The organism is Natrinema sp. CGMCC1.2065, assembly GCF_051225675.1.
GTDB lineage: Archaea > Halobacteriota > Halobacteria > Halobacteriales > Natrialbaceae > Natrinema > Natrinema thermotolerans.
On the sequence record NZ_JBPJSJ010000022.1, the window covers coordinates 1 to 54,888 of the forward strand.

43 protein-coding genes and 1 pseudogene are annotated in these 54,888 nt (G+C 67.2%); 16 read left to right on the top strand and 28 right to left on the bottom strand.

Annotated elements, in window-relative coordinates; translation table 11 throughout:
* A pseudogene (locus tag ACSBP4_RS17235) lies at positions 1-606 on the bottom strand (hypothetical protein); the annotation flags it as partial.
* A gap of 318 nt (positions 607-924) precedes the next feature.
* Here ACSBP4_RS17235 and ACSBP4_RS17240 point away from each other — a divergent pair.
* A complete protein-coding gene (locus ACSBP4_RS17240) occupies positions 925-2,994 on the top strand; it encodes a PAS domain-containing sensor histidine kinase (protein WP_435552947.1) in 2,070 nt (689 codons plus the stop codon).
* 29 nt (positions 2,995-3,023) lie between these two features.
* Here the strand turns inward: ACSBP4_RS17240 and ACSBP4_RS17245 are convergent, their stop codons facing one another.
* Together ACSBP4_RS17245 and ACSBP4_RS17250 are read right to left on the bottom strand one after the other, a co-directional pair.
* A complete protein-coding gene (locus ACSBP4_RS17245) occupies positions 3,024-4,670 on the bottom strand; it encodes a tryptophan--tRNA ligase (protein WP_006648636.1) in 1,647 nt (548 codons plus the stop codon).
* 81 nt (positions 4,671-4,751) lie between these two features.
* Complete coding sequence (locus tag ACSBP4_RS17250; protein ID WP_006648637.1) at positions 4,752-5,189, bottom strand: hypothetical protein; 438 nt, start codon at positions 5,187-5,189, stop codon at positions 4,752-4,754.
* Between the two features lie 127 nt (positions 5,190-5,316).
* Between ACSBP4_RS17250 and ACSBP4_RS17255 the strand changes: the two genes are divergently transcribed.
* Together ACSBP4_RS17255 and ACSBP4_RS17260 are read left to right on the top strand one after the other, a co-directional pair.
* Complete coding sequence (locus ACSBP4_RS17255; RefSeq protein WP_049965116.1) at positions 5,317-5,913, top strand: hypothetical protein; 597 nt, start codon at positions 5,317-5,319, stop codon at positions 5,911-5,913.
* Positions 5,914-5,976: 63 nt separating this feature from the next.
* A complete protein-coding gene (locus tag ACSBP4_RS17260; protein ID WP_435552948.1) occupies positions 5,977-6,903 on the top strand; it encodes an ornithine cyclodeaminase family protein in 927 nt (308 codons plus the stop codon).
* A gap of 222 nt (positions 6,904-7,125) precedes the next feature.
* On the opposite strand, the gene endA is transcribed toward ACSBP4_RS17260, so the two are convergent.
* The 9 genes from endA to ACSBP4_RS17305 all read right to left on the bottom strand — a co-directional run bounded on the left by endA (position 7,126) and on the right by ACSBP4_RS17305 (position 14,605).
* A complete protein-coding gene (gene endA, locus ACSBP4_RS17265) occupies positions 7,126-8,202 on the bottom strand; it encodes a tRNA-intron lyase (protein WP_435552949.1) in 1,077 nt (358 codons plus the stop codon).
* 281 nt (positions 8,203-8,483) lie between these two features.
* Positions 8,484-9,260 (bottom strand): DUF91 domain-containing protein, encoded by a 777-nt coding sequence (locus tag ACSBP4_RS17270; protein WP_435552950.1) that lies wholly within the window; start codon positions 9,258-9,260, stop codon positions 8,484-8,486.
* Positions 9,261-9,529: 269 nt separating this feature from the next.
* Complete coding sequence (locus tag ACSBP4_RS17275; protein WP_049965114.1) at positions 9,530-10,195, bottom strand: DUF4382 domain-containing protein; 666 nt, start codon at positions 10,193-10,195, stop codon at positions 9,530-9,532.
* 501 nt (positions 10,196-10,696) lie between these two features.
* Positions 10,697-11,398: a hypothetical protein gene (locus ACSBP4_RS17280; protein ID WP_435552951.1), complete on the bottom strand. Its 702-nt coding sequence runs from the start codon at positions 11,396-11,398 to the stop codon at positions 10,697-10,699.
* 150 nt (positions 11,399-11,548) lie between these two features.
* The gene (locus ACSBP4_RS17285) at positions 11,549-12,736 is read right to left on the bottom strand and encodes a DUF7345 domain-containing protein (RefSeq protein WP_435552952.1); all 1,188 of its coding nucleotides are present in this window, start codon (positions 12,734-12,736) and stop codon (positions 11,549-11,551) included.
* Positions 12,737-12,847: 111 nt separating this feature from the next.
* Entirely contained in the window at positions 12,848-13,093 is a 246-nt protein-coding gene (locus ACSBP4_RS17290; protein WP_006648646.1) for a hypothetical protein, read from the bottom strand.
* 127 nt (positions 13,094-13,220) lie between these two features.
* The gene (locus ACSBP4_RS17295) at positions 13,221-13,571 is read right to left on the bottom strand and encodes a hypothetical protein (RefSeq protein ID WP_006648647.1); all 351 of its coding nucleotides are present in this window, start codon (positions 13,569-13,571) and stop codon (positions 13,221-13,223) included.
* 161 nt (positions 13,572-13,732) lie between these two features.
* Positions 13,733-14,107 (bottom strand): hypothetical protein, encoded by a 375-nt coding sequence (locus ACSBP4_RS17300; RefSeq protein ID WP_006648648.1) that lies wholly within the window; start codon positions 14,105-14,107, stop codon positions 13,733-13,735.
* 24 nt (positions 14,108-14,131) lie between these two features.
* Positions 14,132-14,605: a hypothetical protein gene (locus tag ACSBP4_RS17305; RefSeq protein WP_435552953.1), complete on the bottom strand. Its 474-nt coding sequence runs from the start codon at positions 14,603-14,605 to the stop codon at positions 14,132-14,134.
* Positions 14,606-14,912: 307 nt separating this feature from the next.
* Here ACSBP4_RS17305 and ACSBP4_RS17310 point away from each other — a divergent pair, with 307 nt between their 5' ends.
* The 7 genes from ACSBP4_RS17310 (at position 14,913) to ACSBP4_RS17340 (ending at position 24,227) form a co-directional block, all read left to right on the top strand.
* Positions 14,913-15,512, top strand: a complete 600-nt coding sequence (locus ACSBP4_RS17310) for a DJ-1/PfpI family protein (protein ID WP_049965109.1) — start codon at positions 14,913-14,915, stop codon at positions 15,510-15,512.
* Between the two features lie 293 nt (positions 15,513-15,805).
* On the top strand, positions 15,806-16,459 hold the full coding sequence (locus ACSBP4_RS17315; protein ID WP_435552954.1) for an HAD family hydrolase: 654 nt from the start codon (positions 15,806-15,808) through the stop codon (positions 16,457-16,459).
* Between the two features lie 162 nt (positions 16,460-16,621).
* Positions 16,622-17,740 carry a hypothetical protein gene (locus ACSBP4_RS17320; RefSeq protein WP_435552955.1) on the top strand — a complete coding sequence of 373 codons (1,119 nt, stop codon included), beginning with the start codon at positions 16,622-16,624 and terminating at the stop codon, positions 17,738-17,740.
* Positions 17,741-17,765: 25 nt separating this feature from the next.
* The gene (locus ACSBP4_RS17325) at positions 17,766-18,818 is read left to right on the top strand and encodes a hypothetical protein (RefSeq protein WP_435552956.1); all 1,053 of its coding nucleotides are present in this window, start codon (positions 17,766-17,768) and stop codon (positions 18,816-18,818) included.
* 1 nt (position 18,819) lies between these two features.
* Positions 18,820-19,527, top strand: coding sequence for a hypothetical protein (locus tag ACSBP4_RS17330; protein ID WP_435552957.1), 708 nt, complete (start codon positions 18,820-18,822; stop codon positions 19,525-19,527).
* The gene (locus ACSBP4_RS17335) at positions 19,520-21,238 is read left to right on the top strand and encodes an ATP-binding protein (protein WP_435552958.1); all 1,719 of its coding nucleotides are present in this window, start codon (positions 19,520-19,522) and stop codon (positions 21,236-21,238) included. The genes ACSBP4_RS17330 and ACSBP4_RS17335 overlap by 8 nt, the downstream gene beginning before the upstream one ends.
* Positions 21,231-24,227, top strand: coding sequence for a hypothetical protein (locus ACSBP4_RS17340; protein WP_435552959.1), 2,997 nt, complete (start codon positions 21,231-21,233; stop codon positions 24,225-24,227). The genes ACSBP4_RS17335 and ACSBP4_RS17340 overlap by 8 nt, the downstream gene beginning before the upstream one ends.
* Positions 24,228-24,274: 47 nt before the next feature.
* On the opposite strand, the gene ACSBP4_RS17345 is transcribed toward ACSBP4_RS17340, so the two are convergent.
* The 14 genes from ACSBP4_RS17345 to ACSBP4_RS17410 all read right to left on the bottom strand — a co-directional run bounded on the left by ACSBP4_RS17345 (position 24,275) and on the right by ACSBP4_RS17410 (position 45,915).
* Positions 24,275-26,512, bottom strand: coding sequence for a hypothetical protein (locus tag ACSBP4_RS17345; protein WP_435552960.1), 2,238 nt, complete (start codon positions 26,510-26,512; stop codon positions 24,275-24,277).
* Positions 26,505-27,497, bottom strand: a complete 993-nt coding sequence (locus ACSBP4_RS17350; protein WP_435552961.1) for a hypothetical protein — start codon at positions 27,495-27,497, stop codon at positions 26,505-26,507. Before ACSBP4_RS17350 ends, ACSBP4_RS17345 begins: the two co-directional genes overlap by 8 nt.
* 2 nt (positions 27,498-27,499) lie before the next feature.
* Positions 27,500-30,418 carry a hypothetical protein gene (locus ACSBP4_RS17355; protein WP_435552962.1) on the bottom strand — a complete coding sequence of 973 codons (2,919 nt, stop codon included), beginning with the start codon at positions 30,416-30,418 and terminating at the stop codon, positions 27,500-27,502.
* 2 nt (positions 30,419-30,420) lie between these two features.
* Positions 30,421-31,647, bottom strand: a complete 1,227-nt coding sequence (locus tag ACSBP4_RS17360; RefSeq protein ID WP_435552963.1) for a hypothetical protein — start codon at positions 31,645-31,647, stop codon at positions 30,421-30,423.
* A 3-nt stretch (positions 31,648-31,650) separates the two neighbouring features.
* The gene (locus ACSBP4_RS17365) at positions 31,651-33,738 is read right to left on the bottom strand and encodes a hypothetical protein (RefSeq protein WP_435552964.1); all 2,088 of its coding nucleotides are present in this window, start codon (positions 33,736-33,738) and stop codon (positions 31,651-31,653) included.
* On the bottom strand, positions 33,735-34,754 hold the full coding sequence (locus ACSBP4_RS17370; protein WP_435552965.1) for a hypothetical protein: 1,020 nt from the start codon (positions 34,752-34,754) through the stop codon (positions 33,735-33,737). The genes ACSBP4_RS17365 and ACSBP4_RS17370 overlap by 4 nt, the downstream gene beginning before the upstream one ends.
* The gene (locus tag ACSBP4_RS17375; RefSeq protein WP_435552966.1) at positions 34,751-35,017 is read right to left on the bottom strand and encodes a hypothetical protein; all 267 of its coding nucleotides are present in this window, start codon (positions 35,015-35,017) and stop codon (positions 34,751-34,753) included. The genes ACSBP4_RS17370 and ACSBP4_RS17375 overlap by 4 nt, the downstream gene beginning before the upstream one ends.
* On the bottom strand, positions 35,014-36,405 hold the full coding sequence (locus ACSBP4_RS17380) for a cell division protein FtsZ (protein WP_435552967.1): 1,392 nt from the start codon (positions 36,403-36,405) through the stop codon (positions 35,014-35,016). Before ACSBP4_RS17380 ends, ACSBP4_RS17375 begins: the two co-directional genes overlap by 4 nt.
* A gap of 299 nt (positions 36,406-36,704) precedes the next feature.
* Entirely contained in the window at positions 36,705-38,714 is a 2,010-nt protein-coding gene (locus tag ACSBP4_RS17385) for a hypothetical protein (RefSeq protein WP_435552968.1), read from the bottom strand.
* A gap of 215 nt (positions 38,715-38,929) precedes the next feature.
* Complete coding sequence (locus ACSBP4_RS17390) at positions 38,930-40,525, bottom strand: cell division protein FtsZ (protein WP_435552969.1); 1,596 nt, start codon at positions 40,523-40,525, stop codon at positions 38,930-38,932.
* A gap of 221 nt (positions 40,526-40,746) precedes the next feature.
* Positions 40,747-42,225, bottom strand: a complete 1,479-nt coding sequence (locus ACSBP4_RS17395; RefSeq protein WP_435552970.1) for a hypothetical protein — start codon at positions 42,223-42,225, stop codon at positions 40,747-40,749.
* 124 nt (positions 42,226-42,349) lie between these two features.
* Positions 42,350-44,704: a DEAD/DEAH box helicase gene (locus tag ACSBP4_RS17400; RefSeq protein WP_435552971.1), complete on the bottom strand. Its 2,355-nt coding sequence runs from the start codon at positions 44,702-44,704 to the stop codon at positions 42,350-42,352.
* A gap of 55 nt (positions 44,705-44,759) precedes the next feature.
* Entirely contained in the window at positions 44,760-45,356 is a 597-nt protein-coding gene (locus ACSBP4_RS17405; RefSeq protein ID WP_435552972.1) for a hypothetical protein, read from the bottom strand.
* A gap of 43 nt (positions 45,357-45,399) precedes the next feature.
* Positions 45,400-45,915 carry a PH domain-containing protein gene (locus ACSBP4_RS17410; RefSeq protein ID WP_435552973.1) on the bottom strand — a complete coding sequence of 172 codons (516 nt, stop codon included), beginning with the start codon at positions 45,913-45,915 and terminating at the stop codon, positions 45,400-45,402.
* Between the two features lie 176 nt (positions 45,916-46,091).
* On the opposite strand from ACSBP4_RS17410, the gene ACSBP4_RS17415 reads away from it, so the two are divergent.
* The 6 genes from ACSBP4_RS17415 (at position 46,092) to lpdA (ending at position 53,161) form a co-directional block, all read left to right on the top strand.
* Positions 46,092-46,631, top strand: coding sequence for a hypothetical protein (locus tag ACSBP4_RS17415; protein ID WP_435552974.1), 540 nt, complete (start codon positions 46,092-46,094; stop codon positions 46,629-46,631).
* A complete protein-coding gene (lipA, locus tag ACSBP4_RS17420; RefSeq protein ID WP_435552975.1) occupies positions 46,628-47,596 on the top strand; it encodes a lipoyl synthase in 969 nt (322 codons plus the stop codon). Before ACSBP4_RS17415 ends, lipA begins: the two co-directional genes overlap by 4 nt.
* A 279-nt stretch (positions 47,597-47,875) precedes the next feature.
* Positions 47,876-48,985, top strand: a complete 1,110-nt coding sequence (gene pdhA, locus ACSBP4_RS17425) for a pyruvate dehydrogenase (acetyl-transferring) E1 component subunit alpha (protein WP_435552976.1) — start codon at positions 47,876-47,878, stop codon at positions 48,983-48,985.
* A gap of 3 nt (positions 48,986-48,988) precedes the next feature.
* The gene (locus ACSBP4_RS17430) at positions 48,989-49,978 is read left to right on the top strand and encodes an alpha-ketoacid dehydrogenase subunit beta (RefSeq protein WP_006648659.1); all 990 of its coding nucleotides are present in this window, start codon (positions 48,989-48,991) and stop codon (positions 49,976-49,978) included.
* 1 nt (position 49,979) lies between these two features.
* Positions 49,980-51,629: a dihydrolipoamide acetyltransferase family protein gene (locus ACSBP4_RS17435; protein ID WP_435552977.1), complete on the top strand. Its 1,650-nt coding sequence runs from the start codon at positions 49,980-49,982 to the stop codon at positions 51,627-51,629.
* A gap of 62 nt (positions 51,630-51,691) precedes the next feature.
* On the top strand, positions 51,692-53,161 hold the full coding sequence (lpdA, locus tag ACSBP4_RS17440; protein WP_435552978.1) for a dihydrolipoyl dehydrogenase: 1,470 nt from the start codon (positions 51,692-51,694) through the stop codon (positions 53,159-53,161).
* Positions 53,162-53,357: 196 nt separating this feature from the next.
* On the opposite strand, the gene ACSBP4_RS17445 is transcribed toward lpdA, so the two are convergent.
* Positions 53,358-53,654 carry a DUF7521 family protein gene (locus ACSBP4_RS17445; RefSeq protein WP_006648662.1) on the bottom strand — a complete coding sequence of 99 codons (297 nt, stop codon included), beginning with the start codon at positions 53,652-53,654 and terminating at the stop codon, positions 53,358-53,360.
* The gene (locus tag ACSBP4_RS17450) at positions 53,651-54,028 is read right to left on the bottom strand and encodes a winged helix-turn-helix domain-containing protein (protein ID WP_006648663.1); all 378 of its coding nucleotides are present in this window, start codon (positions 54,026-54,028) and stop codon (positions 53,651-53,653) included. Before ACSBP4_RS17450 ends, ACSBP4_RS17445 begins: the two co-directional genes overlap by 4 nt.
* Positions 54,029-54,888: the final 860 nt, after the last annotated feature.

The following is a 54,888-nucleotide window of genomic DNA, read 5'->3' on the forward strand; positions in this document are numbered from 1 at the left end:
GGCGCTGGTCGCGGGCACGTACGCCCCGAGCCCGTATTCGGGGAGCAGCGGGCGATCGAACGCGTCGATCCGCGGCCCGTACGACTCCCGGAGGCGCTCGAGGGCGGACTCGTCGACCAGCGCGGCCCGCCAGCGGTCGACGCCCGCAGAGAGCAGGACGAACCGCGCGTCGGTCCCCGCGAAGAGGTCCTCGGTGATCGCCCACAGGACGGCCGGCAGGTTGTCGGTCCCCAGCGGCGTCTCGGGGTAGGTCACGGTCGTCTCGCGGCTCCGACCGCGCGGATCGGTGGCGGTGAGTCCCAGTCCGTCGCCGGTACGCTCGACCGCCAGCGACCAGCCGACCGACTCGAAGACGCCGGTCAGTGCCCGCTCGAGCGCGGCCGTCCGGTAGCGAGCGTCACAGGCGATCCCGCGGTCGCTCCGGGCGATCGTTCGGCGAAGCACTGCCGTCCGGTCGCGGTCGGTCGCGAACGCGTCGGCCAGCGCCGCCTCGAGGGAGCCGTCGCTCGACGTGGCTGCGGTCACGTCGGCCGGCGTGACGCCGAACGAGCCGAGGACGTCGGCGGCGACCGGCGGATCGTCAGTGGTCGGGAGGGCCAGGGCCATCGGTGGCTCCCGGTTCCACGAACGGGCACATATATCCTCGTCAGACGCAGGACAACGCATACGCGAGCCGACCGGATGGACGCGGACAGCGGTCGTCGGCCCGGAAGCGACGGGCAGCGCGCATCGCTCACCCCGCCGGCCGGCGGACGATGGTAACCCGAAACCGGCGACGGATGCCGGAGAACGAGATCGACCCCCGCGTTTCTGCCACAACTACCAAGCCGGTCGACTCGTTCTAGCGAAACGAGATCGGTGAGGGCCGGTACTGGTCGCGCTCGCGACCACAGCCGGGCGAACGGGGGGAGTCCGAGACGCGCTGTGTTCGCCCTGCGGACGGACCTGATCGACGTTTCGATACGAATGACCGAAGCGGGACACGACGGGGAGGCCGGGGCGGACGATTCGACCGTCCAGCTACTGCTCGCTGCCGACGACCGTCGAACGAAGGTCCAGGCCCTGCTCTCCGATCGGTACGAGCTGGTGATCGGCGGTCCCGTCGCCGATGCGGACCTGTTCGTCGTCGACTCCGATCGTTTCTCCGAGTATGCCCCCTCGCTCCGGGAGCGAACGGCCGACCGACCGGCGTTTACCCCCGTCATCTTGCTTCGTCGCGATTCCCGTACCGACGACATCGCCGTCGCGGACCCCTCCGAGAGCGACGAGCCACAACTCGTCAACGCGGTCGTCGATACACCGCTCGATCCCGACCGACTCCGTCGGCGCGTCCACTCACTGCTCGTCCGACGCCACCAGTCGCGTACACTACTCGCTGACGCGACGACGGGCGACGAGCGATCTCGACAGACCCCCCTCGAGCGAGCGGCCGAGCGGCCGGCCCGCACCGATTCAGACGATACCGTCGATACCGCGGTCGATCTCCCGATCGATCGCGACGGCACCGGCCGGCCGGTAGCTGATGACCGCTACGAGGCGATCTTCAACCGGACGTCTCAGTTCACTGGCCTCCTCGAGCCGGACGGTACGATCCTCGAGGCCAACGATACTGCACTGGCGTTCGCCGGACTCGACCGGGACGATGTCGTCGGCCGTTCCTTCTGGGAAGCCGACTGGTTCGATCGATCGGCGTCGCTGCGTGAGCAGACCAAACGGGACGTCGAGCGGGCCGCCGACGGCGAGTTCGTCCGGCGAACGATCGAGATGCAGGGTACGGACGACATCGCCATCATCGACTTCTCGATCCGGCCGATCCGGGACGATTCGGGGGACGTGACGCTGCTCGTTCCCGAGGGACGTGAGATCACTTCGCTCAAGGAACGAGAACGGGACCTCCGTCGGTACCAGCGCCGGTTCGAGGCCGTCTTCGAGGACCCGAAGACCCTCGTCGGGCTGCTCGAGCCCGACGGAACGCTCGTGCAGGCGAACGAGACGGCGATGGCAGCCATCGATGCGGACCTCGAGTCGATCGTCGGCGAGCCGTTCTGGGACACGCCGTGGTGGCCCGAGGACGCGCGGGCCGACGTCCGCGAGTGGACCGATCGCGCCGCCGCCGGCGAGTACGTCGACTACGAGCGCGACCACGTCGGCACCGACGACACCTTCACCGTCACGGGGACGATCCGGCCAGTCACGAACGCCGCAGGCGAGGTCGTCTCGCTGATCGCCTCCGCCCACGACATCACCGAGCGCAAGGAACGCGAGCGGGAACTCGAGCGAACGAACGAACAGCTAGAGCGGTTCGCCAGCATCGTCAGCCACGACCTGCGGAACCCGCTGAACGTCCTCGCCGGCTGGCTCGAGCAGGCCGAAGCGACCGGGGACCCGAAGCCGTTCGAACACTGCCACGAGGCGGTCGACCGAATGGACCGGCTCATCGACGACCTACTGACGCTCGCCCGGCAGGGCGAGCAGGTCGACGCGATCGACGCCGTCGACCTCGAGCGGGTCGTCTCGGACTGTTGGCAGACGGTCGAGACGGGGTCTGCGACGCTTCGAACCGACGTCTCGGGATCGATCCACGCCGACGAAACGCGGCTCCGCCAACTCCTCGAGAACCTGTTTCACAACGCCGTCGAACATGGTTCGACGAGCCCTGCTTCCCACGCTCAGCAGGACGCCGTCGAGCATGGGTCGACGAATCCCGACTCGCAGGCTCATCAGGGTGACGTCGAATACGGCGGGTCAACGGTCACCGTCTCCGTCGGGCCGCTCGAGGACGGGTTCTACGTCGCAGACGACGGGGCGGGCATTCCGGCCGACGAACGCGAGCGCGTCTTCGAGAACGGGTATTCGACGGCATCCAACGGCACCGGATTCGGCCTCTCGATCGTCGCGACGATCGCCGAGGCCCACGGCTGGGACGTCCGCGTGACGGAGAGTACGTCGGGCGGCGCCCGGTTCGAGTTCACGGGCGTGACCGTCACGGACTGACCGAGCGGGGCCGGGGGAGTCGTTTCCCGTCAGCGACGCCGCGGCGACTCGAGTTCGATGTCGGCGTCCTCGAGCAGGTCTTCGACTTCTTCGCGTTTCTCCTGGTGGTCCTCGAGGAACTCCTTCATGAGCTGCGCCGCCTGTTCCTTGCAGTCGCCACAGAGTCGTTCGCCGTCGACACACTCGTCGTAGACGCGCTTGGCGAACTCGTCGTCGTCGCCGGACAGCAGGTAGGCGTAGAGTTCGTAGACGGGACACTCGTCGGCCTTTCCGCCCTTCTCGCGCTGTTCCTCGGCGGTCTCGCGGCCGCCGGTGGTCGCGGCCTTGACCTTGTCGTAGCCGTCCTCGGGGTCGTCCAGCAAGGAGATGTGGGAGGCTGGGATCGAGGAGGACATCTTGCCGCCGGTCAGCCCGGTCATAAAGCGGTGGTAGATCGAGGACGGCGGCTGGAAGCCGTAGCCGCCGTTGTCGACCTCGACCTCACGGGCCAGTTCCTCGGCCGCGGCGCGGTCGAGGTCGAAGGCGTCGACGTGGTTCTCGTAGACTCGCTTTTCGCCCTCGACGGCGTCGATCAGGGCGTCGAAGGCCTCGTCGGTCGCCCGCCGGTCGAAAAACCGGGTACGGGGCCGGATCGGCTCCATGCCGGCCTCCTCGAGCTTCGTCAGGACCGAACTCAGCGTGTCGGCGTCGACCGCGAGTTCCGACAGCGGCGTCTCCTCGATCGCCTCGGCGACGTGGACACACCGCAGCTGGTCGTCGTCGAAGTCGGCGGGCTCGAGGTCCGCGTAGAACTCGGCCACGAGGGCACGCTCTTCGGGCTCGAGTTCGAAGCTGGCGTAGGCTTCCGAGACTTTGAAAAAGCGCATCCGTTCGGCCAGATCCCGCGCCAGTCGGACGTGGGGATCCTGATCCGGGCCGACCGGGATCACGGTCGGCTTGGGCTCCTCGAGTTGCGGGTAGAGGATGTCGGCCATCTGGGTGACGACCGACTGCATGTGCGAGACGTCGGTCTCGCCGTCGAAGCCGTAGATCGCCTGGAACTCCGAGAAGTTGGCGTCGGCACCGAGTTCGAACGCCAGGTCCTGCAGCTCGCGGTTAGTCGACTGCCGGTAGAGTTCGCCCTCCTCGGGGTCGAAGCCGAGCGCGAGCAGGGACAGGAGGTAATCGCGGGCGTGGTCGTCGATCTCCGCCCAGGACATGCCGCGGGCCGAATTCGCCTCGAGGTCGGCGATCAGCGCGTAGGCGTCGGCCCCCTGCTGCTGGTGCCAGATGATCTCGTCGAAGACCAGCTTGTGGCCGATGTGGGGGTCGCCGGTCGGCATAAAGCCCGAGAGGACCGCCGCCGGCTCGTCGTTCTGCAGCGCTTCGGCGACCGGTCGGTAGTCGCGGTGGCCGAAGATAACCCCCCGTCGCATCAGGTAATGTGGGTTCGGGACCTCCTCGAGGATCTCGTCGAACTCCTCGATGCCGAACTCCTCGAACAGCTTGCGGTAGTCGGAGACGCTCGAGGATCCCCAGGGGTCAAGCGCGACGTCGTCCGCGCCCGCTGCACCACCGTCGGAGCGGAGCTCCGACGAGGATCGTGATCCGGCGGATCGCTCACCGCCGTCGGTGCGGGGTTCCGCAGTCGTCGGTTCCCCTGACTCGGACTCCTCGAGTGGGTCGTCTCCGGTCATTACCTGCGTTTTGGCGCGCCGGCGCGCAAAAGCCTTCGGCTTCGGCGCTCGCGCGACCGACTGACGGCTGAAGGGACGCGTTCAGGCGTCCGGTCGGGGCATCTCCTCGAGGTCACGGATCCGGGCCGTCTTCTCGACGGCTCGGTACTGCCGTCGCCACGCGTCCCGCGGGAACAGGCCGTTCCGGTCGAACAGGTCACGGGCCGCGTCGGTGAGTTCGTAGAACTTGTAGGGGTAGTCCCGAAGCCGCTCCCCGGGTTCGAACGTCCGTTCCCGGACGACGCCGACCGATTCCAGCGCGTCGAGGTGTCGCCGGATGGCGTCGTCGCTGAGCGGCGGATTCATGTAGTCCAACTCCTCGACGCTCGGGGCACCTTTCGGGTGGCCGACGATGTCCGCGAGGATGTCGGCCCGCTTCTTGTCGGTCGCCTTCTGGAGCGCCCGCCACGTATCGAACCCCTCGTCGGTAACGCGTCCCGTCCCTTGCGTCGGGTCGGCTACCGCCGTCTCTGGCCTCATACTCCCGTATTGGAGCGCCATCATCATAAACACTTGCATCTAATTGAGTCTGGTACCACAATTAGTTCCACAACTGATCTGGCACTGACCACGCAATTAATATTCTTTCCGGAACGATTCGAGAGCGATGGAACCCGGCGACGATGACGGTGATGGCTCCGAACGCGGTTTCCCGGACGAAGACGAACTCCTGACTGAACTCGAGGACGTCAGCCTCACTCCGAGCGACCACCAGCGGATCAAGGACCTCGTGAACGGTCCGGAGATGGATCGTATCAGGGGCGACGATCGCCGCTATCTAGTCGCCGGGGCAGGAGGTGAAACGGGGGCTGCAACCCGACGCGGGATCGTCTACGATCGCCTCGATGCACGGACCGATCCGCCGGCAGTCGCGATGCAACTCGAGGACTTCGGGCTCACGCCCGAGGATATCGAGTTGTGGACGCGCGTCTTCGATATCCTCTGTGGACGGGCGACGCACATCGTCGCCGTCATCGAGGACTTCGACGGCGGGTACGTCTGGGAACTCGGGTTACTGTTCGCGCCCACCTATCGCGATAAGACGTGGGTACTGAAACGACGCTATCCGGACCCGGAGACCGAGCGAGAACGCTACGACAACGGAATGGCCGCTTCGTACGTCGAACTCCTGCTAACGGGTGACCGCGCATACGAGTGGCTCGACGCCGACGAACTCCGGGACGTCGTCGACGAAGTTCCGTGACGCTCGAGCTCCGGATCCGTCGGGCCACATACTGTTATGGGTGCGCCGTCCGACCGGGCATCCATGACCGATTTCCCGGTCCTCACCGACGGCGACGTGTACTCGCAGTTCGACTACGACGGGGTCGTCGAGGCCGTGCGCGACGCCATCGCCGAACGCGCGGCCGGCACGCTCGAGGCCCCGCCGCGCTGGCGGGTTCCGGCCGGCGAGGGCGACCTCGTCTTTACCGCGGGGGCCGCGACTGGGCCGACCAACGCCGCCGGCTTTCGGGTCTACGAGACCCACGGGACCGGCGACGACCATACGGAACTGGTGGCGGTCTTCGACGCGGCGACCGGCGCGTTCGAGGGCCTGCTCGCGGGCCACGCCGTTGGCGGGCTTCGGACCGGCGGCATCGGCGGCGTCGCGATCGATGCGCTCGCTCGTTCCGACGCCGACACGCTCGGGATTCTGGGAACGGGCTTTCAGGCGCGGGCGCAGGTCGGCGCGGCGTGTGCGACTCGGGACTTCGACGATGTCGCGGTCTACAGCCCGACCGCCGAGGGCCGCGAGTCCTTCGCCGACACCCTCGAGGGCGAGGTCGAGCCGACCGTTCGCGCGGCCGACGACCCCGAGCCGGTCGTCCGCGAGGCCGACGCGCTCGTCTGTGCGACCACTAGCGAAGAGCCCGTGTTCGACCCCGACTGGCTCGAGGCCGGCACCCACGTCACGACGATCGGCCCGCGGTTCGACGACGCCCACGAACTCCCTCTCGAGGCCGTCGACCGGGCCGACGCGATCGTGACCGACTCGCTCCCGCAGGTCGATGCCTACGACCGCCCCTACATCGCCTCGGGCGCGGACCGCGACCGGATGGTCGAACTCGCCGCCGTCCTCGAGGACCCCGATCTCGGCCGCCAGCGCGCGGACGATATCACGCTGTTTTGCTCGGTCGGGCTGGCCGGGACGGAGGTCGTCCTCGGGAAGCGGTTCCTCGAGCAGTTCGTGTAGCGGACAGCCCTTCCTCTGGGTGGCGCGCGCTGTCGGCCAGCCGAACGTAGTGAGGGTGGCCGACGACGTTGCGCGAGGGATGAGTGAGGGAACGGCGTGACCGAACGAATCGGCTGGGGAGGGCGTGGCTACTCCGTGTTGCCAGTTTGAGCAGGACACTCGTCGTTTCGTCCTCGTTGCCGGTATAACGCCCGTCTTCGGTATCGATATCCCGGCCTGTTACTAGGGCGTCAATCGCTCGAGCGACCACCACTCGATCCCGTCGCCGTCGGCCGCCTCGTCGCCCACCAGCGCGAACACCATCGTCTTCCGGACGCCGTGGGCCAGCCGCACGTCCAGCGCCAGATCCCGCGGCTCGAAGACGTGGTCGGCCGGATGCACCCGCACCAGCAGTTCGGAGTGGCCCAGGTTCTCGACGGACTCCACGTCGGCGTAGGTCCGGAAGTCAGCGCCGAACTTGTAGCCCGTCTTCGGCACGACGCCGCGCTCGCGCAGTGCCGCGTAGACTCGCAACCGCCGATCGAACCGCTCGCCCTCGACCTCACGGCCCCGCTCGCGAACCGTCGTCGGCTCGAGATCGATCGCCTCCCGTTCGGCCAGATAGGCCGCCTCGAGCAGGGAACACTGCAGCGTCGGCTCGTCGTACTCCCGGCCCTCGAGGGGCTGGCCGTAGAACGTCCGCTCGTAGAGGTCAAGCGGCGGCTCCCAGACGACCACCCGGTCGGCCAGCAGGTCGGCCTCGCAGCCGTCGGGTAGGTCGGCGTCGGACCCCGACGTCCCGGTGGGATCGCGCTGATCGACCTCGAAGTAGGTGATCTCGCTCTCCTCGTCGACGACCGCCAGCACGCCCGGCTGGAGTTCCGTGGCGGGAATGTCCGTTCGCTCGCCGATGATCCGCAGGGCGTAGGCGATCTCGCCGTCGCCGGGGCCTTTCCCCCGCGGGAAGACCGCGAAGTCGGCCGCGCCGCCCGGCGGGTCGGCGACCCACGGCTTCGCGGCCGGCGAGAGGTAAAAGCCCCGCGAGCGCAGGTCCGCGTAGACCAGAAATCGTACGCCGAAATCGTCGCCGGGTTCCCGAGCGATGAACTCCCGGAACCCCAACCGCTCGCCCCCGTCGGCGTCGACGACCGCCTCGAGGTCACCCCGGTAGAGCAGATGGGCCGCTTCCACGGGTGCGAGCGCGATCTCGTTCCCCTCGAGCGGGTAGCCGTACCCCCGCGAGTCGTGATACCGCTGGCGCGCGTCGCCGCCGACCCGGACGACGCCGTCGGCCGCGTCGAACCGCCCCTCGAGTGTCATGGCCGGGTGTTTGCCGGCCGGCACTAAGTGGCTGCGGATCGATTCCTCTTCGTCGATCGTGAGCGAGAGATCGCTTCGGATGCAGCCTCCCCGAAAGCCCCTGCCTCGCTCCAGTCGCAGGACTCGCTGTGGTCCTCGCCTCACTTCGTTCGGCTGCGGTCCTTGCGTCGTCCGGCTTCCCGGAGCGAGGCAGCCCCTTTCAGTCCCGCCCACCGCAGCGGCGGCTGATCGGGGTGCTGTCGTGGAGGTGTGGTCGAGGGTCGACGGGACCGGTGGTCGGTTCAGTCGTCGGCCGCGGCGTCGCTCTCGAGCGGCCCCTCGAGCGCCCGGTCACAGGTCGCGTCGAGACAGCGGATCCCGCTGGCGGTTTCGAAGGTCGGCAGCCCACAGCCACACTCGCCGTCGACCACGCCGGCGGGGACGGCAAAGCCGATCTCACAGTCGGGATAGTGTTCGCAGCCGGCGATGAGCCCGCCACGCCGGAGGATCCGGAGGTCGCCGTCGCAGTCCGGTTCGGGGCAGTCCCACTCGCGGTCGAAGGCCTCTTTGACCGCCGCGTCGAGCGATTCACAGCCCCGATCGAGACAGACGTTGAAGGCCAGCCCGCGCTCGACGCGCATCTTGGGGAGGCCACAGTCGCAGTCACATTGGTCCCCCCGGACCGTCGCGTCGGCGGGGACGCCGTACTCGTCGCCACAGCCGACACAGTGGACCCCGCTCGAGCGCACTAAGGTCCCGTCGCAGTCGGGACAGGTACCGATGGGGGTCCCGGCCGCCGACGAGGGGTAGTGGGCGAACCCGTCCTGCTCGTGGGCGGCGATCCGTAGCGTCTGGGTGTCCTTCTTCGCGACGAGGGTGAAGTCGCCGGTCCGGTCGCTCGAGACGCTGTCGGCGCGAGTCAGCCACGCGACGGGCTGGTAGCCGTCGGTGTCGTGGACCAACACGGTGTTGTCGGGCTTGACGATCGTGGTCACTCGACCCCGGTACTCCTCGCGGTCGCCGTTCTCGGCGATGACGGTACAGTCACCCGCAAGCACGCGGATCGCGTCGTCGATCATGGCCGCGTTGGCCGCGGTATCGTACTTAAATTCGCGGCCGAGAAACCGGGAGATCGCTATCGCGCGCTCGAATTCGGTCGCTGGTCGATCACGCCATACTGGCACCCGTTCGCGTTACTGCCGCCGATTGGCACGCGCTGTCGGAATCGCCGCGGGTTCCAACAAGCCGATCCCCAGTGCAGCGAGTACCCAGATGGCGAGGCGGTGAGGACGACCGCCACGACGAGTGTCAGTGGCGAACCGATCGGCCAAGCAACAGCATCGCTGTGCTATCCGCTATTTTGCGATGTGTCCTCGTACTCGACCTGCGTCCCGTTCGCGACGGGTTGGAGGAGATACTGTTCGGTCTGACCGCGACGAACGGGTGTGAAGTCTCCCACGAAGGTCGTCGTCTGGTCCTCGCGGATCTCGAACCGGTGTTTGAACTGCAGTGGCGCATCCCCGGGCGTTCCGACGTCGGCCTCGCCCCCGTCCTCGAGGACGCCCTCGACGCCCGTCACGTCGAGCTGGAGGAACTCGTATTCTTGGGCGTCGAGTTCGCGTTCGTCGACTAGCTGCGTGTTCCCGTTTTGCAGTTTCACGAGGTCCGCCTCCTGCGGGTCGTCGAACTCGTGGTACTCGCGCCCATCGCTTTCGTCGACATCGCCTTCATCCTGTTCTTCGACGGTCTCGTTCCCGTCTTGCTGCTCGGTAGTCTCGTTGTCCGTGGAGTCAGTGCCGTCGTCATCGGCGTCGTCGCCGCTCGGTTTGACCCAGATCCCCTGGATCGTGACGATGCATGACTCGAAGTCGGCGATGTCTCCCGGTTGGTCCGTGACCTGCGTTGCGAGCGTCCCGGTCGCCGCGTTCGCGCCGGTACAGCCCGCTAATCCGATCGATCCTGCCGTTGCGATACCTGCCGATTTGAGATACGTCCGTCGATTGAGTTCTGTCATGAGTGTGAATTCGTGTGGTCCGCGTTCGACCGCCGTCCGGTTCCGTGCGTCAGTCGTTTCGTCCCGTTCATCGCAATTTCCCCTTCTCGGACAGTCACTTAATCCGGATAGTTGATGGCGACGAATTTCGCCGATTTGGCCGCATTTAGGCGGGTCTTGCGTTTCGCTACAACTCGAGCGGCGTCGCCGTGTTCGCGCCGCGACGGTTCGTCGGAGCGCGATTCGTCGATCCCCCGACGGTCGGCCCCAGTCACAGCCATCTGAGTCGTCGAGATGTCTCTGAGCTAGTAGCGTACGGACGCGGTCCCTGGCTCACAGCGCGCGTTCGAAACCGCCTCGATGGCGTCCTGTGGCTGCCCTTGTTCGGCAGGTGCGATTCGGTCGCGATGACGTCGGGACGTGTCTCGTCCCTCTATCCGACGGATTCGTCGGACGGCCTCGTCGCCCAGTGTACTGCTACTCACGGACAACTGGCTTCGTCGCGACTCGGTCGATACCGTCTCAGCCGTCACTCGCCGCGCCGTCGGTTCCAGCGTTACCGTCCGCGCGTTCGTCGGACTGCGACTCGCCGTTTCCGTCGTTCGATCCGTCGGGAGTCGGATCCGCGTTCGTCGATCGGCCAACGTCGTCGCCGGCGATCGAGCGAGCGGTCTCCGCCGTCTCGGGGCCGCCGAGTTCGCCCGCGCGGTCCCGGAGCGTCCGGATCGCCTCGGCGTCGACCCCGCTGTCGGCGAGCGCTCGGTCGGGGACCTCGCTCGCGGCGGTTTCGGCCGCGGCGGCCCGGCGCTCGATCCCGCGCATCTCCGCGACGGCCGTCGCGACTTCCGCCCGGTAACGGCCCTCGCTGATCTCGCCAGTCTCACGGGATTCGTTCAGGGTCGCGAGGCGGTCCTCGAGTTCCGCCAGTCGCTGCCGGCTCTCGTTGACTTCCGTGGCGATGACGGCCGCTTTCGTCTCGTTCGTCTCGGCGCTGGCGAACCGCACGCCGAAGGCCCGCTCCGAGACGTCGCCCTCGAGTTCGGCGTTCTGGACGCCGACGGCCGCGGCGAACTGTTCGCCGGGGGCGATCGAGTCGTTGCCTGCCTCGTCGGCGGTCCCGTCCTGAGCGCCGCCGTTCGGGGCGACGGTCGCCGCGGCCAGCGGGACCGCGACTGCAGCGACGAGCAGGACCGCAACGAGCGTGATCGATGTGGGTCGGTTCATTGGTGGTGGGTGTCGCTCGATCGATACCAGGCGGGGCGAGGACTTGGGGTCATCGACGGTTAACGCCGTTTAACGCTGTTTTCGATCCGCTCCCGTCCGGCGATTTCGACGGTTTTCGCTCCGCACCCGTCTCGGTCGGCCCGACGCGAGTCATTCGTCCTCATCTGCCGAGTCCGGGACGATTCCGTCGTCGACCTCGGGCAGCGAGAGGACGTTCTCGCGGCCGAGCCGGAACGACTCGAGCTTGCCGTCCTTGCGGAGCCCACTGACGACCTTGCTGGTCTTTGCGTCGGTCCAGTCCAGTTCCTCGACGACCGCCTGCTGTTTCATCCGGCCGCCCCGCTCTTTGACCAGCCGAAGGACCTGTTCCTCGTTGCTCAGCAGTTCCGTGTCGACTCCCGCGGCCGCGCTCTCGGCCGCGGCGTCGCTTGCCGGGTCAGACGTGCCCGCCGGACTCGAGTCGGCGGCCGATGCGGTCTCGGCAGCCGATCCGGATGGAGACTCGGTGTCGGTACCGGACGCGGACCCGCCCCCGGAGCCGGCCGCAGGGGTCCCGTCGCCGCCGGGTCGATCCGCCGTCGGCTCGCGGTTCCGGTACCACCACGCGCCGGCGGCTCCGAGGCCGAGTAAGACGACCGCCGCGCCCGCGATCAACAGCGGACTCGAACCGGTCGCGGCGCTCGCGGCGGTGACGACGATGCGGGGTTCGTCGTCGACGAAGTCGGTGTCGTCACCCCGCCAGATCACGGCCCGCTCGCGCTCGTCGTCCGGGTCGGGCGCGACCGACGTTCGCTCGTAGCCCTCGGGCCACTCGATCAGCAGTCGGGTCCCGTCGTCGAGGTAGAGTCCCGCGACGGCGTCGCCGGCCCGGAGCCGGTCGCCATCGACGGCGGCGAACCCGTCCCAGCGGAACGTGTACCTGACCACGCCGTACTCGCGGGCGAACGACTGGCGCTCGGTCTCGACGGAGAAGTCGGTGGCGGCCATCTCCCGCCCGGTCGCGTTGCTCGCCGTCGCGACCGTCCCGTTCATCCGCTCGGCGAACCGCGCCGTGTGGTTTGCCGGATCCTCCCGGATATCGTCGCGTAACGACTCGAACGCCGCCTCGCTCTCGTTGTCGTCGAGTCGGATCCAGAACTCGAGGGTCCAGTCGGCGCTGCCGTCGGCCCGGAGCGCGACGTCCATCCGGACCTCGTCGGCGTCGATCCCGTCCTGCTGGAGGGTAAACGGCTCCGACTGGGCCCCTCCCGTCGCCACCGTTCCGGTCGCTGCAATGGGACCGGCTGCGACGAGTAGTAGCGCGACGACCGCGACCGTCACGCCGGCGCGACCGTTCATACGGGTCGGTACTTCCCAGCTCGCTTAAAACACACGGATGTCGGAAAACGGCACCTCACACGCTAAAACGGGATTCCGTGCCGGATTCGACGAGAACGTATTGGGCGACTATCACTCGCCGTTACCGTTCGGGATGGCCGCGCCATTACCGGGCGTGACGCTCCGGATGGCCTCGCCGACGGCCTCGAGGGCACCGCCGAGGACGTCGGTGATCGTTTCGAGGAGGTCGGAGACGAAGTCCGGAACCCGATCGGGCAGGTCACTCGGCGGGCCGTCCGCGGGCTGTGCCGCCGCGGCACCGGTCGCGCCGAGGAGGAGTGTCAGTGCAACCGCGATCGTGAGTATCGGTCGTTGCATCACGGCTCGAGCGTGGCGGCTCACCCCTATCAACCGGGCAGTCGGTGACCGCGATTTGCGCCGATTTGAGCCGGATGTCGCCACCGTCGGCTGGGTATTGATCGCCGTCGGCCGATGGCAGGGCCGCTTACGCCCCAGGGACGCCGAACGCGCCGACGCCGAGTCGGAAGACGGCGTTGAGGACGAACAGGATCGCGATCGCGGCGAGCCACGCGATGAATCCGATGGCCGCGGCCGCCCCCCAGCCGCCGGGGTAGCGCCAGTTGATCACCCAGACCCAGGCGATCAGGGCGAGGATCGGGCCAAACAGGGGGATCCACGCGGTCAGCCCCCACGCGAACCCGCCGAGGATCGCCGTGACGAACGCGTGTGAGTAGTCGTCCACGTCGGCGACGACCCGCGCGCTGACGTAGATCGCCAGCCCGCCGACTACCAGTGCGACCAGAAACGCGACGAACGAGCCGACGATGGAAACCATACGAACCGGTACGCTTTCAATACACTTGATACCTCCCTCGCGATAACCGCCCGTGTGAGGCCGTCGCCGCCGGGGAGACGGTCGTGTTCGGAAGAAGCGTCAGCGGGGTGGTGGGGGATACGTCAGCGGGACAGGTACGGAACCGTCAGCGGGAGCGCGATTCAGGTGCCCGGCACGCCGAGTGCCGACACCGAGCCGATACCGACCAGCTCGAGGGCCGCGAGGACGACGACGGCGGCCGCCCAGGCGGCGACGCCGACCCCGGCCGACCGGAGCCAGCCGAGGTCGTAGCGCCACTTGACGACCGCGACCCAGGCGACGATCGCCAGCAGGCCGCCGACCAGCGGCACCGACTCGAGGACCGCCCAGGCGAGGGCGGCCAGCAGCGCGGTCACCACCGCGTGGCCGTAGTCGCGGGTCTCGGCGACGACGTAGGTGCCGGCCTGGAGGGCCGCGCCGCCGACCAGCAGGCTCACGGCGAACGCCAGCAGTCGGTCCTCGAGTCCGATCGGTGCCGGCTGTGCGAATGGGGGCATAGGTGTGTAGCGTTACCGGGTGGTCTATTCGTCGGTCGAGTCGTCGGTTTCGTCGTCAGCGTCGTTGTCCTCGTCGGTGGTGTCGCCGGCGTCGCTCTCGTCGGAGTCGTCACCGCTCTCGGTCGCGTCATCGTCGTCGGCAGCGTCCTCGTCGTCCGGCGTGACCTCACTGATCGCATCGCCCAGCGAGGTCTCGAGGTCGCCGCTCAGGAACGCCGAGATCCGGTCGTGGATCGCGGAGACGTGGTCGGGAACCTGTTCAGGGAGGTCGACGGCGGGCCCCTGACCGTTCCGGTCGTCAGCGTCGGCGGCTCCGTTCTCGCTGCCGTTGTCGTGGTCGTCCGCGGATCCTGCGCGGTCGTTCGCAGGGTGGTCGTCGGCAGTACTGTCCGCGCCCGTGTCCACGGACACGGGAGCGGAGCCGGGTGCCGCGGCGGCGAACCCGGTGGCTGCGATCAATGCGGCGAGTGCGACTGCGATGATGGTCGTTCGGTTCATAGCTCGCATCCGACTCTCGGCGGGTCGACGCACTTGAAGGGGTGATGCCGTGAACGCGCTTTGCCGCCGTTTTCGGGAGTTTGACCGACGGTTTCGCCCGTTTGTGCCCGGTTTACCGCGATCCGAGTGCCGGGGGGTCGGCGACACCCGGGCGACTCCGGCGCGACGACGGGACGGCGCGTCGCGCGACACGTGCCGCCGCCTCGAGCGGGCCGACCGACGGCTCGGGACGGGCGATCGAGCGGAGTGTCCAGCGATGGCTGCCGAAGACACAAACGGCTTTGCTCGTCGCCGGCGACGAGGAGGTATGGCCGATATTGCTGCCGAAATCGTACTATTCGACGGCTTCGACGAACTCGATGCGATCGGTCCCTACGAGGTCCTCCGGAACGGGGCCCAGGCTGGCGCGTCGCTCGAGACGCGGCTGGTGACCCTCGCGGAGACGGATCCCGTGCGGGCGAGCCACGGGCTCCGCCTCGAGCCCGACGGGACGCTTGGGGAGCCGGATCTGCTGCTCGTTCCCGGTGGCGGGTGGACGACCGAGGGCGGCGTCCGGGCGGCCGTCGAGGACGGTGCGCTCCCCGAGGCCGTCCGCGAGCGCTACGACGACGGGGCGACGATCGCCTCGGTCTGTACCGGCGCGATGGTGCTTTCCGCGGCCGGGATCCTCGAGGGCCGACCGGCCGCGACCCATCCCGTCGCCGTCGACGACCTCGCGGCCACCGCGGCGACCGTGGTCGACGAGCGGGTCGTCGACGACGGCGACGTCGTTACGGCCGGCGGCGTGACCTCGGGGATCGATCTGGCGCTGTGGCTGCTCGAGCGGGAGTTCGGCGGCGAAATCGCAGAGGCGGTGACCGCGGAGATGGCCCATGAGCGGCGCGGCGACGTGTTCGGATTGGAGTGACCGCTGGGAACGACCGACGAGAGGCGTCCTGCTACCGTGGCAACACTGAGTAGCCACGCCCTCTCCAGCCGATTTCTCCGCACGGGTGCGATGCACCCGTTCGGACGGTTCGCGGGACCTGCAGTTCCGCGCTAACGCTCGCTCCGGAGTCGCTCGCTCATCCCTCGCACAGTATCGTCAGCAGCCCTCACTGTCGTTCGGGCGGCTGACAGCGCGCGCCACCGCACAGAGTAGCCACTGCTCACCGCGTCGTGCCAAACGGCTATCCGTCACGACCGGATAGCCTGGGTCACATGAACGCAGTGTTGTTCGATATGGACGGCGTGTTGGTCGATAGCGAGGACTATTGGGTCGAGTTCGAGCGCGAGGAGATCTTTCCCGCGACCGTCCCCGACGCCGAGGTCGACCTGGCCGAGACCAGCGGGATGAACTTCCGCGATATCTACGACTACCTCGAGGCCGAGTACGGGACGGCCATCTCCCGTACGGAGTTCGTCGCACGCTTCGAGGCTGCCGCCGAGGAGATCTACACCGAGCGGGTCGCCCTGCTCGATGGTCTCTACGATCTGCTCGCCGAACTGGACGACCGCGGGGTCGACACGGCGCTGGTCTCCTCGTCGCCCCACGACTGGATCGACATGGTCCTCGAGCGATTCGACCTCGAGGGGGCGTTCGACCGCGTGATCAGTGCCGACGACATCGACGCGGCGAGCAAGCCCGAACCGGATGTCTTCGAGTACGCGGCCGCCGAACTCGGCGTCTCGGCTGCGGAGTGCGTCGTCGTCGAGGACTCCGAAAACGGGATCGAAGCCGGCGACAGAGCGGGCGCGACCGTCGTCGCCTACCGGATCGCTGCCCACGGCGACATCGACCGCTCGAGAGCCGACGCTGTCGTTGACTCGCCCGCGGCGCTCCGGGACCGCCTGCTCGAGGCCGTCACGACGTAGCCGTCGACCCGGGCCGACATCGACGCCCCGAGCCGACCCTCGAGATAGGTCCGAACCCGACGCGTCCGAATTCCGGTTTTGGGCGGTTGAAATAGCTATTTTCGCGGAGAAACGAATAGCGCGGGCGCAAGGTTTAGTAGGCGAGCATATAACTCTCCTGTAATGACGCTCTTACCGGTCGACACCGACGTCCTGGAAGACGTCTGTCGGAATATCGCCCAGGACAACTACGGATTTATCTACGTCTCCGATCAGAAAGGCGAGATCAAGGCAGCCTACGAGAGCGCCGACGTCGGCCTCGTCAACGCGCGGTCGCTGTCCTCGAGCGATCTCCACGAGGCGCTGACCGAGCTGGCGGCCGCTGAGTTCGTCGATCTCGAGCAGTTGCGCGACGGCGTCTTCTACGTCGATCCGTTCGGCGTCAAGGGGAACATGAACATCACGCGGGAGCTGACCAACCTGTTCGGGCAACGGCTCGTCGTCACGGGGGAGACGCTGCGCTCGCGGTTCTCGCTCGCCATCGACGATCTGGACTTCTTCGCCGACGAACTCGCCGAGCGCAACTATCTTCGGCGGATCACCGCGGGCAAGCGCGACTACTACACGATCGGCCCGCAGCTCAAGGAACACGCCGACGACGTCGGCCTCGACTCCCGCCTCGAGCGGGAGGCCTCGAACGGAAAGATCGCCCACAGCGACCTCGAGAGCGTCATCGACGTCGACGCGACCGCGGACGTCATCCGCTATCTCGACCGGGAGGGGTACATCGTCGACCTCGACGGGGAGTATCTGGTCGAGGAAGCGATCGACGAGTACGCCCAGTATCTCGCCGTGGAGATCGAAGACGCGATCGAGGCGGAGTTCGAGGACTCGAGCTACGTCCTCCGGACCGGTGAGTTCGAACAGGTCGTCGAGAACGAGATCGACAGCCGGTTCGACGTCCTTTCGACGGCCCGCAGCGTCCGCGGGGAGATCCTCGAGGGGTCCCGCGAGACGCTGGTCGACCGGCTCGGGCTCGAAGAGGGGCGGGAAATGGTCGAGGCGGTCGGCCCCTTCGAGGACGTGGTCGAGGACCACGCTCGGCGGATTCTCACGGATCTGAAGGCCGAACAGGACCAGCTACCCGGGACGCTCCCGGAGTGGGTCGAATTGGCCGAGGACCACGTCGCGGAACTGCAGGTCAGCAACGCGACTGCCGTCAACGAGTACGTCCGCGACGCGGTCCGGGAGCGCTACCGGGACCTCGTTAACGAGGAGGAGTTCGGCGGAATGGCAGCGTAAGACAACGGGAGTGGAACTCAATACTATGTCTCAAAAGTACGAATTCGAACGCATCGAAAGCGACGGACGGGAGTACGTGATCGCCGATCCGGTCAATCAGACGGCCGACCCGGTTCGGCTCGACGCTCGCTGGATCGAAGGTGACGACGTCGACGGGGAATGGGAACGAGCGATCCGGGCGATCATCAAGACGGATCTGCTGGGGTCGATGGAACTGAAGGAGGGCAACGGACGGATCGACCGCCGGCAGGCGATCGAGACGTTGGCCGCGGCCAGCGACGACGAGGGCGATATCGTCACCAGCGAACAGCAGGCCGAGGCGTTACTCGAGTTCTTCGCCGAGGAGGACATCGTCGACCTGCAGGGCGGGCAGGTCGTGATGCTTCGCAACCCGAGCGACGAGCCCGATGAAATAAACGGTCGGATGATCCTCAACTGGGCGGCCGCGATCGACGCCTGCGTCGAGAAGATCACCGAGACGATCGACCGGGTCGAGAGCGCCAAGGAGAAACTCGAGAACCGGATGGCCGACATCGACCAGGAGTCGGGAACGATCGACGAACACTTAGAGGAGACCGCTCAGGAACTCAAGAGCCTCGGCGACGGCCCCGGCGTCCCGCAGGACCCCGCGGAACTCCCTCAGGACGAACGCGAACGCTTCCAGCAGCTCAAGCGGAAGCTGATCTATCACAAGAAGATGAAGGAGGCCGATCAGGAGAACCTCGCCGAGAAAGTCGAGAGCGGGGCCGACCGGCTCGCCGACAACATCGAGATGCTCGAGTCGGCCAAGACGACGCTGGCGAACAAGCGCGAGCAGGTCCGCACGCAGGCGCTGAAAAAGCAGACGTTCCCCGACGAGGCGATGAACATCGTCGACAACATGGGTGAGCTAACGACCCAGCTCGCCGGCGTGGGCGGCATCGAGGAGGAAGTCGAAAACACCGCCGACCACGAGCTGGACGCGATGGTCGACGACGTCCTCGGCGACATCGAGAGCGTCGGGGAAACCGCTCAACAGACCGCCGGCGAGGAGGTCGCGGAGACGGACCAGGAAACGAGCGAACTCGAGATGTCGTAGGATGCGTGGGGACTCGCTACTGGGTGGCGTTCGTCGGATCGACGAGCAGGGAGAGCGGCTGCTGTCCCTGCGGACGTTCTCGGGTCCCGAGCCCGCGAGACGGGTCGAGATCGCGATGGACGCGCTCCTCGATCTCGCCGAACTGCTGCGTGCCGGGGCGCCGTTTCCCCCGCGACTCGAGTCCGACGTGGCGGCGCGGACCGTCGACGCGCGTCCCGACGGCGGTTCCCGGGTTGGCGAAACGAACGGGGACGCCGACCGCGAAGACGCCCTCGTCCGGCGGGTCCTCGAAGCCGAGTACGTTCGCGGGGCGACGACCATCGAGGGGTTCGACGACGCGACCGCCGACCGCATCGCAGCCGCGGACCGGATCGAAACCGCCGATTCGCGGGTGATCGTCCCCCTATCCCGGACCGTACCGTACGCCCTCAACTGGCGGCCGGTCATCGAGACGCTGCTCGAGCGACTCGAGGGGATCCGATCGGCCTTTGGGCGGGTTCGGGATCGAGTGCGGGCCGCGGGGATCGACCGGCCGTTCGCGGCCGGGTGCGAGGCGATCGTCGCGATGCTCGAGTCCCTCTCGCTGGTGATAGGGCGGGCGGACGCCGGGGGTCGGTACGTCCGCGACCGGACCGACCAGCGACAGGACGAGTTACTGTCGACGATCGAGGACGCGACGACGCAGCTACGGGGTGACGAGAATGCTTAACCTGACGCCAATACTGAAACGAGATCAGCCGACGTCACGCATCAAGATCGGAGCCAAGAAGGTCGGGCCGAACACCGACACCATCGAGATCCGTCACAACGACCGGCGTGCGTTCTTCTACGTCGAACCGGTCGACGACTCGATCGTCGACGGGATCGGGAACAAGGTCCGAATGCACCGGAACGTCAGGACGGTGTTCGGCGGGATCGATCGGGGCACGGACTTTCTGGTCGACCCCGACGCGACGAAACGCGACGTCGTCGAGTGTTCGTCCGCGAAGATCCACACCAGCGAAATCGCGCCCGACGACCTCGAGCCGTTCCTCCGGGAGAACGATTACCTCCTCCACCGAATGGAGGAAGTCGTCCCGAAAGGCGACGACCTGGCGACCTTCGAAGTCGCGGCGATGGAGCCGACGGACTACGCCACATTGCGGGTCACGCCCAACACCGACCTCGAGTTCATCGATGCCGGCGAACTCCGGGAACTGCGCGCGACTCGGACTGCCCCGGCCCGGGGCGGTCCGGGGCCCGGCGGCTCCGGACAGGACGGCGAGGGCGACGAGGAGGTACAGGTCTCCCTCGAGCCGAAGAAGCCGACCGTCAGCTTCGCGGAGGACGTCGCCGGGTTACCGGAAGTCAAGCGCACGGCGGAGAACCTGTTGGCGCTGTTCGATCCCGACGTCCGCGACGAGGTCGTCGAGCGATACGGCGACGAGTTCGCCTCGCGGGGCAACAGCATGCTACTCTATGGCCCGCCGGGCTGCGGGAAGACCCTCATCTCCGAGGCGATCGCCTACGAGGCCAAGTACAACTCGAACATCGAGGAGAGCTACGGCGAGGTCAAGTTCTTGGAGATCAAGGGCAGTGACGTCCTCTCGAAATACTCCGGCGAGTCGGAGAAACGCGTCGAAGCGATCTTCGAGAAGGCCCACGGGATCGCCCAAGAGGGATTCGCGGTCCTGTTTTTCGACGAGGTCGATACCCTCATTCCCGATCGGGGCGACGATTCGCTGCAACGGCACGAACGGTCGCTGACCAACGCCTTCCTCCAAGAGATGAACGAGATCGAGGACAACCTGCTCGTGATCGGGGCGACGAACATGCCCTTTACCATCGACCCGGCCGCGACCCGCCGGTTCCCGATCCAGCAGTTCATCCCCCAGCCCGACGAGACGGTGATGGCCGAGGTCTGGCAGAAACACCTCTCCGAGATGGCCGACACCGACGGGATCGAGTACGAGCGACTCGGGGCCCGCTCGGAGGGGTACACGCCGGCCGAGATCGCCGACCGCGTCCTGGGGAGCGAACTCCAGCGGGAACTCGTCGAGAGCGTTCACCTCCCCGACCGCGAGCCGATCGAACCGGACACCGACTACTTCCTCGAGCGGCTGGCCGAGACCGAGCCCAAGACGATCCGCCAGTACGTCGCGAGCGTCCGGACCCAGATCGACGACCTCGAGGGGTATCCCGAACTCAAGCGCTACGTCGAGGACCAGGCCGAGCGGTTGGACATGCGCCTGGGTTCGGAGCCCGCGTCGCTGGGCGAGTTACTCGGCGACGGCGGTGCCGAGGCGGAGCCGACAGGTGGCGGTGATGATGCCGACGGGACGACCGAGACGAACCCGGCGTCGTCCGAGTCGGTGCCGATAGACGTCTCGGAGCCGGAGGACGCCGCTGACGGCGAACGCGGGGGTGACGGCGATGAGTGACGGCTACCGACAGGTCGGCTCCTTCGAGAGCGGGCGCGTCGACGCCGTCGGCGTCGGCGACGGAGCTATTGCTGTCGGGATCGGCGAGCGGGTCGTCCTCGTCACGGGGAGTGACCGCGTCGAGATCGATCACGGCGAGCGGGTCGTCGACGTCGCGCTGGCCGATCGCGTCCTCGTCCTCTCGGCGGACGCGCTGACGATCTACTCCCGGACGGGCGATCGGATCCGGCAACAGCCGGTCGCGGACGCCCACGCGATCGCGACCGTTCCCGACGAGGGGCTCGTCGGTGTCCTCGGTCCCGATCGGCTCCGGGCCGTCGACGTCGCGACCGGCCGCGAGCGGTTCGACGTCGAGCGCACGCGGCCGGGCGGCCCGGCCGACGACGGTCTGCTCGGGACGCCCGCCGGCTTCGTGATCGCGACGTGGTCGTTCCTGACCCGGATCGGGACCGACGGCGAGGTCGGCTTCGATCGCAACCTCGAGGCGGTCGTGCGGAGCCTGGGTCGTTGCGGTGACGCCGTCGTCGCGGCCTTGCAGAACGACCGGCTCGTCTCGGCCGACCTCGAGACCGGCGAGGAGCGCTGGCAGACGGCGCTTTCGGCCGACCACGTCGCGCCCGTCGGGGAGTCGTCGGTGCTGGTGACCACCGGAGACGGCATCCGTACGGTCGATCCGGACGGTGAGACGGCGTCCGTTCCGGGGCTCTCGAGCGGCGACGGCTACGCGACGGCCGACGGCTCGCTCGTCTGTTCGATCCGGGATGGAACCGTCGCGACGCACGTCCACAGCCGCGATCGACTCCGCCTAACGGTCGCGACTGACGCCGTCGGCGTCGGGGCAACGATCGACGTCGAAGCGACCAACGCGACCGACCGGGAACGACGTGTCGATCTCGCTGCCGCCGTCGACGGCGCGACGCTGTCACCGAGCGAGCGGACGGTGACGCTCGAGGCGGGCGAGACGACGATCGTCGACTTCCCGGTCGAAGCGGTCCGCTCGGAGGGCGAGCGGACGATCGAACTCGCCGTGGACGGCTCGGTCGTCGAACGCGCCGCCGTCGAACTCGACGACGCGGCCAGCGGGGGGATCGCCGTCGAGACCACCCTCGACGTGACGGCCGTCGATCACGGTGTCGCCGAACTCGAGGTCACCGTCGAGAACGTCGGCGGCGTGGCCCTCGAGGGGGTCCGACTGCTCGAGACCGATGCCGGGACCGAGTCCCTCGAGCCCGGCGGAACGTGGACGGGGATGGTCACGCGTCCCTACGAACCCGACCGGCGGGTTTCGATCGGGCTCGAGGTCGCCCGCGGGGAGCGGCGGCGGGAGTACGCACCGACGTGTACGCTGCCGCCGACACCGACTGTCGACGTCGAGGCCGACGGCGACGCGGTTCGCGCGACCGTCGATACCGATGGCTCGGTGACGGTCGTCGACCGGCTCGTGATCGAACTCCCCGGCGCGGGCCGGGTTCGGACCGAGGTGACGATCGAGCGCGACGAACTGCTGCTCGTCGTCCCGCAGTTCGACGAGGGGACCGCCCGGATCGGGTTCGAGTCGCTCGACGTCGACGAGCGACTCCGGCTCTCCGGCGGCCCAGCCACGTTCGCCAGTACTTCGGGGATCGGCGGCTCTCCGGCGGCCGGTCGAGACCGGACTCGCGCCGAACCGACGCGGAACGACCGCTCGGCTGGGTCACCCGTCTCCCGCAGCGAGTCGCCGGGCCGGGAATCCACTGCCTCCCGCAGCGAGGACGAGCGACACGAGTCGACCGAATCCGCCGCTGCTACCGGTCTCGACGACGAGTCCGACGCGGCGTCCCCGACCGCTGAGTCGGACACGACGCCCGCGACCACCAAGGCCGACGCGACTCCGACGGCTGCCGAGCCGGATACGGGTTCGCGAGCGCGCGACGGGACGGGCGACGCCGACACCGTTGCGGGCAACGATGACCGAGACGGGGAGTCCGGGCTGGTCGCGACGCGGCGACTCGAGGGCGACTCCGCGCCGGTCGGTCACGCCGTTCGCGATCGGATCGAACTCGCGAACGAGGGTGATTCGGCGATCGAGGTCGCCGTGGAGATCGGCGACTCGACGGCCGATGTCGGTCGGCTTGCGGCCGGCGAGCGGACGACGCTCGAGCGATCGGTAGCGATGCTCTCGGGCGCGGAAACGACCGTCTCTCCGGCCACGATCAGCGTCGACGGAACGGTCAGCGAGCGGCTCGAGGGTCGGTCGATCGCCGACGCCGACGGCGGCATCGCCGTTCGCGCGACGGTCGATCCGGTCGACGGGAGCGTCGTCGCCGAACTGGTAAACCGCGACGACCGGCCCCGCCGGGTCGACGGCCTCGAGATCGGCGATCGATCGGTGTCCGTGGACGCGCGGCTCGCGGCCGGCGAGCGGACGACCGTGACCGGCGGGCTCGACGGCTGGACCGGGACGGACGCGGCCACGCTCGAGGGGACGGTGACGGTCGCGGACGAAAACGGAACCACCCAACGGGTCGATATCGTCGCCGCGGTCACGTCGGATGCCGGTGTCGAGGCCGATGACGACGACGGCGATCCCTTCCGGATCGCGATCGGATCGGGGACGCAGGTCGCCGGCGAGTACGGCACCGTCGTCCTGGTCTTCGAGAACGAGGCCGACCGGCCGCTGTCGGACGTGGCGGTGTCGGCCAGCGGCGAGCCGATCAACGACCTGTTCTACTCCGAAGCGCGTCGCGAACGCCTCGAGCCCGGCGACCGGATCGAACACTTCGTCGACATCGAATCGGGCGTGTCGTCGCCGTCGTTCGAGGCGACGGTCCGGTACGCGGTCGACGGTGACGATCGCGAGGCCGCCGTTCGCGCGGCCGGTCCGGCGACCGACGACGAGGCCGCCTGGACCGACGACCACCGTGAGCGCTGGTCGGTCGAGCGCGTCGAAAACGAGTCCGCAACGCCGGCCGTCCCGTCGGCGCTGTCCACGCCGTTCCGTCGCGAGTGATCGCCGCCGTTTTCCGATGCGAATCGCCGCGCGAGCGTCGCCGCCGGTCAGACGAGGAAATCGCCGCTGACCGACGCGCGAGCGTCCCGGAGGTACTGGTACGTGCCGCGTGCGGTGCGGACGACGATACCGATCACGAGGAGGCCGTACATCCCGGTCGCGCCGAGCAGTGACCATCGGGTTAGCTCGAGCGTGGCGGTCCGATCCGCGTACTCCGATTCGACCGCTTCGGCGCGGCTCGTCTCTCCCGCTCGCTCGAACGTCGCCGTCGCGTTCTCGTAGGCGGCGTTCATCTCGTCGACGCGATCGGTGTAGGCGTCGTACTCGGCCGGGTTCAGGAGCAGCGGCTGGCCGGCGACCGTCACGAACTGCTCGGAGTGCATCGTCTCCCACGTCTCGTCGGCGCGCTGGCGGGCGCGCTCGCCCTCGGAGACGGCCTGCGTGTAGTTCTCGAAGGCCGATTGTGCCTCCCGCTCGAGCGCCGTCGCCCGTTCGTCGTCGCCCTGCAGCAGGGTGACCCGGGCGAGCTTTCGCTTGGTCGTCGCCTCCTCGATCAGCGAGACGTCCTCGGACTCGAGGCGCGACTCGTAGTACTGTGCCTGCTCCTCGATGCCGGCGTCGAGATCACTCTCGGCCGCGGACAGCGCCGTCTCCGTGTCCGAGCGGAACGCCGCGTCGTCGAGTTCGTCCGCGTAGAGTGTCATCGTGTTGTACGCGGCCGCAGCCTGGACGATGTCCTGCTGGGCCTGATCGTACTCGCCGGCGCTTTGCCGCTCGCTCGCGGCGTCCATCGACTCGAGGTACAGCGACGAGGCCGTCCCGAAGGAGATCACGTTCGTGATGCTGTCGTCCTCGATCTCGCCGTTGCGCATCCGCGTATCCATGGTCTCGATCATCGAGAGCGTCCCCTCGGCGACGGGACCGTCGTAGGCCCCGACGTCGTTCCGGACCGGATCGAGGTTCAGCGGCACCGGCGACGCAGTGACCGTTACGGTCTCCGCCTCGACGCCGGTCCCGTCGACGGCGTACGTCCACTCATAGGTGGTCCCCAGCTCCGCGTCGGTGTCGAACGCGGCCTGGAACACTACCGGCCGGGACCCGCCGGCGTCGAGCCGCGACGGCGCTTCCTCGATCGTCAGCCAACTGTCCGGCCCGTCCTCGAGCGTTATCTCGAGGTTCTCGACGTTCTGGTAGCCCAACGCTTCTCCCATCGACGCCGTTTGGCGGCTGCTTTCACCGATCGGAACGTCACCGATGTCGATCCGATCGGGGGCATCGAGCTGCGTCTCGTGTTCGATACGGACGGTGCCGTCGTAGCTCGCGTCCGTCGTATCGATGTCGCTCGCTCTCGCGACCCCCGAAATGTCGTAGACCCCCTCGCTGAGGCCGGTGTCCGCCGTGACCGTCAGTTCGACCGTCTCGGTCGACTGTCCGTCGACCGTCCCGGGCTGGTCCGCGACCGAAACGTCGAGGCCCCCGTTCGACGTCGACGCCGTCACGCTCTCGAGGTCCATCTCGAGGTCACCGTCGTTTTCTACGTCGAGGTCGATCGTCTCCGTGATCGTCGCCGTCGATCCCCGCGGCTCGTCGAACGTCACCTCGGCGTCGTCGAGTTCGACGTCGCCGAACCTGGGCGGGTAGATGACTTCTCCCTCCACGTCGACGGTTCGGGCCGCGTTGCTGTCGGATACGAGTTCGACCTCCCACTCGAGGTCCTCGTGCTGAGCGGCGTCGTTGTCGACGGTGGCGGTCCACTCGAGCGTTCCTCCCGTTTCGTAGACGCTCAAGCTCGCGTCCGGATCGGAGCTAACGACACTCGCACTGACGTCGCCCAACGATCCATCGCCGCCGATCTGCTCGATACCGACCGACCCGGACGCCTGCTCACCGACGAGTATCTCGCCGGTATCGAGCGGTTCATCCTCGAGGCCGGCGATCGGGGGCCGGTCGACCTCTATCATCCCGGAATCGTCGGGGGTACTCACGGTGATCGTTCCGCCGCTCGCGTCGTCGTCCGCGCTGATCTCGAGCGTGATATCCCTAGAGCTTTCGGCGGGCACGGTATCACGGCTCTGATCGACGTTGATACCCGACGGCGACGAGACATCGACCGAGACGGACTCGTTTCCGGTGTTGTCAACCGTGACCGTCGTCTCCGCCGTGTCCGTTCCGACCGTGACCGACCCGTCGTGGACGGTGACGGTACTCTGTGCAGCCGCCGGAGCAGTGGCGACCGCTAACCCGGCGGCGAAGACGACCGCGAGAAACAGTACCCGTCTAGACATCGCTCTCACCTACCGTAACTACGGAGCCGACCTGTGCGGCCTCGTACGTCCGTCGCCAGGCGAAGAGCCGCCCGGCGACGATCGTTCCCAACAGCCCGACGACGATGCCGTAGCCGATCAGGATCGCGGCCGACGCGGTCGCGAGCGTCGTTCGCGCCTCGTCGACCTCGGCGCTGGCGTTCGCCAGTTCCGCCTCGCGGTCGGCGAGTCCGTGCTCGGCCGCCCGCTCCTGGGCGCCATCGAGTCGACTGGCGGTCGCTCGCGCGTCCTGGTACGCCGCGAACGTCTCGAGACCGTTGGTACTGATCGCGGCCTGGACGTCCGTACAATCGGTACAGCCCTCGAGGAACGTGGTGGACGCGTTCCCGGCTGTCGCGATCGTTTCGCGGTCGCGGTCGTACTCGGCGGCCAACCGCTCGGCCTGCACCCGGAACTGGGACGCCTCGTCGGGCATGTCGGCCCGCTCGTAGGCGGTCGCGGTTAGCTCGAGTCGCTCGAGTCGCTCCGGCGTGCGGTTCGTCGCTTCGGCCTCCTCGTAGAGGCCGTCGCCGAGCCGCTCGTAGAACCGCGTCAGCGCGAGGTCGGCGAGCGTCGCTTGCGTCTGGTCGTACTCCTCGAGGTCCTCGATGTGTGCGCTGGCGTTCTCGGCGGCCGCGAGGCTGGCCTCGTACTCGCCCTCTTCGGCGCGGACGTAGGCCCGATCGAACGAGCGGAGCGTCCCGAGGACGGCGTCGAACTCGGCGCGTTCGGCGGCGCTGAGATCGCCGGTGACCTGCGTCTTGGAGACGGCAAACGTCCGGACCGTCTCCAGCTCGTCGTACTCCTCGTAGGCCTCGGTCCCCTCCATCGATCGGAACGTCTCGAAGTACCCGTTCGCGGTCCGTTCCTGTGCGGTCGCAGTTCCCCCCAACAGCGGTACCGTCGCGGCGGTCGCGACGAGCAGCGCCGTCAGTAGTATCGTCCGTTTCCGTTCCTGTGTTGGCATCTCTAGAACACCGTCCGTGAGAGTCGTTCGCGGAGCGCGTCGCGCTCGAAGAGGCCATCGACGGCCTCGAGCAGCAGGAGGGCGGCGTAGATGGTCGCGATCGCCTCCTCGCCGCGGCCGGCGTCGCTGCCCAGTTCCCAGGCGTGGCGGACCATCTCCTCGGCCGGTGCCGCCTCCGAGACCGTTCCCCGTTCGGTCTCGACCCGGCCGGTGACGTCCTCGTAGCGGTCCTTGAGCGCGTTGCGCTGGGTCATCAAGTCGGACTCGAGGCAGTCGATGACCGCCGCGGGGTCGCACTCGCCGTCCCACTCGAGGCCGGGATCCGGCATATCGGCACAGGCCGCGAAGAGGTCGACGTTTCGCTTGGTCGTCATCGCGTCGTTGATCGCGTCGATCGACTTCGCCGCGGCGGCGAGCAGCGAGTCCGCGACCGCGTCGGGGTCGGTCTCGCCGTGGGTGAAGTGGTGGCCGGCCTCGGGCAGCGTTTCGACCGCCTCGAGCATCGACTCGACGACCGACCCGTAGTATCGCGGGATCGTCGTGTCCCGGCCCGCGTGGTCCGACAGCTCCCGGATCCGTCCTCGGAGCTGGTCGACCCGCTCTCGCTGGGCCGCGGACAGCGACCACGTGAAGGTCGCGTCGACCTCGGCCGTCGCCGACCGGTCCTCGCGGACGGTCAGGATCGACTTCCCGCCGTCGAAGATGTCGTCGCGACCCGCCGGCGGCGAGATCTCGGCCCGGTACTGGCCCACCAAGAGTCCGTCGCGCGTTGCGACTCCGTCGTCGCCGGTTCGTAACGTAATCGTCCCGTACCGCTCGCGAAGCACCTGCTCGCGCGGGCTGAGCCGGAGCGGCGTCGAGCCGACCGGCGCACCGTCGACCCGAGAGCGCAGCCGAACCCGTCCGGTCCGGGGCGCGAGCGCGACCTCGCGGTCGCCGTCCTGCGTGAAGCTGACGGTTTCAGTCCGGTCGTCGTACTTCTCGTGACTGATCTCGACCTCGGTACTCGAGCCGCCGCTGTCGGACTCGAGGGTGACGATCCCGTTCGCGTCCGTCGTGTGTGTCGTACCGTCGTCGCGACGCGTCACCGTCGCACCGGGGATCGGCTCGCCGTCCTCGCGATCGGTGACCGTCACCGTCGCCGGGAACGGCACGGTGAGCGTCACGCTCGACCGTCGCCGGGTGGCCTCGACGGCCTCGGACTCGTGCTGGCCGTGTTTCGCGGCGAGCGTCCAACTCCCCCGCGTCGGAACGCTGATCCGTCCCGTTCCGCCCCTGATCGTCGTGGATTTCGGGTCGGCATCGGGGCTGTCCGCCAGCCGGTAGCCGATCTTCGTCCGTCCGTCCAGCGGGCGGTCGCCATCGGTGACTGTCACGTCAATCGTGTAGCCACCGGTCGAGCCCGTCGCTCTGCCGGCCGGGAAGCCGACGTAGTAGTAGGTCGCCGGTGCCGACACCGTCCCGAGGACGACGCCGACGAGGGCGACCGCGTGGTCTGGCAGGCTTAGCGGCCATAGGCCGCTACCGACCGTTACAACGAGTCCTAGCGCAGCCGCCAGTGAAAATCCGACGGCGATGACGCTGGTGATCTTGAGTCGATCTCGCGTCCACTCCTCGCGGAACCGGAAGGCCCCGTAGCCGACGGCGGGCCCGATCAGTCCCGGTACCAGAAGCAACACGCCGAGAGACCCGACCTCGAGTACCGATCCGAGGAATCCGGACTCGTCTCCGCCGTCGGATTCCTCGGCGGCGTTGTTCTCCTCGGGGTCGGCCGGGGCGGCCGAAAGCTCGACCGTTCCGACGCCCGCGTTCGTCCACAGCGTGAGCGTGTCGTTCTCGGTCACCGTGGCGTTCTCGAGCGCGAATCGGCCGTCTTCGATCGTTCCGCTGCCCTCGAGCGCATACGCCGCAGTGTCGTTCGTACTCGCGTCGACGACGGCGTTGGTCACGGTGAGACCGTCGACGCCCTGCTCGAACGCGACCGCCGACCCGTCGTCGACGATCGTCGCGGTGAGGTCGAACGACTCGAGCGAGAGTTCCGGATCGTCGACCAGTGTGCCGTCGGCCGAGGTGACGGTCGCATCAATCTCGCTCGCTCCCGCGAGCGCCGAGAGATCGATCTCGCCGGGATCGACCGGTGTCGCGCTGTTGTTGACATACTGGACCCCGTCGCCGTCCTCGACTGCGACCTCGTACTCGGTGTCCGTCTCGAACAGCGGGTGCCAGAGGACGAGGCCCTCGTCGGTGTCGCGCAGAGCCGGCACGAGCGTTCGCGTCGATTCGTGGTCGGCGATCGAGACCTCGAGTTCGATCTCAGTACTCGGGCCGACCGCGTCGACGAGGGCCGACTGCGGGATCGTCAGCTGAGTCCCGCCCGCTCGGACCGCGGCCTCGAGATCGGTGTCACCGGCGGTGACGGTCACGCTGTCGTTCTCCGTGATTCCCTCGGTACCGGTCCGCTCGAGCGGGAGGACGAGCCCCGACTCGTCGTCGAACCAGACTGGCGCGTCCGCCGCGAGCGTCACGGTGTGGAGGTCGACCGTGTCCTCGTAGTTCTCGCCGCCGGCGGTGACTCGAACGGTCGCGCCGACGAGCGACGCATCGTCGACCCCCTTAGTCAGGTTCTCGATCGGGACATCGGCCGTGCCGCCACTGACCGAGGCCGTCTCGTTGCTCCCGGTGGGATCGACGAGCCCGACGGTCACGTTGTCGAACTCGCCCTCGAGTCCGCTCACGTCGATCTCGACGTTCCCGTCGGCCCGGGTAATCTCTACGTCACCGCCGTCGTCCTGTACCGCTGTCGCTGCCGCGGCCGCGACCGGCGTTACCGCCGTCCCGGCGACGACGAGCGCCAGGATGAGAGCGACGAGCGCGCGACCCGCGCTCGAGCGACCGTTGGTAGTGAATGCCAGCGCCGTCATACTCACTCCGCGTTCCGTTCAACGTAGCTCTCGAGGTTGTCGACGATCCGATCGAGCTGTGTGGTCGTGAGGTCTGCACCGCCGCCGCGGGACTGGCCGGCGAGGCTCTCGCCGAGCATCTCGAAGTCGTCCCAGGAGTGATCGAGCAGGGGATTCAGGTCGAATCCGCCAAGCAGCAGGAGGACGTCGACGTCGCTGCCACGTCCTCGCTTTGGCGTCAGGCTGGCCTGGCCGGCGACGTTGATGCCGTGTTTTCCGGTCCAGTCACGGAACGCCTCGTAGACCTCCGGCTCGGTGATCTCGCCGTCGTCGATCATCCTCTCGGGCGCGCGAACGATGGCATAGGCCGCCGCCGTCGTCTCTACGTCCATGGGGACGAAGGTCCCCTCGGCCGCCTGATCGAGCATGTACTCGAGTTCGTAGACGGAGCCGTTGAGGCCCGTCGCGACGGCGGGCGTGAAGTGATAGGCGTCCATCTGGGACGGGATCGTGACGTAGTCCTTGATGTCGATGACGCTGCGGGTCTCGCGGCCGGCCCCGATCATCAGATCGATCGCCGTGATGATCGCGTCGTTGATCGAGTCGTACTGGTCGCCGGCCCCGTTTTCCTCGTCGTCGAGATGCGAGTTCGACGCGAGCAACACCATGTCGGCGTTCTGCTCGTCCTCGTCGGTCCGGAGCAGTCGCGAGAGCCCACAGACCGCGTTGAAGTGCCGCTGGGGCTGCTCGTAATAGTACGGCCAGACGCCGAACGCGGCGTGGATCACGCTGTCCATCCACTCTTGGGCGGCGTTGTCGTCGTCCAGATCGCGCAGTCCGTCCTTGAACTGGTCGATCACGTACGGGATCGACCCGTTGCCGGTCCCGCCGCCGAGCGTCGCGACGTGCATGAACGCGTCGCTCGTGCCGAACTCCGTGATCCGGTTGACGATCCGGTCGAGGTCCTCGCGCGCACAGGCCTCCCCGTTCGGGAAGAAGTTGCCGGCCCCCTGCTGGGAGCCGAACTCGAGGGCGTGGGACTCGATGACCGCCTCCTCGTCGGTGGTGTTTAACTTCGCTTTGAGCCGGTCGATCGTGTTTCGCAGGTCGGCTCGGTTGGTGTTCATCACGAGGATCCGATCGTCGATCCCCGGGTTCTCGGTCCGGTCGAAGAACTGCGATGCGATGCGTCCGCCACCCTCTCCCGAGGCGATGACGCTCCATCTCGTAAACGTGTCTGTCTGTGCCATAGGTTACTCCAACTCGATCGCGTCGCCGCTGGTCGTCACGCTGTACTCCTCGCCGACGTCCGCGATGACCGCCCGGATCACCGACTGCGGGACCGGTGCCGTCAGGAAATTCCGCTCGAGTTCGTCGAAGGACAGCCGCTCGCCCGGCTCGAGGTTGTATCTGACCACGTTGGTCAGTTCGCGCTCGAGCTGATCACGCTCGAAGACGACGATCTCTCCGTCGTCGGTCTCCGTCGCATCGTAGCCGTCGGTTTCGGCCCAGACGGCCAGCAGACAGGGCGCGTGTGACGATCGGACCGGCAGGTCCATCGTCGTCGAGACGTGGCCCTCGTCCGCGAACAGTTCCTCGAGTCGCGGTCGCAGCTCCGACAGATGCTCGCTCATGTCCGCGTCGGTGTCGGAACAGACCCGCTCGCGGAGGCTCTGTTCGGTGAACTCGACATCAATGGTCACATCGTCGTCGACTCGAATCGATCGCTCGATCGGCCCGAACGCGTCGTCGCCCGGCTCGGCCTCGAGCGTGTGGTCGCCGGCCGGCACGTCCGCGAACGACGCCGTCCCGGCGACCCGGGTCTCGACCGTCGCGGTCTCGTCGTATCCCGCACCCGACAGCGACAGCGTCGCCGTTCGTTTCTCGCCGCCGCGCTCGTAGGCCACGTCGACCGTGAGGTCGTACGTCTCGACGTCGCCGCGCCGGAGGACCGGCACGGCCGGATCGAACTCGACGGCCTCGTTGCGCCGGTAGTAGAGCCCGAGGAACTCGTCGGCGTTGCGCACCGGCAGGTCGTCCGCGCGGACCTCGCCCGACGCCTCGAGTTCCGCCTCGATACTGTCGGCGACGTCGTCGTAGGCGTCGACGACGGCGGCCTTGGTGTCGGCCGTGTCGACGGCGTCGGCCAGCCGGCCCGCGACGTCTCGCCAGCGGTCGGTGAACCGATCGAAGTCCTCGATCGCCTCGAGGTCGCCGACGAGGTCGTCGTCGAGCAACGCCGGCTCCGCGTAGTACCCCGGCGGCAGCTCCGCCCGCCGGAGCGTCTCGACGTCGGTCTCGAGGTCGCGTTTCATGGCCGCGACCATGTCGAGACAGGCCCGCCGGAGGTCCGCCCGACGGCGGCTCACCTCCGAGAGGTCGAGCGCCGAGTCCATCCCGGTGACGGCCGCTTCGACCTCCTCGACCGTCTCGAGGTACGCCGCGTCGACGTGGGTCGCGACGCCGGTCTCCTCGACGGCCTCGACCAGCGTCAGCACCGCGTCTCGCTCGGCGTCGAACGAGCCGGAGAACTGGTCTCGCAGTCGGTCTCGGGCCTCGAGAACCGATTCGACCGCCGTGTCGTACTCGTGGCGGTCGACGGCGTCGGCAGCGGCCTCGAGTTCGCGCTCGATCGCGTCGGCGTCGTCCGGCCGCTGGCCGCCCCGCCCCATCTCGCGGACGGTTTCGATCGCCGCGTCGACCGTCTCCGCGGCGACTGTTCGCCCGGCCTCGAGGTCGTCGCGACACGCCGGCACGGCCGCGTCCTCGGCCGGCCGTTCCAGGGCCGCATCGCGGCTCGCGAGGTCGACGTCCTCGAGCCGGTCGAGGGCGTCCTCGATCCGGTCCAGTTCCGCGGTCGCGAACGATCGGAACTCGGCCTCGGCGTCGCCCTCGAGTCGGTCGATCTCGGCCGAGAGCGCCTCGAAGGCCTGCACGTCGGCGTCGCCGACGCCGTTCAGATCGAACGCGCCCGACCGGAGATCGAACTCGACGCCCTGTGCGCGGAAGTCGCCCGCGATCGACTCGAGCTGTGCGTCCGCGGTGAACTCCCAGTCGGGGTAGCGTTCGCGGAGGTCGTTCAGTTCGCGGACGGTCTCCTGGAAGTCCTGTGCGACGGTCCGTCCCCGCTTGCGGACGTACTGTTGCTCGCTCGTTCCGCTGCCGGCCACGACGCCGCGAACGTACAGCGCGATTCCGCCGATGATGAACAGCGGCACGCCGCCCAGGACGACCCAGACGGCGACATCGGAGCTGGTCGAGACGAACACGCCGGTACCGATCGCCGACGAGATCACGACCAACGCGCCGATCACGAGCGCGCTCTTCAGGTTGGCGTTCATCGGATCACCTCCAGCAGTTCGGGCCCGACCACGACCGAAAGCACCACAGCACCGGCGACCGCCAGCACGAGCCCGACGAGCATCGGTATCAGTGCGGTTTTCCGATCGTAGGAGACGTTCCGACTCAGCTTGATGGCCTCCTCGACGCGCCGCGCGGCGACGAGCGGGACCGCTACGCCGGCCGCGACGCCGACCGCGAGGCCGGCCGCGAGCGAGCCGAACGTCGTCGTCCGAACCGTCGATTTCGCCTCGGATCGCTCGGCCGCGACGGCCTCGCGGTACTGTTCGACCGCCGTGTCGGCCGCGGTCCGCTGTGCGCTCGCGTTCGTCCGGACCGCCGCGAGCGCGGCCATCGATCCGCTCGAGTCGCCCGTCCGTTCCAGGAGGTCCTTGGTGAGGTCGTTCTCCGAATCGGTCATATTTCCGTACGCACTATCGAGCCGTTGCAGTTCCGTCTCGGCGGCGTCGGGGTCGGCGTCCCCGTTCTCGATCGCCGTCGTCGCGTTCTCCAGCGCCGCCGTCGCGTCGGCCAGCGATGTCCGGGCGCTCCGGTACTCGTCGACGCTGCCATCGTCTATTCGCTCGAGCGGGTCCGCCTCGGCGTCGGTCGCCGCTACCGTGGCGGTCAGTCCGCCGGCGTCGTCTGCGTCGAGGTTGACGTAGTCGGCGAATGCGATCTCCTCATGACCGGTCCCAGTGATCGCGACGGTGTAGACGACGGTATCGCCGTACTCGTCGCTCACCCGCTCGACCGCAAACCCGTCTTCGTCGCCGACCTCGTCGGTGTCGAGCCACTCGCTCTGATAGGGCGTGTCGCCGTTACAGTAGGCGAGGTCGAACGTCGAGCCCTCGTACAGCGTCTGGTCGTCGGCGGTCCACTCGCCGTCGACGTCCCCGACGACGGTCGGCCCGTCGGCGCCACAGTCGACGTCGGTCGCACCGACGGAGCCCGAACCGACGGCGAGGGCCGCACACAGTACCACCGCGAAACACGCGAGTCGCCGCGTCGCCGTCATTGTAATCGCCCCTCGAACTCCCGGTTCTTGTACCAGTAGGTCGCGCCGCTGGCGATCGCGGCCCCGAGCCCGGCCCCGAGGAGGACGCCGCCGACCGCGATCGTGAGCGACTGCTCCGCGAGCGCGGTCGCGTCGGTGGCCTCGGACGCCGCCTCGGTCGTGGCGCCCACGTCGATGCCGGCCGCCGCGCCCGTCCCTGCGAGGAGTCCGGTCCCCGCGACGACGAAAAGGAGACACAGCACTGTCCGTCGGCGACCGATCATGCGAGCAACTCCTCCGTCTCTTCCTCGTAAGCGTCGGCCGCCGCCTCGATGTCAGCGAGCCGGTCGATGTCCTCGCGGCGGTAGGTCAGCAGCGTCGTCACCGACGCGAGGTTCCGGTCGCTCATCGCGACGCCGATGTTGACCTCGCTGAGGCCACAACTGCGCTCGAGGAACTCCTTGACCGTCCCGATCTCGACGCTGTTGCCGCCGGCCCCGAGGTTCGATTTCGGGGCCCTGATCAGCGAAATCGCCTTCTGGGCGTCCTCGACGTCGGCCTTCGCGAGCGTTTGCTTGGCCGCCGAGAGCCGAGACAGCGCCGCGCTGTCGATGTCGCGTTTGCCGACGAACGGGAGCAAATAGCCCGGTAGCGACTTGGTCATCGTTACCGAGCGGCCGATCGCGGCGTAGCCCGGCGTCGACTCCTCGCCGGCGACGCCGAACGACAGCGACGTCACGATGTCCCGCACGTCGATGTCCGGCGTGTCGATCCCCTCGACCGCACTGGGATCGACTCCGCTCAACACCGGTCCGGCGACCATGTCGTAGACCGACGCGGCGACGTAATCGTTGTACTCGCCGAACTCCCCGCCCGCCGAGTCGAGATAGGAGATCCGCTGGTTGTCGACCAGCACGATCCCGTCGACTTCGTCCTCGAGGCGATCGAGGCCGTACCGGGCGTTCCAGGCCTGCCGACCGGGGCTGGGTCCGTCCCCGTCGCCCGGCCCGTCACCGTCGGCCGAGCCGCGCGTGTTCGGCAACACCGCGATCGCGACGACCTTGGCCCGGCCGTCGGTAAACGCCTTGATCTCGCGGGCGAGATGCGGGCCGATTCCGCAGCCGGTGCCGCCCCCAAGCCCGAGACAGAGGAACGCGAACTGGACCGTCCCCGATCCCGCCGGATCGGTCGTCGGCGCAGGGTCGGGATCCGGCGGCGTGTCTTCGGCGTCCTCGTCCTCGAGCGGCGCTTCGTCCTCGAGCGACTCGTCGAACTCGTCCTCGGCCGGGTCGTCGAACGGATCGTCGAACGAGCCCGCGGACCCTGACTCGAACTTCTCGCCGAGGATCGTCTGTATCTGCGGGGCGTGTTCGGCCATCACCTCGTCGGCGTCGACGGGGTTCCGACCGAACCCGCCCGTGACCATCTCCTCGAATCCCGCCTCAGTGCCCTGGACGAGCCCGTGTTGCTCCGCGATACCGTACTGATCTTCGGGCGGGACGTTCGAGAGGTTCTGCAGGTCCCGCATCGTCGAATTGAACACCAGCGGCCGGCCGACCGTCGAGATGTCGGCCGAGTCGAACAACCCAAGCAGCGAATCGTCGGTGTACTCGAACACCGAATCGACGATGGCTCCCCCCGCTTGTCCGGCCCCAACGAACAGGTACGTCATCTAACTATCAAAACCCATCTTGTTCGACTCCAAATGTAATTATCGGATCGTACATGTCTTATCAATCGGGTAACTCGAGTATCGTACAATAAAGGTAATGGCCCGCGATGAGGCCGTTTCCGGCAACCGTTTCCCGTTGCAATAACTTTCAGATACTCACCATATTCTTCTATCTATCTGGGTTTTATAATTCCAATTATTGTGTGGGGAATAATCGGCGGTTCCCGGCCGAGGTCCACAACACGCCAACGAACCGACCCGGTCGGGAGAGACGCGGCGTCGCTCGTCCGCAACACCCGCTACCCGCGGAGTCGACGGAGCATGACGCTGTACTCGTTTCGCTCGTAGAGTGCCTCGACGTGGTCCAGTACCTGATCGGCCGCCCCACAGAGGCCGGCCGCCCGCATCGGGTCCTCGCGTTCGGCGCGCTGGGCCTCGTCCCGGAGATCGTCGGCCAGCGAGAGGAAGTGCCGCGGAATGGTGTGGTTGTGATCGGCCCTGACCTCGACGTATTCGCGTTCGATGGCGTCGATCCGCTCCTCGATCTCGGCGACCGACCGCCCGAGGTCCGCTCCGCTGTCATCACCCAGCGAGCGGGACAGTCGCGGTAACAACGTCCGATCGTAGAACGTCGACTCCTGATACATTGCGTACAGTTGGACGTCCGTAACGCCGTCGCGCTCGAGCATCGCCTCGAGTTCCCGCACCCGATCCGCGAGGTGCCGGTAGACATCGCCGTCCTTGCGCCCGAGTTCGTCGTCGATCGCGTCCAGACGCCGACGCACGTCGCGCTCGCCGATGTCGGCGACGATAGCCCGCAGGTCCGCGTAGGCGTCGAGGGAATCGACCGTCGAGCGCAACACCGACTCGACGCCGTCGGGGTCGGACTCGCTCAACGTCTCGAGCAGTTCGCGGGACTGGGACGACTCCGGTCGGACGGTCCGCTCGAGGTCCGCGGCGGTCGACGCGACCGACGTCTCGGTCGTTCGCGTCGCGTCCGGGTCCTCGAGTACGACGGCCCCGCTCTCGAGGGCGTCCGCGAGTTCCGCGGTTCGGTCGGCGATGTCGCCCGTCCGGAAGGTGACTGCGTCGCTTCGGTCGGCCGCGCGACAGACCGTCTCGGCCGCGGTCCGCATCCGCTCGTACTCCCGCTCGGACCGTTCTAACTCGGCTTCCGTCTCCGAGAGTGCCGCCTCCGTTTCCGCGAGTTCGGATTCGATCGCCGACGATTCACCGCCCTCGAGAACGCGGTCGAACACCGGTTCGAGACCGTCGGCGATCGCCCCTTCGCGGACGGACAACGTACGTTTCGCCGACTGGAGCTGTGCGTCCGCCGTCGGATCGTCGATATCCTCGACGGCGTCGACGACGGCCCCCGCATGCTCGAGCCGGTCGACCGCGTCCTCGAGGACGTCCTCGAGTCGATCTTCGTCGGGATCCGGATCCGAGAGGACCCGACACAGTTCGTCGGCGATCGGGTCGGTCGGTCGCGTTCGCGAAGTGACGTCGTCCGCGACCGTCGTCACCGGATTTGTCGCCGTCTGAGGCGACTCATTGCCGTCCTCTCGAGCGGCCGCGGGTTCGCCGCCGCTCTGCTCGGTGACCGCTGACGGGCCGGAATCCCGATCCGCCGTTGGCTCCGTGCGATCCGTCGCCCTCTGTGTCCCCCGTCGGTTCGGGTCGGTTCCGGGGCCACGGCTCGAACCGGGATTTTTGATCTCCCGAACCCGTTGGCGGACCTCGGAGACGACCTCGTCGACGGTGTCCGTCGCGATCGAACTGATCCTGGTCGACTCCCCGCCTGCCGTCTGGATCTCGAGTTCGGTGAACGTCCCGTCCTGATGGGAGCGGACGCCGGTCACCTGATCGTAATAGATCTCCTCGTTGGTACCGCCCCCGGACCCCGACCGCGTTTCCATGTTATACCTCGCACCTTTGTTCAGATTGATCGATGTATCGGTAATAACGATAGTCGTGTTGTGGTACGTATCGGACGGACTGACAAGCGGTGGTGAATTTCCGGAGTTGTACGTCAAATTGTATAACTCTGCACTGTCGACTTCGATACCCCGTCTCGCGTTCCGCTCGGATTCGCCGATGAACTTCTGGATGAGCGGTTCGTACTTGTTGTTGATCTCTCTGACGCCCCAGTACCAGACGACGATGCCCCCGATCAGTCCGAGTGCGATGAACGGTCCGATCGCTTCCATGGCCGCTCCGACGATCGTAAACACGACCGTCACGCCGATGATCACGCGCCACGGCGACCACCCCGCCCTCCACCGGAGATTGTTGATGTCCGCTGCCATTATACAGCGAACGAATGCGTTCAGGTCGTGATTAAGCTTCTGCCCTGATATGTGTCTTTCAGCTGAATTTCCGGCAAAGAAACCGATCATCCGATCGATACCCGCTCGAGTAGGTCGTCCGAATCCGAAGTCGACGAGCGTGATCGGTGCAATAGGAACGCCGCTGTGTCTCCGAGCGCCACCGTCGGCCGTCGGGAACGCCGGTTACTCGCCTGTCACGCCATGTTCTCGCGACCGAGACAGGAAAACAGCGCCTCGACGGCGTCCCACTCCTCGCGGACGTTCTCGGCCTGTTCGCTGCTGCCCTCCTGTTTGAGTCGCTGTGCCCGTTCGTACATGTCCGACAGCGACGGCATCTCGGGGTTCCACAGCGTCCCCCAGAGGTGGACGTCGTCGAGGTCCGGGGTGACGAGCTGTTTGACGTGGACGTCGACGGTCTCGATCCCTGCGGTGTCGCCCGCGTCGAGGAACTGCTCGCCGGAGATGATCTCCGTCATCGTCCCGTCGGCGACGAACTCCGACACCTCGTCCATCTTCTCGGCGGGGCCGTACAGGAGGAATGTGCCGCCCCAGGCGGTCGTCGGGTCGAACTCGGCCAGTTTGTTCTGGAACAGCGCGTTCCGGACGAGGATCTCGAGCTTCGAGCGATCGATCGAGTTCGCGCGCGACCGGCCCAGGATCGGCGCGAGGATCACCGCCGGCGTGAACGACGCGTCCGGGTTCAGCCGGTACTTGTCCTCGACCGGTCGGAAGCTGTCGGCCGGATCGAACACGTCGCCCATGATCGACATCGTCGCGTCCCGGTCGAGGAACTGCGGCACCGACGACATCGTAAACGCCTCGAGGAAGGCCACGAGCGGCCGGTTGATTTCGGTGTACTGGGGCGGGTTGAACTCCTCGAGGCGATCGATCCGCGGGCGGATGTCCGCCTGGACGGCCTCAAGTCGGTTGTTATCGAAAGGAATGATGGCGTCGACCGCCCGCGAGGTGCGGGCGAGTCCGACGACGCCGTTTACCTTCGCGCGGCCGCCGTACTCCGAGTACTCGGTCCCCTCGGAGGGGATGACGACGCTGCTAAAGAGCGGCTTCGGAACGATCGTGTCGTCCCCGAGGACGTCGTTCCGGAGGCGATCGGCGACGACCGGCGTCGCGCCACAGCCGGTGCCTTTCGTGACGCTGTGGACGAACATCACCGCCTGCGAGTCCTGAATCCGATCGGCCCGCATGTCCCAGCGCTCCCGGAACGGGTCGGCACCGTCCTCGAAGTCGGCCTCCATCAGTTCCTTGCCGATGTCCCACCGGTAGCCGGCACCCGCGTAGTCGTGGCGGCCGAATCCGATGATACAGTTGGGCAGCAGATCGTTGCGGCTGTACCCCTTCTCTTCCTGTGCGTAGTAGGTCTGCTCGAGTTCGCTGACGTTCGTGTTCAGGGGGCCGTAGCCGGCGAGGCCGCCCTCCCAGATCCGGGCGCGGCGTTCGTTGTTCTCGGCCAGCGTCTCACGGCGCAACAACACCGCGTCGAGGATGTTGTTCCCCGCTCCGCCGACGCCGATGAGAAACCACTTTTTGCCGTAGGAACTGTCGAGCAGGTCCTCGCTCGGCGTCTCGGTCGAGCCCGGCTCCGGTCGCGTCCGGCCGGTGGTCGCGTCCTCCCCGTCGGCCTCCTCGGCGAACACCTCTTCGCGAAGTTCGGGATACACCTGTTCGACCGACTCCGGCTCGTCGCCGTGTGCAGCCCGGACGTGGTCGACGAGGGTCGACTCCGTCCACTCCCCCTCCCGTGCCATACAGATCTTACAGAGATTCGTCATTCTGGGTACTATCCTACTCGTACGTCGGAACTATCTAAAGGATTACGTGTGTGTCATCGACGATGACATGGCTCCGCTCCGTTGTTTCCCGCTTTCGTGATGTATTGATAACGGAGCTGAAAATTTAATGTCCGAGTGGTCCGTAACGCGGCTCATCCGGTCGGCAACCGTCGTCTCATCAGCACCGATAGCACGTCGATGGCGGGGATCGTCGGGTCAGTTCAGCCGCCGTGGCGCTCGACGAACCGGTCTTGCAGCGCGTCCAGTCCGTCCCGCGGCGTCGTCCGATCGGCGAACTCGATCTCGAGGAAGCCCGGCGGCGCGCCCTCCTGTAAATCGACGTTCCGGACGAGATCCGTCTGTCGGCGACAGAACGCGGCCAACTCCTCGAGGACCGCCGCTCGAGCCACTCCCTCGGGAAGCCGCTCGGTCTGACACTGGACCGTCGTCCCGTCGGAATTCCCGTCCAGTTCCCGGAGGACGAACAGGATCTCGTCCGCCACCGCCTCGGGTGCGACGGCTGATCGGCTCTCCGCGACCGGCGTCGCCCCGTCGTCCGGTTCGCCGACCGCCGTTGCATCAGTTGGTTCCCTGACGCCGTCCGCTGGTGACGGATTCTCGCCGGTGGGGCCCCGAGTCTCGACGACGAACGCGTCGCCGTCGATCGTCGCGTCGACGTCGTACTGTCGCTCGACGATCGGCGTGAGGTCGGCCAGCAGCGCCGTCGAGACGGCCTCCGGAATCGCGACCCGGCCGCTTCCGTGTTCGATCGTTCCGACCAGCCCACCGAGGAAGTCGACGGTGACAAGCAGTTCGTCGGCGGCCTCGTCGGCGTCCCGTAGCGCCCGTCGTGCGTCGTCGAACGAACAGCGATACAGCTGTCGGGTCGCGTCGGAAACGCGTCGCTCGATCTCGCTGACCCCCGCTACGTCGTCGTGGCGTCCCTCGAGGACGAACTCCGCGACGCGATCGGCCAGCGCGCCCTCGAGGCGGTCGACCAGTTCGCGGACGTCCGACAGCGTCGCCTCGATCTCGCGTCGCCGGTCGACGATCTCCGCCTCGCGGTCACGAACGTGGCGGCGGACCGACTCGCGGTGGTCGTCGACCGCCGCTGCGGCCATGGCCGCCTCGCGGATCGAGCCGCTCTCGAGCCGGTCCCGGACCGCCCGCTCGGCCGATTCGACGTGGACCGTCTGGCCCGACGGCGGCAGGGACAGCTCCCGGTAGCGACTCGGAAGGTTCACGATCTCGTACGCCCGGCCGTCCTGCCCGGTGACGCCCACGTCGAGCCGTCCCTCGGCCAGCGCGTCCTCGAGGCCGTGACGAAGCTCGCGCTCGGCGCGGTCGATCCCCTCCGGCTCGGCGACGCGGCCCTCGGCGACGAGTTCGCGCACCCGTTCGACCGCGTCGGGCGCGATCGGCGCCAGCCGCTCGAGCGTCGCCTCGCCGATTCGGTCCTCGAAGGTCACGCCAGCGGACTCCTCTCGAGTGGTCGTTTCCCGACCGTTGCCTTCCGGTGCGGGGGTCGAGTCGGCATCGGTCCCCCCGGTTGCCGCGTCGCCGCCTCGCCGGGTGATCGCGATCCCCGCGACGACCACTGCGACTGCCCCCGCGAGAACGAGCGGGAGTTGGCCGTCCGCCAGCGACAGCACCGTTTCCGGTCGAGTCCCCCGTTCCGCCACCCACGGCTCGATCTGCATGTCGCAACTGTCGATAGTAGACGGGCAAAGAAGTATCGGCTATCGAACGGTCATCGCGCGACGGGGCAGCCATTCGAACCGTCGAGGAAACGCCAGCGCCGCTGCCGCCGGCCCTTCGAGAGCGCTACCGAACGTCGACCGTCCGGCTCGCCGTGATCGGTACCAGCGGCTCCTCCGGGAAGGCGACGCTGACGGTAAACTCGAGTTCCTCGGCATCCGCGCCGAAGACGCCGACCGGAACGGTCTCCGCGTCGCGCAGGTAGGTGTTCGAACTCGTCATTTCCACGCCGTTGACGGTCACCCGGATCCCTGCGCGGGCCGGCTCGCCAACGTTCCGAACGGTCACGTCACAGACTTCGTTCTCGCCGGTCGCGACGGTCTCGGGGAACTGCCCCCAGTCGATCTCGAGGGCGGGCAGCGACGACGCACCCTCGGCGACACGCTCGGCGACGCCTTCCGAGAGGCCGGCGTCGATCAGCCCCTCGACGCCGGCGTCGGCGACGTCGCCGGGCGTCGACAGTCCCTCTTTCGCGAGCTTGCTCGCGCGGCCCGGCCCGACGCCGTCGATGGCGGTCAGTCCGACCGCGTCCTCGGCGACGCCGTTCTCGATGCGGGCCTCGACCCGCCGTGCGAGGTTCGCGGCGTGGGGACCGACGAACCGATCGAGGAAGGCCCCCAGCGCGGAGACGAGCCGGGTCGCGTTGCGCCGGATGGCCCACGCGTCGCTGCGCAGTTCCGCCGGCGTCGACCCGCTCGCCGCCCCGCGCAAGATTGCGAGGACCTTCCGCTCGCCGGCGTCGAGATCGTCGGTGTCCTCGCCGACTAAGACCGCGGATATCGCGTCGCGTTCGTCCTGTCGGGCCGACACCGAGTCGAACTCCTCGGCGGTCGCGACCGTCTCGAGGACGTCCCCGGCCGTGATCGGGCCCGATTCGGCCCGGTCACAGAGCGCGGCGAAGCGGGCGGCCGTATCCAGCCGGAGGTAGTACTTCGAGGTCAACACGCCCAACGGCGTCGCCTCGATCGAGAGGTCCTCGCCGGTCTCGACGAAGCCGCGCTCGACCAGCCCCTCGAGGCAGTCCCGGACCCGCTCGCGCAGGTTCGGAAAGTCGTACTCGTCGGGTTTGGACTGGCCGCGCACGTAGTAGAAGGTCGTCTCGAGCCAGTCCATCACGTCCTCGAGATCGGTGATCGTCCCCATCGCGATCTCGGCGTTGAGATGCGTCTCGAGGCTCTCCGCGAGCCGGGACTCGATCTCCTTGCCGTCCCGGAGCAAGCGGCGGTACTTGTCGGCCTCGCTCGAGTCACAGACGACCCAGCCGTAGCCGACGTCGTCGTACCCCGGGCGGCCGGCGCGGCCGAGCATCTGGAGGACGTCGAGCGGACTCATATCGACCTCGCCCTCGAGGGGATCGTGGTATTTCGTATCCCGGATCACGACACAGCGGGCCGGCAGGTTGACGCCCCACGCCAGCGTCGACGTCGAAAAGAGGAGTTCGATGTGGCCCTGTTTGAACCACTCCTCGACGAGGTCCCGCTCCTCCTTCGAGAGGCCCGCGTGGTGGAAGGCGACGCCGTCGAGGATCGACTGCCGGAGGGTGTCGTTGTCGATCGCCTCCTTCAGATCGGTGTGGAAATCGTAGTCCCCACGGACGCCCATCGAGACGTCGCGTTCGGCGATCTCGTCTCTGGCCTTCTTGGCCGCCTGGACGGTGTCCTGTCTCGAGGAGACGAAGACCAGCGCCTGGCCGTCCTCCCGGAGGTGGGGTTCGGCGAGGTCGAGCGCCCGGTAGAGCCGGCGGTACTTGTCCGCGAAGGCGTTGTCGCCGTGGGTGTAGGTCCTGACGCCCGATTTGAGATCGACAGGCCGGTACTCGTCGCCGAACTCGAAGGTGGCCTCCTCGGGGGCGTCGAGCCATGCGGCCACGTCGTCGACGTTTGGCATCGTCGCCGACAGTGCGACGATCCGTGGGGCACAGAGCCGGCGCAGGCGGGAGATCGTCACCTCCAGCACCGACCCCCGTCGGTCCGCGTCCAGCAAGTGGACCTCGTCGATGACACAGACGTCGATGTCGGTGACGAAGTCGTAGCGACGGGAGTCGTGTTTGCGGGTCGCCGAATCCAGTTTCTCGGGGGTCATCACGAGGATGTCCGCCCGGCGCGCGCGGCGGGGGTTGAGATCGCGCTCGCCGGTGACGACGTAGACCGAGTAATCCAGCGCCTCGAAGCGGTCCCAGTCGTCCTCTTTCTCGTTGGTCAGCGCCCGCATCGGGGCGATAAACAGCGCGGTGCCGCCGTCGGCTAAGGCCTTACAGATCGCCAGTTCCGCAAGCGCCGTCTTCCCCGAGGCCGTCGGCGCGCTCGCGACCACGTTCTCCGACGACTCGAGCAAGGCCGGTAGAGCCTCGCGTTGCATGCGGTTGAACTCCTCGAAGGCGAAGGCGTCGGCGAACTCGGGGAGAACCTCGGCGACCTCCATCACACGGACAGGAGAAGCGGCGGGTCAAAGGCGTTTCCTTCGAGGCGTCTCCCGGCTACCGCGACGCGAGGACCGTCGCGATCGCGGCCCCCAGCGTGGCGAACACGAGCGGGTAGATCACACCGCCGAGGAGGACTGCGGGCACGAGCGCCGGTGCGACCGTCCGCGTCGCTTCGATCCCGAACGCCGACACCTCGGTCGTCGATTTGGCGGCGACCGCGCCGACGCTCAGCACCGCCGAATAGCCGATCATCACCGGGAGCCCGATGGTGATGGCGTCGCCGAGTTCGCTCGCTCCCAGCCGGACGGCCAGCCCCGCCCCGGCCGCGATCAGCGCCAGCGGGACGACAACGTACAGCAGGTCCGCGGCGCCGCCCGTTCGCGCGATGAGATCGAGGGTGTCGGTCCCGCCGACCGAGCCGACCTGTCCGGTGAGTTCCACGTCGACCATGTGGGCCTCGTAGAAGTACCAGGCAGCGCCCCGCCAGTCGGCGACGCCGTCGCCGAACCGCTCGCGGACCTCGGTTCCGATCAGCAGATAGGTGACGAGATAGCTGATCGCCGCCGTGAGGACGCCGACGCCCGCGCTCGCCGCGATGCTCGAACGGCTCGATACCGCGGGTTCGCCGGACGCCGTTTGCGTTGTCGACATCGTATCGGAGATCCCGAGCCCGCAATAATGGGTCTTGTGGTCATCAGACGGCCGACTCGTCGGTCGCAACCGCCTCGAGCTGGTCGCTGAGCCGGCTGCTCGCCCGCTCGGGACTGGGGACCCGCTCGAAGGTCAGTTCCGGCTCGCCCGAGCCAGCGGTGTAGACCGTCAGGTCGCCGTACCCGAGCATACGGCCGATCCACGACTGGCGGAGGCTGGTGTTCTGGACCCGCTCGAGGCGAAACTGGGTGACGTCCCTGGAGACGACGCCGCGTTTCTTGTAGAGTTCCGTGGAGGTGATGACGTAGCGGGTGTTCGTCCAGACGAGATAGCGGGCACCGGCGACGGCCGCGCCGACGACGGTCACGAGAACGCCGAGGATCGTCAGGGTCCCGACGCCGTCGGTCCCGCTCCAGCCGGCGAGGAGAAACCCCGCGATCGCGATCCCGATCCCGACCGGGAGTCGCGTTCCCATCGTGACCGGATGGGGACGGCTCTCCCAGACGACATCCTCGTCGTCGCTGATGTGGAACCAGTCGGGCGTCGAGCCGAGGGCCATCGGCCCCGCCTATTCCGTACCCGTCCGTAAAGCTATCGGGGTAACGGACCGGTTAACGGTCGTTGATGGCCCACTCTCCTCATTGGATACAGACTACGAAACGCCATTCAATGAATTTGGTTGCTGCGTTCAATGAGCCAGAACGTCTTAGTGTTTTTAGCTACGGGTGACACGTAATGCCCACTCGACGGGAGCTTTTGTTTACAGGTGGTGGCGCAGTTATTGGTGCTACGAGCGTCTACGCCGGTGTGTCTGCGCTCGATTCCGGATACGGCTCAGTCAGTTGGGGCAACGACCGTGACGAAGAAGTGTGGGTGAAAACGACGATCAGCTCCGCCGGCGGTCTTTTCACTGATTCTGATGTCGTGTACGAACGTCGGTATCGGATCTTTCCGACGCGACATTCCCGTAGTGGTGATACGAATATCGTCGAAACTGGAACCTACGACGTGGAAGTAGAGGTCGCGACGACGGATCGATCAGAGCGTTCGGGCCCGTTCAGTACGAGATGGACTCCTGACGGTTGTTATCATCAGAAGTTGATTATACGGGTGACTGACGACATGCGCGTTAGATTCACTCAAAAACGTGCGGAGGATAACGTCGTCCGGTCCGTCGTTCGCCGGACGACGAGAGAGTTCCATACCGGGTCGTTGATCGGGCTCGGCCGCCGGACCACCACGGTTTTTGGCTATCGGCCCGACGTACCGGTATGAGTCGCGCGCGAAAGCCCGACTGGCTGAAGAGCCGCCCCCCGTCTGGCCAGGAGTTCGCCGGCATCCGCGAGACACTGCGCGAGTACGACCTCCATACCGTCTGCGAGGAGGCAAACTGTCCCAATCTGGGCGAGTGCTGGTCGGGTCGATCGGGACCCGGCGACGGGTCGGCCGACGGTGGAACGGCCACGTTCATGCTGCTGGGCGATCGCTGCTCTCGAGCCTGCAACTTCTGTGACGTACAAACGGGCGGCATGGAGCCGCTCGATCCCGACGAGCCCGCGAACGTCGCCGACGCGATCGCCGAGATCGGGTTGGACTACGTCGTGTTGACCAGCGTCGACCGCGACGACCTTCCCGATCAGGGCGCGGGCCAGTTCGCCGAGACGATCCGCGAGATCAAGGCCCGCCATCCCGGCATCCTCGTCGAGGTGTTGATCCCGGACTTCCAGGGCGAGGAACGGCTCGTCCGGAAGATCATCGACGCCGAACCGGACGTGATCGCCCACAATGTCGAGACCGTCGAGCGCTTGCAGTTCCCGGTCCGGGACCGCCGTGCGGGCTACGAACAGAGCCTCTCGGTCCTGGAACAGGTCGACCGCGAGTCCGACATCTACACGAAGACCTCGATCATGCTCGGCCACGGCGAGTACGATCACGAGGTCTATCAGACGTTAGCGGACTGTCGCGAGCGCGGCGTCGACATCGTCACGCTGGGCCAGTACTTGCGGCCTTCGCGGGACCACCTCGCGGTCCAGCGCTACGACCACCCCGACAAGTACGAGACGTGGCGGCGCGTCGCCGAGGCGGAACTCGGCTTTCTCTACTGTGCCAGCGGTCCCATGGTCCGCTCGTCGTACAAGGCGGGCGAACTGTTCGTCGACGCCGTGTTGCGGGAAGGCAAGAGCCTCGAGGCGGCGAGAGCCGACGCCCGCCGCTCGAGGCCCCAGCAGACGGACTCCTGAGCGACGGCCGACGAACCTGCTCGAACCCGTCGGTTCCGTCCGCGACGAGTCCGATTGCGACCGAACTTCGGGTTCGTCAAGTCCGTCCGGCCGTTCCACGATTCAAATACCACGAACGTTAAGAAATGACCTAATTCGGTCGTTTTCGTCCGACACTGTTCGGTATCGGACGGTGATTCGCCGACCGCTCGGCAAGAATCACACCAACAGTAACGTATTTTGGGAAACTCCTTTACCTTGAGCGATAGTTCAGTAGGGTATGTACAGGTGGGTCTTCCTGTGAGTACGATACAACGCGATCCCCGTGAGCGAGTACAGATTCTCGACGACACCGGCCGCGTCCTCGACGACGCCGACGTACCCGACCTCTCCGAGGACGAACTCGTCGAGATGTACGAGCAGATGCGGCTCGTACGGCGATTCGACGAGCGGGCCGTCAGTCTCCAACGCCAGGGCCGAATGGGGACGTATCCGCCCCTGTCGGGGCAGGAGGCCGCACAGGTCGGCAGCGCTCACGCGCTCGCCGACGGCGACTGGGTCTTCCCTAGCTACCGCGAACACGGCGTCGGCCTGGTTCGCGGTCTCTCCCTCGAGCGTACCCTGTTGTACTGGATGGGCCACGAGCGGGGCAACTACATCCCCGAGGACGTCAACATGTTCTCGGTCGCGGTCCCCATCGCGACCCAGATCCCCCACGCGACCGGCGCGGCCTGGGCCTCGAAGCTCAAGGGCGAGGAGAAGGCCTTCGTCTGTTACTTCGGCGACGGCGCGACCTCGGAGGGTGACTTCCACGAGGGGCTGAACTTCGCCGGCGTCTTCGACACGCCGTCGGTCTTTTTCTGTAACAACAACCAGTGGGCGATCTCCGTGCCCCGGGAGCGCCAGACCGCGAGCGATACCCTCGCCCAGAAGGCCACCGCCTACGGCTTCGACGGGGTCCAGGTCGACGGCATGGATCCGCTGGCGGTCTACAAGGTCACCAAGGAGGCCGTCGAAAAGGCCAAAGACCCCGATGCGGACGAACTGCGACCGACGCTGATCGAAGCGGTCCAGTACCGGTTCGGTGCCCACACCACTGCCGACGACCCCTCCGTCTACCGCACCGACGAGGAGGTCGAACGCTGGAAACAGAAGGATCCCATCCCGCGTCTCGAGACGTATCTGCGCTCGACCGGGATCCTCGATGACGAGCGAGTCGACGCGATCGAGGACCGGATCGAGGACGACGTGGCCGACGCCATCGAGGGGGCCGAGTCGTTCGACCGGCCCGACCCCGAGGAGATCTTCGCCCACGTCTACGAGGGGATGCCCCGACGGCTGCAACGGCAACTCGAGTACTTCGAATCGATTCGCGAGGAACACGGCGACGACGCGCTCTTGGAGGGCTAACACATGGCAGCAGAATCAGAGAGTCTGACGCTGGTACAGGCGGTTCGAGACGGACTACACACCGAGATGGAACGCGACGACGACGTCATCGTCATGGGCGAAGACGTCGGGAAAAACGGCGGCGTCTTCCGCGCGACCGAGGGGCTCTACGACGAATTCGGTGACGACCGGGTCGTCGACACTCCGCTGGCCGAATCGGGCATCATCGGCACAGCGATCGGGATGGCCGCCTACGGGATGCGGCCGGTCCCCGAAATCCAGTTCCTGGGCTTTATCTATCCTGGATTCGACCAGATCGTCTCGCACGCGGCGCGCCTGCGAACGCGCTCGCGCGGGCGATTCACGTGTCCGATGGTGATCCGGGCCCCCTACGGCGGCGGCATCCGCGCCCCGGAACACCACTCCGAGTCGACCGAGGCGATGTTCGTCCACCAGCCCGGGCTCAAAGTCGTCGTTCCCTCGACCCCCTACGACACCAAGGGGCTGTTGATCAGCGCGATCCGAAGTCCGGATCCGGTGATGTTCCTCGAGCCGAAGCTGATCTATCGGGCGTTCCGCGACGACGTCCCGAACGAATCCTACGAGGTACCGCTCGGCGAGGCGGCCGTCCGCCGCGAGGGGTCGGACGTCTCGGTCTATACGTGGGGCGCGATGACCAGACCGACCCTCGAGGCCGCCGAGAACCTCGCCGAAGAGGGGATCGACGCCGAGGTCGTCGACTTACGGACGCTGTCGCCGCTGGACGAGGAGACGATCGTCGAGTCCTTCGAGAAGACCGGCCGCGCGGCGGTCGTCCACGAGGCCCCGAAGACCGGCGGGCTGGGCGCGGAGATCACCGCCACCTTACAGGAAGAGTCGCTGCTGTATCAGGAAGCGCCGATCGAACGAGTCACCGGGTTCGATACCCCGTTCCCGCTGTACGCCCTCGAGGACTACTACCTCCCCGAGGCGGCGCGCATCGAGGACGGCATTCGACGGGCTGCGGGGTTCTAACATGGTCAGGGAGTTCGAACTACCGGACGTCGGCGAAGGGGTCGCAGAGGGCGAACTGGTCTCGTGGCTGGTCGAACCGGGCGACGAGGTCACCGAAGACCAGCCGGTTGCGGAGGTCGAGACCGACAAGGCCCTCGTCGAGGTCCCCGCGCCGGTCGACGGCACGGTCCGTGAGTTACACGTCGAGGCGGGCGAGGTCGTCCCGGTCGGGACGGTGATCATCTCGTTCGACGTGGAGGGCGAGGCGCCACGCGCCTCGGAAAACGCGAACGACGACGCCGTGAGCGAGGGAGCCACGGAGCAGCCCGAATCGGAGCAGGCGTCGACGAGCGAACCCGCCGGCGACCCCGGTGCGACCGGCGCAGACGCCGAGGACGCCGCGCCGCCGGACGACCGCGTCTTCGCGCCCCCGCGCGTCCGCCGCATGGCCCGCGAGCGGGGGATCGACCTCTCGAGCGTTCGGGGGAGCGGTCCTGGCGGGCGGATTACCGCGGACGACGTGCGGGCCGCGGCAGGCGGCGAGTCCGCCGGCGAAACGGCAGGGTCGCAGTCCCAGAGCGCCGGCGCGACGGCAGGTGAGGCCGCGTCCGAGACGGCCGATTCGACCGCGACCGGTACTACTGGGGAGACGGCCACCGAAAGCGCGGCGACGGCAACCGCGGACTCGAGCGCCCGGCGACACGAGACGCCGGGGCAGGTCGAGTCCGCCGACCGCGACAAAACGCTGGCAGCGCCCGCAACCCGTCGGATCGCCCAGGAGGAAGGCGTCGATATCGACGCCATCCCGACTGACGAGGAGCGCGACGGCGAGGCCTTTGTCACGCCCGAGGCGGTCCGTGAGTACGCTGCGGCCCAGCGACAGGCACAGGAGGCCGACCGCGAAGCGGTCGAGGCGGGCGAACCGGTCGGGACGACGGGCGCTGACTTCGCCGAGGGCGAGCGCGAACGTCGCGAGCCGTTTACGGGTGTGCGCAAGACGATCGCTGACGCAATGGTCGAGTCCAAGTACAGCGCGCCCCACGTCACTCACCACGACGAGGTCGACGTGACCGAACTCGTCGCGGCCCGCGAGGACCTCAAACCGCGCGCCGAGGAGCGTGGCATCCGGCTGACCTACATGCCGTTCATCATGAAGGCCGTCATCGCGGCGCTGCACGAATACCCCGAGATGAACGCCGTCATCGACGAGGCCAGCGAGGAGATCGTCTACCGCGATTACTACAACATCGGGGTCGCGACCGCGACCGACGTCGGACTGATGGTCCCGGTGATCGAGGACGCCGATCGGAAGGGGCTCTTGCAACTCTCCTCGGAGATGAACGAGGTCGTCCAGAAGGCCCGCGATCGAACGATCAGTCCCAGCGAACTGCAGGGCTCGACGTTTACCATCACCAACATCGGCGGCATCGGCGGCGAGTACGCTACGCCGATCATCAACTACCCCGAGGCGGGCATCCTCGCGATCGGGGAGATCAAGCGCAAACCTCGCGTCGTCACCGACGAGGACGGCACCGAGTCGATCGAACCGCGTTCCGTGATGACCCTCTCGCTGTCGTTCGATCACCGGCTGATCGACGGTGCGGTCGGGGCACAGTTTACGAACACCGTCATGGAGTACCTCGAGAACCCGCATCTACTATTGCTCGAGTAACCGAAGCCGGAACTACCGAACATGAGCGCACATATCACACGCACGACGGAGGACGATAACTGATGGTCGTTGGAGACGTCACCACCGGCACGGACGTACTGGTCATCGGCGCGGGTCCCGCGGGCTACGTGGCCGCGATCCGCGCGGGACAGCTCGATCTCGACGTCACGCTCGTCGAGAAGGACGCCTACGGTGGGACCTGCCTGAACTACGGCTGTATCCCGTCGAAGGCCCTGATTACTGCCACCGACGTGGCTCACGACGCCGCGACCGCCGAGGAGATGGGAATCCACGCCGAGCCGGAGATCGACCTCGGCGAGATGATGGCGTGGAAAGACGGCGTCGTCGACCAGCTCACGGGCGGCGTCGAAAAGCTCTGCAAGGCCAATGGGGTGACCCTGCTCGAGGGCACCGCTCGCTTCGCCGGCGAGAACACCGCCCGCGTCTCCCACAGCGGCGAGGGCCAGGGCTCGGAGAGCCTGGAGTTCGAACACGCCGTCATCGCGACCGGCTCCCGCCCCATCGAGATCCCCAATTTCGACTTCGGCGACGAGCCCGTGCTGGACTCGAGACAGGCGCTCGCCCTCGAGTCGGTGCCGGACTCGATCGTCGTCGTCGGCGCGGGCTATATCGGGATGGAGCTGGCGGGCGTCTTCGCCAAACTGGGGACCGACGTGACCGTCATCGAGATGCTCGACTCGATCCTGCCGGGGTACGACGACGATCTCAAACGCCCCGTCAAAGGGCGAGCCAACGACCTCGGGATCGACTTCGAGTTCGGGTACACGGCGTCGGACTGGGACGAGCGAGACGACGAGGGGGGAATCCGCGTCGTCGCCGAACCCGCCGACCACGCCGCTGCCGACGGTGGGAGCGCCGACGCCGTCGAAGGGGAGCGACTCGAACTCGAGACCGAGAAGGTCCTCGTCGCCGTCGGCCGCCAGCCCGTCTCGGACACCCTCGACCTCGAGGAAGCCGGCGTCGAGACCGACGATGCCGGCTTCGTTGAAACCGATTCGCGCGCACGCACGAACCTCGAGCATATCTTCGCCGTCGGCGACGTCGCCGGCGAACCGATGCTCGCTCACAAGGGCAGCGCGGAGGGACAAGTCGCGGCCGAGGTCATCGCCGGCGAACCCGCCGCGATCGACTATCAGGCCATGCCCGCAGCCGTCTTCACCGACCCCGAAATCGGAACCGTCGGGATGACCGAACCCGAGGCCGCCGAGGCCGGCTTCGAACCCGTAACCGGCCAGTTCCCCTTCCGCGCGAGCGGTCGCGCGCTGACGACCGGCGACTCGGACGGCTTCGTCAAGGTCGTTGCCGACGAGGAATCCGGCTACCTTCTCGGTGCCTCGATCGTCGGTCCCGAAGCCTCGGAACTGATCGCCGAACTCGGCCTCGCGATCGAACTCGGCGCGACCCTCGAGGACGTCGCCGCGACGGTCCATACCCACCCCACGCTCTCGGAGTCAGTGATGGAAGCCGCCGAGAACGCGCTCGGGCACGCGATTCACACGCTGAATCGGTGACGCCGGCCATCGACCGACCTAGCCGCCCGGACACCGCGCGCGCCGGAGTGTGGTTTGCTCTCAACGGACCACGGACGGCCCCCGTGTGAGTCCGTCAGCAACAGTGTGGTAACTCCGTGCTGCTGGGACAGCGCAACGCCTCTCGAGCGAGGATCCGGGACGAGAACTCCACGACCGTTCCGTTCACGGCGACCGCTTACTGTGCGTACATCGAGTACGCGATCACGAGAAAGCCGATCAACACGAGCAAACTCTCGAGCAAGATCCCCGTCACGAGCGCGACACCGAGTACCTCGTACAGCATGCCGGCCAGGACGAACCCGAGCGTCACGATCCCGAACCCGGCCGCGAGATAGCCAAGCGCCGGCTGGCGCGTCCGTCGATAGGCCTTGAAGGCGAAGTACGTGATGACGCTTCCGACCACGAGGACGAGCGTCTTCACGACCGCCAGTGCGAGCATCGTTTCCGTCGGACCGGCAGGGAACGGGTTCATGTTTCCTTTCGCACCTCCGACCACAGCTCCGCGAGTCGCTCGTCGGCGGTCCGGGCCGGCCGCTCGATCTCGACCGTCAACTGCCGCTCCTCGTCCAGCCCCAGCGTGATCTCGTCGAACGCGACCGAGTACTTGCTCGCGTGGTGGCCGTCCTGTCGAATCTCGGTCGACTCCTCGAGCAGCGTCGCCTCGGTCAGCAACTCGAGTTTCCGGTATAGCGTCGACTGCGGGATCTCACACCGCTTCGTAAGTTCCGATGCAGTCATGGGTTCCTCGAGGTTGCGGATTATCTCACGGCAGTCGGGATCGTCCAGCGCAGAGCAGATCTCCTCCGCGGACGGCGTCGACTCCGAAGCGAACGGGTCCCGGACCATTCGTCCCTACGTTACGACGCACGTGGTTTATCGGCATCGATGCGTCTCGCGCCGCTCGAACGGCCCGTTCATACTGGTTGACATGAACGGTCGGCAGCGATCGGTGACACGAAGCCTTCTTGCGCGTCCGCGCTCGAGAACGACGCACGCGGGTATCATCCGGCCCGACTCCCTACGAGGGTGGGATGACCGGCCGACCTCCGCCCGCGTGACATTCTCGGCGACCATCGCACTGCTCGAGCGACTGGTGTTTTAATAGCAACACGTCCCCCTTTTCTCGTGGAAAACCGTGCCATGGTATCGGGATCCGATGCGGGAACCGTTCGACGGCCTTATATACTACCCGGGCACTCGATTGTAATGCGAACAACGCGGCGCTCGCCGCCGCGTCCTTCGGCCGTTACCCGGCACGGAGGAACTGCACATCCGCTCTCGACGTTCGTCGGTTCGTTCCGACGGCCTTATGGACACTCGAGGGTTCCGTTGAAGACGTGGTCATAGCCGGTTTCCGGCTGTGACAGTCCGGTGCCCTTATACGTGTCCGGGCGTTCAGTTGTGATCGCACACGCCCTCGCCGGATGCGGTTTCCGGCGTGGCCGCGATCCGACGCCCTTATATGCTCGAGGGCATTCGGATGTGAATGCAAAAGACGATGTGATCGACGGGCCGTTCAAATCGGTCCGTCATATCGGACGGTTCGAACCCGAAGGGGTTATATACCCCAGGCGGTGTACGAATACGTCCGAAGGAAATGAGGATTCCACCCCTGCGGTCCGCCGTACAGATGGGATCTGATGTTAGCCTTGGTAGTTCGGTGACGCTCGATCGGTCAGACGACCGGCGTCAGCGAACGTGGACCC

Coding starts and splice junctions, on each gene's coding strand:
- ACSBP4_RS17245 (WP_006648636.1), bottom strand. CDS start 4,670: ATGACCGGAGACGACCCACTCGAGGAGTCCGAGTCAGGGGAACCGACG.
- ACSBP4_RS17250 (WP_006648637.1), bottom strand. CDS start 5,189: ATGAGGCCAGAGACGGCGGTAGCCGACCCGACGCAAGGGACGGGACGC.
- ACSBP4_RS17255 (WP_049965116.1), top strand. CDS start 5,317: ATGGAACCCGGCGACGATGACGGTGATGGCTCCGAACGCGGTTTCCCG.
- ACSBP4_RS17260 (WP_435552948.1), top strand. CDS start 5,977: ATGACCGATTTCCCGGTCCTCACCGACGGCGACGTGTACTCGCAGTTC.
- endA (WP_435552949.1), bottom strand. CDS start 8,202: ATGACACTCGAGGGGCGGTTCGACGCGGCCGACGGCGTCGTCCGGGTC.
- ACSBP4_RS17270 (WP_435552950.1), bottom strand. CDS start 9,260: ATGATCGACGACGCGATCCGCGTGCTTGCGGGTGACTGTACCGTCATC.
- ACSBP4_RS17275 (WP_049965114.1), bottom strand. CDS start 10,195: ATGACAGAACTCAATCGACGGACGTATCTCAAATCGGCAGGTATCGCA.
- ACSBP4_RS17280 (WP_435552951.1), bottom strand. CDS start 11,398: ATGAACCGACCCACATCGATCACGCTCGTTGCGGTCCTGCTCGTCGCT.
- ACSBP4_RS17285 (WP_435552952.1), bottom strand. CDS start 12,736: ATGAACGGTCGCGCCGGCGTGACGGTCGCGGTCGTCGCGCTACTACTC.
- ACSBP4_RS17290 (WP_006648646.1), bottom strand. CDS start 13,093: ATGCAACGACCGATACTCACGATCGCGGTTGCACTGACACTCCTCCTC.
- ACSBP4_RS17295 (WP_006648647.1), bottom strand. CDS start 13,571: ATGGTTTCCATCGTCGGCTCGTTCGTCGCGTTTCTGGTCGCACTGGTA.
- ACSBP4_RS17300 (WP_006648648.1), bottom strand. CDS start 14,107: ATGCCCCCATTCGCACAGCCGGCACCGATCGGACTCGAGGACCGACTG.
- ACSBP4_RS17305 (WP_435552953.1), bottom strand. CDS start 14,605: ATGAACCGAACGACCATCATCGCAGTCGCACTCGCCGCATTGATCGCA.
- ACSBP4_RS17310 (WP_049965109.1), top strand. CDS start 14,913: ATGGCCGATATTGCTGCCGAAATCGTACTATTCGACGGCTTCGACGAA.
- ACSBP4_RS17315 (WP_435552954.1), top strand. CDS start 15,806: ATGAACGCAGTGTTGTTCGATATGGACGGCGTGTTGGTCGATAGCGAG.
- ACSBP4_RS17320 (WP_435552955.1), top strand. CDS start 16,622: ATGACGCTCTTACCGGTCGACACCGACGTCCTGGAAGACGTCTGTCGG.
- ACSBP4_RS17325 (WP_435552956.1), top strand. CDS start 17,766: ATGTCTCAAAAGTACGAATTCGAACGCATCGAAAGCGACGGACGGGAG.
- ACSBP4_RS17330 (WP_435552957.1), top strand. CDS start 18,820: ATGCGTGGGGACTCGCTACTGGGTGGCGTTCGTCGGATCGACGAGCAG.
- ACSBP4_RS17335 (WP_435552958.1), top strand. CDS start 19,520: ATGCTTAACCTGACGCCAATACTGAAACGAGATCAGCCGACGTCACGC.
- ACSBP4_RS17340 (WP_435552959.1), top strand. CDS start 21,231: ATGAGTGACGGCTACCGACAGGTCGGCTCCTTCGAGAGCGGGCGCGTC.
- ACSBP4_RS17345 (WP_435552960.1), bottom strand. CDS start 26,512: ATGTCTAGACGGGTACTGTTTCTCGCGGTCGTCTTCGCCGCCGGGTTA.
- ACSBP4_RS17350 (WP_435552961.1), bottom strand. CDS start 27,497: ATGCCAACACAGGAACGGAAACGGACGATACTACTGACGGCGCTGCTC.
- ACSBP4_RS17355 (WP_435552962.1), bottom strand. CDS start 30,418: ATGACGGCGCTGGCATTCACTACCAACGGTCGCTCGAGCGCGGGTCGC.
- ACSBP4_RS17360 (WP_435552963.1), bottom strand. CDS start 31,647: ATGGCACAGACAGACACGTTTACGAGATGGAGCGTCATCGCCTCGGGA.
- ACSBP4_RS17365 (WP_435552964.1), bottom strand. CDS start 33,738: ATGAACGCCAACCTGAAGAGCGCGCTCGTGATCGGCGCGTTGGTCGTG.
- ACSBP4_RS17370 (WP_435552965.1), bottom strand. CDS start 34,754: ATGACGGCGACGCGGCGACTCGCGTGTTTCGCGGTGGTACTGTGTGCG.
- ACSBP4_RS17375 (WP_435552966.1), bottom strand. CDS start 35,017: ATGATCGGTCGCCGACGGACAGTGCTGTGTCTCCTTTTCGTCGTCGCG.
- ACSBP4_RS17380 (WP_435552967.1), bottom strand. CDS start 36,405: ATGACGTACCTGTTCGTTGGGGCCGGACAAGCGGGGGGAGCCATCGTC.
- ACSBP4_RS17385 (WP_435552968.1), bottom strand. CDS start 38,714: ATGGCAGCGGACATCAACAATCTCCGGTGGAGGGCGGGGTGGTCGCCG.
- ACSBP4_RS17390 (WP_435552969.1), bottom strand. CDS start 40,525: ATGACGAATCTCTGTAAGATCTGTATGGCACGGGAGGGGGAGTGGACG.
- ACSBP4_RS17395 (WP_435552970.1), bottom strand. CDS start 42,225: ATGCAGATCGAGCCGTGGGTGGCGGAACGGGGGACTCGACCGGAAACG.
- ACSBP4_RS17400 (WP_435552971.1), bottom strand. CDS start 44,704: ATGGAGGTCGCCGAGGTTCTCCCCGAGTTCGCCGACGCCTTCGCCTTC.
- ACSBP4_RS17405 (WP_435552972.1), bottom strand. CDS start 45,356: ATGTCGACAACGCAAACGGCGTCCGGCGAACCCGCGGTATCGAGCCGT.
- ACSBP4_RS17410 (WP_435552973.1), bottom strand. CDS start 45,915: ATGGCCCTCGGCTCGACGCCCGACTGGTTCCACATCAGCGACGACGAG.
- ACSBP4_RS17415 (WP_435552974.1), top strand. CDS start 46,092: ATGCCCACTCGACGGGAGCTTTTGTTTACAGGTGGTGGCGCAGTTATT.
- lipA (WP_435552975.1), top strand. CDS start 46,628: ATGAGTCGCGCGCGAAAGCCCGACTGGCTGAAGAGCCGCCCCCCGTCT.
- ACSBP4_RS17430 (WP_006648659.1), top strand. CDS start 48,989: ATGGCAGCAGAATCAGAGAGTCTGACGCTGGTACAGGCGGTTCGAGAC.
- ACSBP4_RS17435 (WP_435552977.1), top strand. CDS start 49,980: ATGGTCAGGGAGTTCGAACTACCGGACGTCGGCGAAGGGGTCGCAGAG.
- lpdA (WP_435552978.1), top strand. CDS start 51,692: ATGGTCGTTGGAGACGTCACCACCGGCACGGACGTACTGGTCATCGGC.
- ACSBP4_RS17445 (WP_006648662.1), bottom strand. CDS start 53,654: ATGAACCCGTTCCCTGCCGGTCCGACGGAAACGATGCTCGCACTGGCG.
- ACSBP4_RS17450 (WP_006648663.1), bottom strand. CDS start 54,028: ATGGTCCGGGACCCGTTCGCTTCGGAGTCGACGCCGTCCGCGGAGGAG.